This is a genomic window from Burkholderia sp. Ac-20349, from assembly GCF_017104865.1.
Classification (GTDB): domain Bacteria; phylum Pseudomonadota; class Gammaproteobacteria; order Burkholderiales; family Burkholderiaceae; genus Burkholderia; species Burkholderia aenigmatica.
Genome location: NZ_JAAGPM010000056.1, coordinates 1 through 49,957 on the forward strand (window position 1 = coordinate 1; position 49,957 = coordinate 49,957).

At 67.9% G+C, this 49,957-nt stretch carries 40 protein-coding genes; 20 read left to right on the forward strand and 20 right to left on the reverse strand.

What is annotated here, in order from left to right:
* The 4 genes from G3N61_RS19400 to G3N61_RS19415 all read left to right on the forward strand — a co-directional run.
* A partial coding sequence (locus G3N61_RS19400) for a TOMM system kinase/cyclase fusion protein (protein ID WP_241017819.1) occupies positions 1–1,762 on the forward strand: 1,762 nt, incomplete at its 5' end.
* A gap of 33 nt (positions 1,763–1,795) precedes the next feature.
* On the forward strand, positions 1,796–2,140 hold the full coding sequence (locus G3N61_RS19405; RefSeq protein WP_043179516.1) for a BMA_0021/BMA_0022 family TOMM bacteriocin: 345 nt from the start codon (positions 1,796–1,798) through the stop codon (positions 2,138–2,140).
* Between the two features lie 16 nt (positions 2,141–2,156).
* On the forward strand, positions 2,157–2,519 hold the full coding sequence (locus G3N61_RS19410) for a BMA_0021/BMA_0022 family TOMM bacteriocin (protein WP_043179514.1): 363 nt from the start codon (positions 2,157–2,159) through the stop codon (positions 2,517–2,519).
* A gap of 94 nt (positions 2,520–2,613) precedes the next feature.
* Entirely contained in the window at positions 2,614–4,851 is a 2,238-nt protein-coding gene (locus tag G3N61_RS19415) for a TOMM precursor leader peptide-binding protein (protein ID WP_205823343.1), read from the forward strand.
* A gap of 134 nt (positions 4,852–4,985) precedes the next feature.
* On the opposite strand, the gene G3N61_RS19420 is transcribed toward G3N61_RS19415, so the two are convergent.
* Genes G3N61_RS19420 through G3N61_RS19440 form a run of 5 tightly spaced genes read right to left on the reverse strand, consistent with a single transcriptional unit; the run spans position 4,986 to position 14,495 of the window.
* The gene (locus G3N61_RS19420; RefSeq protein WP_205823344.1) at positions 4,986–8,606 is read right to left on the reverse strand and encodes a hypothetical protein; all 3,621 of its coding nucleotides are present in this window, start codon (positions 8,604–8,606) and stop codon (positions 4,986–4,988) included.
* A gap of 35 nt (positions 8,607–8,641) precedes the next feature.
* Entirely contained in the window at positions 8,642–9,502 is an 861-nt protein-coding gene (locus tag G3N61_RS19425; RefSeq protein ID WP_051889725.1) for a hypothetical protein, read from the reverse strand.
* Positions 9,499–10,488 carry a hypothetical protein gene (locus G3N61_RS19430; RefSeq protein ID WP_089453324.1) on the reverse strand — a complete coding sequence of 330 codons (990 nt, stop codon included), beginning with the start codon at positions 10,486–10,488 and terminating at the stop codon, positions 9,499–9,501. Before G3N61_RS19430 ends, G3N61_RS19425 begins: the two co-directional genes overlap by 4 nt.
* Positions 10,489–10,522: 34 nt before the next feature.
* Entirely contained in the window at positions 10,523–12,178 is a 1,656-nt protein-coding gene (locus tag G3N61_RS19435) for a hypothetical protein (protein WP_089453323.1), read from the reverse strand.
* Positions 12,179–12,209: 31 nt separating this feature from the next.
* Positions 12,210–14,495: a hypothetical protein gene (locus G3N61_RS19440; protein WP_205823345.1), complete on the reverse strand. Its 2,286-nt coding sequence runs from the start codon at positions 14,493–14,495 to the stop codon at positions 12,210–12,212.
* A gap of 458 nt (positions 14,496–14,953) precedes the next feature.
* On the opposite strand from G3N61_RS19440, the gene G3N61_RS19445 reads away from it, so the two are divergent.
* Positions 14,954–15,166: a hypothetical protein gene (locus G3N61_RS19445; protein ID WP_089453321.1), complete on the forward strand. Its 213-nt coding sequence runs from the start codon at positions 14,954–14,956 to the stop codon at positions 15,164–15,166.
* A gap of 76 nt (positions 15,167–15,242) precedes the next feature.
* On the opposite strand, the gene G3N61_RS19450 is transcribed toward G3N61_RS19445, so the two are convergent.
* Positions 15,243–15,668 (reverse strand): NUDIX hydrolase, encoded by a 426-nt coding sequence (locus G3N61_RS19450; RefSeq protein WP_089453320.1) that lies wholly within the window; start codon positions 15,666–15,668, stop codon positions 15,243–15,245.
* Positions 15,669–15,800: 132 nt separating this feature from the next.
* On the opposite strand from G3N61_RS19450, the gene G3N61_RS19455 reads away from it, so the two are divergent.
* Positions 15,801–16,706 (forward strand): SDR family oxidoreductase, encoded by a 906-nt coding sequence (locus G3N61_RS19455; RefSeq protein ID WP_241017820.1) that lies wholly within the window; start codon positions 15,801–15,803, stop codon positions 16,704–16,706.
* A gap of 153 nt (positions 16,707–16,859) precedes the next feature.
* On the opposite strand, the gene G3N61_RS19460 is transcribed toward G3N61_RS19455, so the two are convergent.
* Entirely contained in the window at positions 16,860–18,248 is a 1,389-nt protein-coding gene (locus G3N61_RS19460; protein WP_205823346.1) for a nucleobase:cation symporter-2 family protein, read from the reverse strand.
* Positions 18,249–18,398: 150 nt separating this feature from the next.
* The gene (locus G3N61_RS19465) at positions 18,399–19,355 is read right to left on the reverse strand and encodes a LysR family transcriptional regulator (protein WP_205823347.1); all 957 of its coding nucleotides are present in this window, start codon (positions 19,353–19,355) and stop codon (positions 18,399–18,401) included.
* Between the two features lie 103 nt (positions 19,356–19,458).
* On the opposite strand from G3N61_RS19465, the gene G3N61_RS19470 reads away from it, so the two are divergent.
* From G3N61_RS19470 to G3N61_RS19505, 8 genes are all read left to right on the forward strand, one after another.
* Positions 19,459–20,196: an SDR family oxidoreductase gene (locus G3N61_RS19470; protein WP_089453317.1), complete on the forward strand. Its 738-nt coding sequence runs from the start codon at positions 19,459–19,461 to the stop codon at positions 20,194–20,196.
* Between the two features lie 310 nt (positions 20,197–20,506).
* Entirely contained in the window at positions 20,507–21,970 is a 1,464-nt protein-coding gene (locus tag G3N61_RS19475) for an MFS transporter (RefSeq protein ID WP_205823348.1), read from the forward strand.
* Positions 21,967–23,508, forward strand: a complete 1,542-nt coding sequence (locus G3N61_RS19480) for an FGGY family carbohydrate kinase (protein WP_205823349.1) — start codon at positions 21,967–21,969, stop codon at positions 23,506–23,508. Before G3N61_RS19475 ends, G3N61_RS19480 begins: the two co-directional genes overlap by 4 nt.
* 18 nt (positions 23,509–23,526) lie before the next feature.
* Positions 23,527–25,206, forward strand: coding sequence for a glycerol-3-phosphate dehydrogenase/oxidase (locus G3N61_RS19485; RefSeq protein WP_205823350.1), 1,680 nt, complete (start codon positions 23,527–23,529; stop codon positions 25,204–25,206).
* The gene (locus G3N61_RS19490) at positions 25,203–26,765 is read left to right on the forward strand and encodes an FAD-binding oxidoreductase (RefSeq protein WP_205823351.1); all 1,563 of its coding nucleotides are present in this window, start codon (positions 25,203–25,205) and stop codon (positions 26,763–26,765) included. The genes G3N61_RS19485 and G3N61_RS19490 overlap by 4 nt, the downstream gene beginning before the upstream one ends.
* 5 nt (positions 26,766–26,770) lie before the next feature.
* Positions 26,771–27,346, forward strand: coding sequence for a glycerol-3-phosphate responsive antiterminator (locus G3N61_RS19495; RefSeq protein WP_043179478.1), 576 nt, complete (start codon positions 26,771–26,773; stop codon positions 27,344–27,346).
* Positions 27,347–27,374: 28 nt separating this feature from the next.
* Positions 27,375–27,710, forward strand: coding sequence for a putative quinol monooxygenase (locus G3N61_RS19500; RefSeq protein WP_089453312.1), 336 nt, complete (start codon positions 27,375–27,377; stop codon positions 27,708–27,710).
* A complete protein-coding gene (locus G3N61_RS19505) occupies positions 27,707–28,864 on the forward strand; it encodes an iron-containing alcohol dehydrogenase (RefSeq protein ID WP_089453311.1) in 1,158 nt (385 codons plus the stop codon). The genes G3N61_RS19500 and G3N61_RS19505 overlap by 4 nt, the downstream gene beginning before the upstream one ends.
* 61 nt (positions 28,865–28,925) lie before the next feature.
* Here the strand turns inward: G3N61_RS19505 and G3N61_RS19510 are convergent, their stop codons facing one another.
* A complete protein-coding gene (locus tag G3N61_RS19510; protein WP_205823352.1) occupies positions 28,926–29,459 on the reverse strand; it encodes a hypothetical protein in 534 nt (177 codons plus the stop codon).
* Positions 29,460–29,558: 99 nt separating this feature from the next.
* Positions 29,559–31,739 carry an ornithine decarboxylase gene (locus G3N61_RS19515; RefSeq protein WP_205823353.1) on the reverse strand — a complete coding sequence of 727 codons (2,181 nt, stop codon included), beginning with the start codon at positions 31,737–31,739 and terminating at the stop codon, positions 29,559–29,561.
* Positions 31,740–32,249: 510 nt separating this feature from the next.
* On the opposite strand from G3N61_RS19515, the gene G3N61_RS19520 reads away from it, so the two are divergent.
* Together G3N61_RS19520 and potE are read left to right on the forward strand one after the other, a co-directional pair.
* Entirely contained in the window at positions 32,250–34,550 is a 2,301-nt protein-coding gene (locus tag G3N61_RS19520; protein ID WP_043179465.1) for an Orn/Lys/Arg decarboxylase N-terminal domain-containing protein, read from the forward strand.
* A gap of 70 nt (positions 34,551–34,620) precedes the next feature.
* The gene (potE, locus tag G3N61_RS19525) at positions 34,621–36,006 is read left to right on the forward strand and encodes a putrescine-ornithine antiporter (protein ID WP_043179463.1); all 1,386 of its coding nucleotides are present in this window, start codon (positions 34,621–34,623) and stop codon (positions 36,004–36,006) included.
* A 21-nt stretch (positions 36,007–36,027) separates the two neighbouring features.
* On the opposite strand, the gene G3N61_RS19530 is transcribed toward potE, so the two are convergent.
* On the reverse strand, positions 36,028–36,936 hold the full coding sequence (locus G3N61_RS19530; RefSeq protein WP_205823354.1) for a LysR family transcriptional regulator: 909 nt from the start codon (positions 36,934–36,936) through the stop codon (positions 36,028–36,030).
* A 174-nt stretch (positions 36,937–37,110) separates the two neighbouring features.
* On the opposite strand from G3N61_RS19530, the gene G3N61_RS19535 reads away from it, so the two are divergent.
* Positions 37,111–37,695, forward strand: a complete 585-nt coding sequence (locus G3N61_RS19535) for a putative glycolipid-binding domain-containing protein (protein ID WP_205823355.1) — start codon at positions 37,111–37,113, stop codon at positions 37,693–37,695.
* 22 nt (positions 37,696–37,717) lie between these two features.
* Here G3N61_RS19535 and G3N61_RS19540 read toward each other — a convergent pair whose 3' ends face one another.
* Positions 37,718–38,710 carry a sulfonate ABC transporter substrate-binding protein gene (locus G3N61_RS19540; RefSeq protein ID WP_089453307.1) on the reverse strand — a complete coding sequence of 331 codons (993 nt, stop codon included), beginning with the start codon at positions 38,708–38,710 and terminating at the stop codon, positions 37,718–37,720.
* Between the two features lie 312 nt (positions 38,711–39,022).
* Positions 39,023–39,430, reverse strand: coding sequence for a DUF427 domain-containing protein (locus G3N61_RS19545; protein ID WP_205823356.1), 408 nt, complete (start codon positions 39,428–39,430; stop codon positions 39,023–39,025).
* Between the two features lie 270 nt (positions 39,431–39,700).
* Between G3N61_RS19545 and G3N61_RS19550 the strand changes: the two genes are divergently transcribed.
* The gene (locus G3N61_RS19550) at positions 39,701–41,362 is read left to right on the forward strand and encodes an ABC transporter substrate-binding protein (protein ID WP_205823357.1); all 1,662 of its coding nucleotides are present in this window, start codon (positions 39,701–39,703) and stop codon (positions 41,360–41,362) included.
* A 105-nt stretch (positions 41,363–41,467) separates the two neighbouring features.
* On the opposite strand, the gene G3N61_RS19555 is transcribed toward G3N61_RS19550, so the two are convergent.
* From G3N61_RS19555 to G3N61_RS19580, 6 genes are all read right to left on the reverse strand, one after another.
* Complete coding sequence (locus G3N61_RS19555; protein WP_205823358.1) at positions 41,468–42,415, reverse strand: TauD/TfdA family dioxygenase; 948 nt, start codon at positions 42,413–42,415, stop codon at positions 41,468–41,470.
* Between the two features lie 159 nt (positions 42,416–42,574).
* Positions 42,575–43,528, reverse strand: a complete 954-nt coding sequence (locus tag G3N61_RS19560; protein ID WP_205823359.1) for a TauD/TfdA family dioxygenase — start codon at positions 43,526–43,528, stop codon at positions 42,575–42,577.
* Between the two features lie 147 nt (positions 43,529–43,675).
* The gene (locus G3N61_RS19565; protein WP_205823360.1) at positions 43,676–44,521 is read right to left on the reverse strand and encodes an ABC transporter ATP-binding protein; all 846 of its coding nucleotides are present in this window, start codon (positions 44,519–44,521) and stop codon (positions 43,676–43,678) included.
* 39 nt (positions 44,522–44,560) lie between these two features.
* Positions 44,561–45,382 carry an ABC transporter permease gene (locus tag G3N61_RS19570; protein ID WP_205823361.1) on the reverse strand — a complete coding sequence of 274 codons (822 nt, stop codon included), beginning with the start codon at positions 45,380–45,382 and terminating at the stop codon, positions 44,561–44,563.
* A 39-nt stretch (positions 45,383–45,421) separates the two neighbouring features.
* Positions 45,422–46,264 carry an ABC transporter permease gene (locus G3N61_RS19575; RefSeq protein ID WP_089453302.1) on the reverse strand — a complete coding sequence of 281 codons (843 nt, stop codon included), beginning with the start codon at positions 46,262–46,264 and terminating at the stop codon, positions 45,422–45,424.
* 14 nt (positions 46,265–46,278) lie between these two features.
* Positions 46,279–47,346, reverse strand: a complete 1,068-nt coding sequence (locus G3N61_RS19580) for an ABC transporter substrate-binding protein (RefSeq protein ID WP_205823362.1) — start codon at positions 47,344–47,346, stop codon at positions 46,279–46,281.
* 216 nt (positions 47,347–47,562) lie between these two features.
* Here G3N61_RS19580 and G3N61_RS19585 point away from each other — a divergent pair, with 216 nt between their 5' ends.
* Complete coding sequence (locus tag G3N61_RS19585) at positions 47,563–47,937, forward strand: phage protein NinX family protein (protein WP_205823363.1); 375 nt, start codon at positions 47,563–47,565, stop codon at positions 47,935–47,937.
* A 310-nt stretch (positions 47,938–48,247) separates the two neighbouring features.
* Here the strand turns inward: G3N61_RS19585 and G3N61_RS19590 are convergent, their stop codons facing one another.
* The gene (locus G3N61_RS19590; protein ID WP_205823364.1) at positions 48,248–49,126 is read right to left on the reverse strand and encodes a LysR family transcriptional regulator; all 879 of its coding nucleotides are present in this window, start codon (positions 49,124–49,126) and stop codon (positions 48,248–48,250) included.
* Positions 49,127–49,226: 100 nt separating this feature from the next.
* On the opposite strand from G3N61_RS19590, the gene G3N61_RS19595 reads away from it, so the two are divergent.
* The coding region (locus tag G3N61_RS19595) for an MFS transporter (RefSeq protein ID WP_241017823.1) at positions 49,227–49,957 on the forward strand (731 nt) is incomplete at its 3' end.

Consider the following 49,957-nt stretch of genomic DNA (forward strand, 5'->3'; position numbering starts at 1 on the left):
AGCAACCCGCACATCGTCGGCATCCGGCATCACAGCCCCGCCTGCGCGCGGCTGGTGGCCGAGCGTATCCGGGCGAGGCGTGTTCGATCCGGCCTGGCTCGACCAGCTGGCCCACCGCACGGCGGGCATCCCGCTGTTCATCGAGGCCGTCGCCCGCGAGCTGACGGCGAGCGGCGCCGACGGCTCGCTCGCGGGGCTGCGGGCAGCGGATCCTTATCCGCTTCCGCTCAGCCTGGGCGGCATGCTCGGGCTCGCGTTCGACCGGATCGACGACGCGCGCGACACCGCGCAGCTCGCCGCGACCATCGGGCTCGAGGTGGATGCGCAACTGCTCGCCGACGCGTCGCCACATGATCGGGCCACGCTCGACGCGCACCTGCGGCTGCTGCTCGAAGAGCGGATCGTGTATGCGCAGCACCGGCGCGATCGGGTGTTCTATGCGTTCCGCCACGCGTTGATTCGCGATGCGGCCTATGAATCGATGCCGCCCGCCGTGCGGCGCGGCAACCATGCGCGGGTCGGCCGTGCGCTGATCGCGGAAGCCGATCGCGGTGCCGGTGCGCACACGTTCGGTGTCGCCGGGCACTTCTCGCGTGCGGGGGCCCTGACCGACGCAATCGCCCACGGCATCGACGCGTCGCGTCGCGCGCTCGCATGCTCGCGGTACGACGATGCGATCCGCTATGGGCAGTGCGTGTTCGACTGGCTCGGCAACGCCGACTACGCGCAACGCGAACATGACAGCGCGCGCATCCGTGCGACGTTGACGCACGCGACGATGGCGCGGTTCGGCTGGGCGGATCCGCAGGTGCGCGAGCATGCGGAGCAGCTGTTGCGGCAAATGCAGACGCTCGACGACCCGGAGCTCGAGATCAGTGCGCTATGGACCTTGTCGACCTACTACCACGTCGCGGGCGATCGTCCCACCGTGCGCGGGATCGGCGTGCGGCTCGATGCGCTCGCGAGCGAGCGCGGCGATGCCGGGGTTCAGGTCGCGGCGGACGCGATGCGCGGCATGAGCCTGTGGGTCGACGGCCACTACGCGCGCGCCCGCGCCGCGTTCGACGCGGTGCTGGCAGGTTACGACGTGCGGCGCGACGCGGACCACCGGCGCATCCTCGGGCTCGATACGCGCGCGTGGACGATGGCGGCGCTGGCCAGCGTGCGCTGGTGCATGGACGACGATCCACAGGCCGCGCTCGCGTTGGCGCGCGACGCGGTGTATAGCGCGACCTGCCTCGACCATTTGCCGACGCTCGGCGTCACGATGATGTACCTCGCGCGCACATACCAGCTCGCGGGCGATCGCGATGCGGCGCTCGCGCTGTCGGAAGCGATCCTGCGCCTGTCGGAGGTCCACCGGTTGCGCGCGGTCGGGCACTACGCGGCGATCATTCGCGCGTGGGCGCAAGGGGATCGTGCCGGTGTCGTCGCGCATCTCGATGCGCAGCGGCAGTCGGGCGGATTGCTCGGGCTGACCTATTACGCGTCGCTGCTTGCCGAGCTGGATGCCGCGCGTGGCGATTACGGCGCCGCGCTCGCCCGGATCGAACAATGCCTCGCATCGTGCGAGTCGACCGGGGAGCGCTATTACGAAGCGCAACTGCTGCTGAAGAAGTGCGAGTACGTGCGCCTGGCCGATCCGCGATGCGGCGGCGTGGCCGCGCTGGACGCGTGCCGGCGCGCAGTCGAAATTGCAACAACGGCGGGCATGGGCCGCATCGCCCGGTTCGCCGGAGCGCTGTTGCAGTCGTTGCCGTAAGTGGTTCCATTCGTCAATCAGGAGAACAGAGAGATGAGCAAGGATCTTCGATTACCGACGTACGAACAGTTTCTCGAATACCGCGCCACCGTCATCCGGGCGATCGCGCTGGCGTGGCATTCGCCGGCGTTTCTCGACGAACTCGAGGCCGATCCGATCAAGGCGCTGCGCGAGCATTTCGACTATCACTTCCCGTTCCGGCTCGACCTGAAGGTGCAGCCCAAATCGTCGGTGTGGACGCCGACCGTCAACGGCGACTGGACGGCCGGCCGCAGAAACAAGCTCACGCTGTACCTGCCGCCCGCGCCGGCGGACGAAGCGCAATTCGCGCAGGCGCTGGCCGCCTACAACGCGAACCACATCACCATCATGGAATGACCTCGGGGAAACCGACATGGCAAACAACAACGCCAATCCGACGCTCGAATCGATGCTGGAGTTCCAGAAGGTCTACCTGCGCGCCATCGCGCTCTCATGGCGGGACCCGGAATTCAAGGGCGAGCTGCTGGAGAAGCCGCTGGAGACGCTCGCGAAATACTTCGGTTACCAGTGTCCGTGGATCGTCGACATCGAGGTTGTCAAGACGCCCGGCGGTCATGGCTGGACGAACCACGGCAACGGCAGCGGGAGCTGGAACCTGCCGCGCAACGTGATGACGGTCGGCATACCGGAGCAGCCCGCGATCCTGGACGAGGAGGCCGTTGCACTCGCGGCCTACTGCGACGCCGGGCCGAGCTACCTGTTCACCTGCTGCTGACGCGGCGCGGCTGCGCCGTGTGCCGTCGCGCGGCCCCGAGGCAGGCGCCCCGGGGTCGCGCGACGTTCGTTTACCCGTCGCATGGAACCCCACGATGCTCGATGACTTTTCGCGCGTGTTGCGCTTCAAACCGCATTTGCTCGTGCTCGATGCGGGGCCCGAGACCCTGTTCGTCGTCGACGAATTCAAGCGCGTGATGCTGTCCGGCGCGCTCTTCGTGCAAATCGCGGCCTGCTTGCGGGCGCGGATGACGATCGCCGAGATCGTGACGTCGCTCGCCGGTGCGTTCGGCGAATGGGACGTGCTCGCGCGTCTCGATCAACTGGTGCGTCGCGGATACGTGCGCGCCGACGCGCCGCACGACGACGATGCGGCACGCGGCTTCTTCGAGCGCGCGGGGCTCGACGGCGACGCGGCCTGCACGCACGTCGCGCAATTGCGCGTCGCGGTCGAGCGGTTCGGCGCCGACGATACGGCGCTCAGGCGCGCGCTCGACATGGCCGGCATCGACGTCGTGACGGATGCCGGGCTGACCGTCGCGATTGCCGATACGCACGACCGCGACGATCTCGCCGCGTGTGCCGCCCGCGTTGCGGCGCGCGGCGGGGCGTTGCTCATCGTGGCGGCCGGCGGCGTGCAGACGCTGATCGGGCCATTGCTGGCCGGCAGCGGCGCGCGTGCCGACGCGCCGTGCATCGAATGCGTGCGCTACTGGATTCGCATCAACCGGCCGGTCGAAGCGCTGCTCGCGCGCCGTCATGGCAACGACGCGACGCGTCTGCCCCAGGCCGCGTCGCGTGCCGCGGCGTCTGCTGCTGCGGCGCTCGTGGCGGCAACGGTCGAGCAGATTGCCGTCAATCCCGCGGCATCGGAACGGGCGCAGACCCATCTCGTGGCGCAGCGCATCGACACGCTGGCCGCCGAGCGGCACCGCGTGCTGCGGCGCCCGCAATGCCCGTGCTGCGGCAATCCCGCGTGGATGCGCGAACAGGCGGCACGGGCGCCGCGTCTGACCGATGATGTGCCGCTGGCGCGCGCCGACGGCGGCTACCGCACCGCCGATCCGCAACAGGTGTTCGCGCGCCATGCCCACCTGATATCGCCGGTCAGCGGCGCGATCGCGTATCTGCATCCGATGCCGAAGCGGCACGCGGGCCTGCGCAAGGTCTACGCATCGGGCTTTCTCGTGTGCCCGGCTGCGGTGCCGGGCAGCAACCGGTTCGACCGGATCTGCTCCGGCAAGGGCCGTACCGACGAGCAGGCCCGTACGAGCGCGCTATGCGAGGCGCTCGAGCGATTCAGCAGCGTGTATCAAGGCGACGAGGCGACGCTGACGGGAAGCATGGAAAGCCTGCTCGCCGATCCGGCGTGCGACGCCGCCCCGATCCACGTGAACGACCTTCAGCAGTTCAGCGACCGGCAATTCGACACGCGCGATGCGATCAACGCGTTGACCCGCGATGTGCGCAAGCAGGTGCCGCCGCGCTTTACGGCGCGCGACGTCATCGACTGGACGCCGGCCTGGTCGCTCGTGACCGGCCGGCGCCATCTCGTGCCGCTGAGCTACTGCTATGCGGAAACGCCCGACAGTGCGCAGGCGCCGGCCGCCTGCGTGCACAACCCCAACGGCTGCGCGGCGGGATCGAGCGTCGACGAGGCGATCCTGCAGGGTATGCTCGAATTGATCGAGCGCGATGCGGTCGCGATCTGGTGGTACAACCGGATTCCGCGCCCGGGCATCGAACTCGCGAGTTTCGAGGATCCGTATTTCGATGCGCTCGTGCGTGAGTACGCGACGTTCGGATGGCGTTTATGGGCACTCGACATCACCGCCGATCTCGGCGTGCCGACCGTGGCCGCGCTGGCGGAAAATCCGCAGGACGGGCGCTTCTCGATCGGCTTCGGCTGCCATCCGGACGGCCGTATCGCGGTGCAGCGGGCGCTGACCGAAGTGAACCAGTTGCTCGATGTCGCGGCGGATGCCCCGCACCCGTGGGATCGCGACAAGCTTTCGGATACCGGATTCCTGTATCCGGCGACGGATGGGCGTTGCACGACCCGCTCGACGTGGCAGCCGATCGACGCCGCGTCGTTGCCCGCGGCGATCGCGGATGGCGTCGGACGCATCGCGGCGGCCGGCATGGATGTGCTCGTCGTCGACAAGACGCGGCCCGACATCGGTTTGTCCGTGGTGCAGGTGATCGCGCCGGGGCTGTGCCATTTCTGGCCGCGTTTCGGTGCGCCACGGCTCTATTCGGTCCCCGTTCGGCTGGGCTGGCGCGGGCAGCCGTGCCGTGAGCCGGAGTTGAACGAGGCGCTGCTGTTTCTTTGACGCGCCGATCGCCGCCAGCGGGCGGCCCGGCACCGCCTCGACCGCGGTCGTACGGCGGCGCTCGGCCCGCTTGCCCGAGTGCCACCGCACGGTGCCGCGTCAATGCCGGCCTGTGCCGCGACGATCGACCGGCGTCACGCCAGCGCCTGGGCGGGAAGGCGCTTCGCGACGGCCTCGCCGGACTTCAGCGACGCGGCCAGATGCAGCGCGGTCGTCGTCATGCCGCCCAGGCCGACGATGACGAGCAACGCGAGGAGCGAGATGCCCTCGGTCGAGGCGACCACCGCCTTGACGCCCAGGAAGCGGAACACCTGACTGGTGATCGTGTCGACGAATAGTTCCGCCGCCTCGAAGCCGTCCAGTTTCTCGCCGCTCTTCACGGCCCACACGATCCCCAGGGCCAGCCGCGCGCAGCCCCACAGGTTGACGGTGACCTGATCCACTTCCGCGGGGATCTTGTATTTCTTGCCGGCGATCTTGAGCGCGCCGGCCCGTCCATAGCCCACGACGGTGTTCAACAGCCACAGCAGGTTGTTGAGCCCCTTGGCGTCGTGGCACGAAAAGCCGCCCGCATCGCTCGCGATCATCCACGGCACGCTGAAGAACGCGGAGCCGAAGCCCATGAACAGCGAGCCGGTGCCGATTGCCTCGACCTCGACCTCTTCGGTTTGCAACGCGATCTCGATGGTGTCGAGAATGGTCGCGGCAAAGATGCAGACCGACGCCGACACGCCGAAGAAGATCGAGATGGCCGATTTCTGCTCGGCGCTGACCATCAGCGACACGTCGGACTTCGGCGCGATCCCGCTCTGCTCGGCCAGCCACTGCGCGGTGAACGACGACTTGAAGCGGGTCACGCTCGCGGCGTCGGGGAACGGCGCTTCATGTTTCACCAGCTTGTACAGCAACGTGCCGGGAATCGCGACGATAGTCGAGAACAGGTCGCACACCTTGAAGCTCAGCGACGAGCCGGTGATCAGCTTGTAAAGCTGCGACACGAACGGGATTTCCCATTCCGTGTTGAACAGCGCCTTGATCGCGCCGATCACGTCGCCGACCAGGTCGAGAATCGTCAGGACCAGCCCCTTGGCCGCGCTCAGTGCAAACTGGGTGACGGCTTCCATCACCTTGACGGTGCCGGCGAACAGCAGGTCGAGCACGCGATCGGGGGTGCGGCCGATTTGCTCGAAGTACGTGGCGGCGTCGTGGAACGCGTTCTTGCCCTGACCGAACTCGAAGTTGTCGGCGACGTCCTTCAGCTTCTCGCACAGGTCCTGGAGCGGGTCGGCGGCGAGAGCCAGCGCATCGCCGCGCGCCAGTACGCGGGTCGATTTGTAGTTGTCCGAAAACGCGTTGAGCAGCACGTTGTGGCTGGTCGATTCGTCGATGCGCGGGTCGGGGCGATCGACGTCGTCCGCGTACTGGCCGATCGCGAGCTTCGGATCCAGTTGCGCGAGGAACGTGTTGACGGCCTTGTCGATCTCCGTCTGCAGGTGATCGAAGCCGGCCGCCACCTGGCCTTTCACCGCATCGACCGCCAGGAGCAGATAGTCGAAGGTCGCGTCGAACGTATGGCGGGTCGCCTCCGCCGACCGCTTGATGTCGCCCCATGCGAAGAAGAAGGCCAGCCACTCGTACAGTTCCTTGAAGAACACCTTGATCTTGTTCCAGATGCCCTCGACGATGTCGAACGCCTGCTGGAAGAGCTTGATGGTCTTGTCGATCAGGTACGTCACGCCGTCGATGAGGAAATTGAAGACGACCTTGATCTCGTTCACGAGGCGCGTGACCGGATCGACGATGGTCGTCACGACGAATTCCTTCAGGCCGTCGACGATGCGGCCGACGCCGTTCTTGATCGCGTTCCAGATATCGCCCCAGTCGATGCCGAGGAAGCCGGCGTTCGCCAGGGTTGCATCGCCGGACGACGCCAGTGCGCGGGAACGCAGCAGGTACGCGCCGGCCTGGTCCGCGGTCAGGTCGTCGTAGTGCACGCCGGTATCGGTGAACGACACCCGCCAGTGCTGCGCGGGGACGTCCTCCGGCACGAGCGCGAACGGATCGGCGGTGCCGCGCACCGTATGCCGCAGCCCGACGACGGAGCGGTTGGCGCCGAGGTAACGCCGGCTCCGGGCCGCCGCGTTCGCCGGCATGCCGAACGACATCGACTGCCGCATGATCTTCGCCATGTTCTCGGCGTTGTCGCGGGTCCGGAATTCCCCGGTCAGCAGGTAGGCGCCGGAGGCGGTCTTCGCGTTCCAGACGGCATCGGTGTCGACCGCATGCATCTTCTCCTGCAATGCGCCGTTCGGCTCCACGGTGACGCCTTCGCCCGGCTGCATGTACTGGGTGCGGACGTGGTAGCTCGGGCTCGCGAGGCTGTTGGTGAAGCGCTCGATCACCACCTTGCCGCCGCCGCCCGACAGCACCGGGATCGTGTAGTCGGGGCTGGCCTGGTAGTACAGGCCGTTGATGCGCAGCGGCACCATCGACGCGGCATCGATCCGGACCTGCGCATTGACGGCCAGCTGACCGGCGTCGTCCAGCACCGTGATTTCCGTTGCATGGGTCGGCACCGACGTCATCTCGCCCGAGCCCTGCAGGCGGATTTCCTCGTTGGTCCACTGGGTCGTCTTCGGATCCTGCCAGAAGCGATACAGCTTGCTGTCCGACGACACGGAATACGCTTCCGAGTAGCCGGCGGCGTTGCGGCCGACGGTGAATTTCGTGTTGGGCACCGGGTTGCCGAGTTCGAACAGGCTCGACCAGCTCACCTTGTTGAGCCCGCTGCTGATCTGCCGCGTATGGTAGAGCCGCTGATCCTTGCCGATCGCGAAGATCTCGAGCAATCCGCCGGCGTTGATGACCGCCCGCAGCGACGTCACCGGGGCCGCGTTGCTGACCAGCACCCAGTCGTCGAACTGGATGCCGGACGTGCTGTACTTCTTCTCGCGCTTTTGCCAGATGCCGAAGTCGGTATCGACGATGAAGATGTTCAGGCGCTTCTCCTGATCGGACACGACGGCGAGGTCGATCGCCTTCTTGTAGCCGAGCGTCGTGAAGTAGGAGAACCGGAAGTCGCTCTGCGCGAACAGCACGGCGTTGTCCGGGCCGATGGCGAACAGCGACTGCTGCACCGGATCGTTCGCGCACATCGCGATGCGCTTGACGGTGGCGTTCTCCGTGCTGTCCTGGCTCTTGCGGATCGGCACCCAGTCGGTCGACCCCCAGGTGCCGTCCTTCCTCAGGTAGCTGCTGCCGACTTCGTCGTTGTCGAGCACGACGTTGACGTAGACGTTGCCGAAATTGCGGGTCGACAGCATCTGCTTGAGCGGGCGTTTGGCGCCGGCGGGCTGGCAGTCGGCCTGCGCGTAGCGGCCGTCCTTCCATTGGCTGAGCGTCAGCTTGCCGTTGGTGCCGATGCCCAGGAGGTTCGGGTTGTCGTTATCGTCGCTGCGCGCGAGGTAGGGGCTGACCTGGCTGGCGGTGACGCCCAGGTCGGCTTCGGCCCAGCCGGTGTCCGACTGGTTGTCCGCGCGGATCCGGTAGACCTTTTGCGCGGTACCGGACGAATAGATATCGAGGCGTCCGGCGGAATTGAGGAACGTCGAGATGTCGCTCGCGCCGGTGACCGGGCGGACGATCTCGTAGCTTTCCATCAGACGGGTGCTGACCTGCAGGCCCGATTTCGGATCGGGTGCGTTGCCGTAGAGCGAAGCGGACAGGGACGGCGGGACGGTATGAACGCCAGGCATGGAATCTCTCCAGTTGAAGGGGGGGGCGGTGACGGCTAGGGCGTGTCGCGCGTGAGCGTGCGCGCCGTTTGCAACAGGGGCGCGGTCCAGAGCCAGCGCCGGTCGGTGGACGAGAAGACGGTGGCGTGCGCGCCGGCATGGGGGGCGAGCATGCCGGCCAGCTGCGCGGCGGCGGGTGCGAAACCGGCCACGCCGCGCCGTGCGCCGCGGCGCAGCGCATGCACCAGTTCCCACAGGTCGGGGTAGAAGGCGGTCAGCCGTGCGCGATGCGCGGGGTTCTCCGCGACGAACGCGATGGCGTCGAGCACGGTGTCGCGCGCCGCGCGGCAGGCTGCGTGGCCGGCGCAGCCAAGCGAGGTCAGCGCCGTCGCGACGTTCGCGTTCACGCACGCATCCACCGGATTGGGCGCTGCACGGCGGTCGAGCCAGGTCCGGCATGCCCCCTGCGCAACCCAGGGATCGACGGACTCCGGACGGTAGTGCAGCCGCCACGGATGCAGCGCGCGGTCCAGCGCGTCGACGGCCTGGGTCGCGCTGCGTCGCCCGAACCGGGCGAGCAGCATCAGCGCGAGCGCGGTGTCGTCGGCGTCCGCGGGCAGATCGACGCCCAGCCAGGACGGCATGCGGTCGGGCGGGTAGAAATGAAACGCGCCCGCGCAGGTCAGCGATGCGCAGTGCTCGAGGAAGTCGAGGCCGCGGGCGATGGCGCGATCGGCCGTGCCGGCCGGCAGGCGCGCCAGCTCGTCGAGGACCAGCGCCGTGACGAACGCATTCTCGTCCGCGTAATGGCGGTCGCCGACGGTCACGCTCGACGGGAACGCGCCGCTCGGCCGTTGCGCGGCGATGAGCGCATCGAGCGATGCGCCGGCGACGCGGGCAGGCAGCGTGGCGCTCATGACAGCGTCTCGGGCTGGTCCGGCGTCAGTCCGATGGCCACGGTCGCGGGCTGGTCCGACGCCACGACGATGCCGAACATCCCGTGCCGTGTCACGAAACCGCTCGCGTCGGCCAGCGGTTCGCTCAGCGCGCGATAGAAGTGCGTGTTCCATCCGCGGGCGGCGGCGACACGGAGCACCGTTTCGCGGATGCGTCCGTCGCCGCCGAACAGGTCGTTGGCGACCGCGTACAGCGTGAACGTCGACGTGCCGTCCGGGCCGGCGCCGATGCTGACGCCGAAGTCGGCCGCCGGCAGCGTGGCCTCGATGGCGCTGCAGCAGGCATCCTGCAGCAGACCGAGGACTTCGTCGGCGCGGTGCTCGAGTCGCGCCGACGCCATCAGCAGCGGCACGTCCGCGCGGAACAGCCGGCGCGTGCGGAGGTAGAGCTCGGCCCGCCGGCCCGCGGGTTGCCAGCCGGCCATGACGGGCCACGCGCCGCGCCGGACGATGCCGGACAGGTCGCCGAGATGGCGGGTGGCCCAGGCCAGCGCGTGCTCGGCGCCGCGCTCGGGTACTTCCGCATAGAGCTTGAAGCGGGGCTTGCCGTCGCCGTGCCGGCCGCCGATCCACGCGCCGTACGCGAGCGCCGCGTTACCCTGGAAGGACGCGATCGCCGCGAGATCCGCCGGTTCGATCGATTCGTCCGACAGCGCGGCGATGGCCGCGGCCGCGCGGCTCAACCGGCGTGCAGGCGGAATGTCGGGGCCGGCGGGCTCGACGGTGTAGCGCAGTTCCGGGCGGCCGAACGCGATGGAGATTTCCATCGGAAAGCCGCTGCGTCCCAGCTTGCTGTCGTTCCAGGCGGCGGGTTCCGCCGGCGAACGGTCGCGCAGCAGGTGGCGCAGCGCGGCGTCCGGCGCGGGCGCAGCGACCTGGCGTGGCGGCGTCCCGTACGAGGACGCCAGCGCCAGCGCGCGCTGCACTGCAGGGTGGAGTTCGGCCATGGGCGTGGTGGGCGTTCGTGCGTGAAGGCCGCGGTCAGGAGACGGTCGGCGGCAGCGACAGATTCGGGTTGTCGCCGGCCGCCGGCGCCTTGTGCAGCGGCGATGTGCCGTCGGCCGGATAGTAGGTCGCCGACCACCGGAACGTCGGGCCGTAGGTTCCCGACGGCGGCAGGTAGGCCCACCACGCATCGCCGCTGTTGCGGTCGAAGGCGATGGTCTGTTCGTTCTCCCGTTTCGCATCGCTGCCGGTCCACAAGGTCGCTTCCACGCGGACGTAGCGCCCCCAGGAGACCGATTGGGCGGACACCTGGACCGTCGCGATCCTGATCTCCGGCCCCGCGGGCGTCATCTCGAATGGCGACCGGGTTGGCACGATCGGCTTCGTCTTGCCGCCGCCCTCGGGCGTTGCCATGCCCGAGAAAAATAGCGCGACCCGCTCCGGGTCGACCGCGGCGACACGCGTTTCCCAGGTGGGTGCGCTCGGGGTGAGGCTGATCGGCAGCAAGGCGGTCTGGAGCTGCCAGCCGGAACCGACTTCCCGCGTCTGGACCGACGTGAGCGTGATCGCGCTGTAGAGCGGCGGCGTGGTCATCATGCCGGGCGCGAAGACACGCACGAGCCGCGTGCTGAGCGGATAGGGCACCTCGAAGCGGCCCTGCGGCACCGCCTCGCCCACGAGATTCGTCGACCCGCTGGACAGCGCATAGGTCAGGCCGGCGACCAGCGGCTGCGCACGATCGTAGTCCTGGCCGGGGCGCAGCAACAACGACCGCTGCACGCGCGACAGCTCGGCGGTCTTGGGTTGGCTGTCGTACTGCCAGGACAGCGTCACGGTCTGGACCACGTCGAAGTCGATCTCGTCGCTGGCCAGCAGGATGCGGCCGACATCGTCGAGTACGATCGATTGCGCGCCGTCGCTCGAGCGGGCGGGCGCCGTCCACGCCGGCGTGCCGTCGGTATAGGTGACCGTCCAGTCGTAGACGAACCACGTCTGTTTCGGCGGTGCGAATGGCAGCGAAAGCGTCACGCTCGGCTGCGTCTTGCCGAGTGTGGCAGTCCTGATCACGCCGTCGTAGCCGGTCACGCGCAGCGCGACGGCGGCGACCGCGAACGCGTCGAAATCGGCCGCGACGATCGAGAAGCTGACCTCGGCCGGCGGCGCGGGGATGACGGCGACGCCCTGCGTGGCGACCCCCGCGCCGGAGCGCCGGGTGCCGTCCGTCATCGTGTAGTCGGCGGTCCATTCGACGATGCCGGGACTGGGCAACGCGAAGCACCACGCATACGGCCGCTCGCTGGAGAACGTGTGGGACTTCCCGCCGACGGTGACCCGAACCGAGGAGACGGCGCTCCAGTCGAGCGTGTCGAGCAGCGCCATGACGGAGACGGGCTCGACCGGTCCGCCGATGGTGGCCTCGGTGCCGGTGAAGGCGACCGGGGGGCGCACGACCTGTTCGCTGGCCTCGTAATCGAGCACCGAGGAATAGAACGCCTGCCCGGTGTCGGCCGCGGTCGCGTCGACCTGCCACGTGCGCTGTGGCGTGTCGGCGTCGAGGACGAGCGTCGTTTGCCGGTAGGCGTCGTTGACCGGATCCTTGAACTCGAGCAGCAGCGTCGCACGCCGCGGGGCGGGAGGTGACGCGGAGCCGGATTCGGTCGCCAGCTTGACGGTGTAGGTGAGGGTCGTCATGGTCGTGCGTCTCGGTCGGTCAGGATGGCGGTCAGGCCAGGTCGGTCTCGTCGGCCTCGTCGGTCTCGGCGAGGTCGCGCGTCATGACGTCGCTTGCCGGCAGCCGTACCGAGTAGACCGGCTTCGTCCCGCCTTTCGCGTCGTGGGGCAGGGTCAGTATGTTGCTGTCGTAATTGCCCGCCGGGCCGGGGATGGCGCGTTCGCTCCCGATTTCGAAGTAGGTCAACGCGTAGTGGAATTCCGTCGTCGCATCGACTTCGCGCGAGAACGTGTAGTAGTAGGGCGACGGGAAGACCTGGGTGCCGTTCGAGAGGGTCACGGGCTTGAAGGTTTGGGAGTCGATGTCGGTCTTGCCGTATTTCGACATGCGGTACACATCGATCGTGACCTGGACATACGCTTTCCAGTCGACCAGTGACGGATCGACGGTCACGGTGAACGGCAATTCGACCGGGAACAGGTTCAACGCGAATGTCGGCTGGTTGCCGTAACGCACCTTGCGGACCGGCGCGGATTTGCGCGTGTTGTTCCGGTCGCGGTAATAGACCCATCCGTCGACCTGAACGGTCGAGGTGCTTCGCTTGACAGCCAGATATTCCCAGGTGCTGGTGTAGTAGTCTTCGATCTTCAACTGGGTGAAGTTGTGCGTCTGGTGGTCCGGGCTGTCCGGCTGGTCCGTGTAGTCGGTCGACAGCGAGATGCCGGTGATGGCCGGCAGCGCGATACTGCCTCCCGGGATCGTGTCGTTCATGACGGTGACCGTGAAGTCGGCGGGGCCGATCATGCTGTAGACGGTCAGGGTCTTGCTGTTCACCACCGGGTACACCGACTGCGGCTGGTTGACGATGATGTTGCCGTTCGTCAGCACGTAGGTGACGGCGTAGGTATAGGCCGCGCCGCTCGGCTGATAGCTGTGGCTCCTGAATTGCACGGCCTCGTCGTTCTTGATGACCTTGCGTTGATCGACGTACAGCTTGCCGTCGGTGGTCGGCAGGTACGTGAAGTCGATCAGCACGAAGTCGACCTCGTTGCCCGGGTTTTCCGACGCGAACGCGATATTCGAGCAGATGAACTCGGCTTGCTGATAGCCGAGGTTGGTGTTGGAGATCTGAAGCTGGTCGCTGCTGCTCTTGAGTTTCGGCGACGTGAAGGCATCGCCGCTTTCGGGCTCGACCTGGTACCAGTACGTGTATTCCGAAACGAATTTCTTGCCGGCGTCGAAGAAACCGTTGGAATGGTAGGACCACGTATTGGCGCTGGTGACCGTGAATGCGTTGGATTCCGGCTGCGCTTTGCCCGGATAATCGATGGTCACGGTGACCTTCTTGATGCCCGCGCTCTTCAGGTCGGCCGACATCGTTACGGACACGTCCAGCGTGCGGTTGTCGACCGTCTTGTCCAGCCGGCTCCAGACATTCTTGTCGAAGGTCGGAAGGAAGCCCTGCGGCATGATCGTCCAGTCGATGACCTCGTTTTCCTCGTAGATGCGCTGGAACGAGCCGATGGAGTTGATGCTGAAATCGTTGGCTGCGCTCGCACCGAGGCGGCGCGCGACGTCGTCCGCGGCTGCCTGGACCAGCCCCTCGAGCGTCGTGAACGCCCAGTCGTGGACGCGTTGCCGGAACTCGTCCGACGGCTGGGTCGACCAATCGAGGGTGACCTTGCCGGAATCCGACTTCTGCATGTATTCGCGGATCGTCGTGCGCCGCCCGGTCTCGCTGCCCCAGACGTTGCGGTCGATCTGGACGGTCTTCTGGTAGCTGGCGGCGATCGCGCAGTCGTAGGTCACGGTGGCCTTGACGGCCGGCAATTTGCTCAGCGTCGTGGCGACGTACTGGATCGACCAGGTCGACAGGCCGACGCCCGTGTCGAAGATGTCGCGGATCGTCTTGACGTCGGCGGCGGTTTTCAGGTCGATGATGAACGTCGCCGCGTTGCTGCCGAAATTGGACGGCGTCACGTTGATCTGCGTGTCCGGCTGGCCGGACGGGAGCGTCAGCGTCAGGAAAGCCTGGGCGTCGTTCCACGTGAACTGGCCGAATTCGATGCCCTGGCCCAGGGCGTTCTTCACGGCCTGGTAGGCCTCCTGGTCGATCACGAGCTCGGCCGTGAACGTCACCGTGCCGGCCGAGCCGCTGTTCGTCCTGAACTCGGTCAGCGAGAAAGCGGGGAGGGTGATGCCGTCGACGGTTTGGGTGGCCAGCTGGGGCTTCGGCACGATATACCAGAGATTGGTGTTATTGAAATCGCGATAGACAGTGACACTCTTCTTGTCGTTGTCGTACTTGATGACTCGGGAGTCCTGAATATTGATCATTTCCATCTCCGGTTGAGAACGTGCGGTGCGTTATATCGAGCCAGGCAGGGATTCGCGCGCGATATGGCGCGAATCCCCGCCTTGGATCGGAGGCCGGGTTAAGGCGCCGATTTTCTGAATTGCCCTGTTCCGGACAGGTACCGGGTTGCTGCGCCAAGCTCGCGGATCCTTCGGGGCGATCGAGCGGGGTGCGTCGGCGCGCCGAATGTACAGGTGGAAATTAGGCAGTCTGGAGGGACGGTTCAATTACACCCGATTACGCCTGGGGCGGCGGCGTGAAATCGATCGGCGGACAGGCGCGGCGCGCGGGCCGGGGCGGGCGGCCGCGGCCGGGAAAACTTGATCGGTGAAAGCCCTGAAGCGCCGTGAATTGTTTCCCGGCTATAGTGGGTGCGCTGGCGGCAGGCGCGGGGTCTGTTACCGATGCCGGCCAAGGAACGACTGTAGACGGGTGCTGTATGAAAAATAAAATCGAAAAGACTGCCGGACCGATCTGGGGTGTGGCTGCAGGATTGCTTCTTGCTGTCGCTGGATTGAGTCTCGGTATATTCCCGAAGTCCCTGCACAGCTCGGGAAGCGCGAACGACTTCATGGCATCCGGTGTCGCGATGCTGGGGATTTTCCTGGTCGTCTATTCCACGCACGAATTGCGAAGAAGGCGTTCGCACTGAGCGCTCTCGCACCGCTGATCCACGCAGGATGATCTGAGCCGGCCGCCGGCTCATGCATGCGCTCGTCCGTAGTGCGTTACGCCTTGCGGATCTCGTGTTGATAAACGAGTTCGACGATTCGTTTCGTCGGAATGCTTGCGCGCAATCCGTCGACGCTGTCGATCGGAAACCACTTGCATTTCTCGATCTCGTTGTTCGCTTGCGGCGTCTGGTCCGGGGCGACTTCCGCGAAGAACACGTGATGGATCTTGGCGAGCCCGGTGAACTGCATCGAGTACACGAGTTGCTGGCAGGTCATGCCGGTTTCTTCGCACAACTCGCGATGTGCGGCTTCGAGCGGCGTTTCCCCGCGCTTGATCGTGCCGCCGGGAAGGGCCCAGCGCGATGCCGCACGGGCGACGAGCAGGACGTGTTCGCCGCGGTAGCAGACGATGGTCGCGCGTTCCTTGACCGGGACGGCGCTCGTTTCGGGGGCGGTGTTGGGGACGGGGGCTTGGGGCATGCCGTGATTCTAACCAGCAAGAATCGATCGGCCAAGGCGACCTGACCGGGTTTGACCTTTGATCGCCGCCGGCACGCGGCCGATTGCCCGGAGACACGTCGAACGTGCAGGGTGGGGGGCGGGACACATCGCATGGTCCGGCCGGGCCGGACGCCCTTGCGAAGGTTGGGGGTATGCCGCTTCGCATCGCCGCGGTACGTTACGATCGCCGGACTGTCCGTACGCGCTTTCTCTGCGAGCAAGCCTCGCATGGAGCCCGATACGGCGCGCTCAAACGCGGCCGCCGGTAACGTGGGTCGCGCAACCATCGGGAAACCCGCCATGAGGATCATGATTGTCGGCGCCAGCAGAGGGCTGGGCCGTGCGCTCGTTGAAGGCGTCTGCCGCGCCGGCGACACCGTTGTCGGCGTATCGCGCACGCGTCCGGATGCAGTAACGTTGCCGCCGGGTGTCGAGCTGCAGTGGATCGAGGCCGACATGGCGTCGCCTGCCGAAGCCGCCGCGCACATTGCGCAGGCCGCGCCGTCCGCGTTCGATGTGCTGATCTGCAACGTGGGAATCTGGGAGGCGACAGCCTTCACGGGCAGCTACGCATTCCTGGACGAGCCGGACGATGCGATCGTCGATCTGGTGAACGTCAACATCACGGCCACGCTGCTGTTGCTCAAGCGCCTGGTGCCGCGCTTGCTGCAATCACGCAAGCCTCAAGTCATCCTGACCGGTTCCACGTCCGCGCTTCGGCAAAGCGGGCGGCCGGAAGTCGCGTTCGGCGCGTCGAAGTTCGCGCTGAACGGCGTGGCCGATGCGTTGCGCGAAGGATTCAGAGGGAGCCGGCTGGCCGTCACGTGCCTGCAACTCGGCAACCTCAATACCGACGATGCGTTGTCCGTTCCGATCGAAGAGGCCGCGGCGCGCGGCGATGGCGGGCGGGTGCCGGTTCACGACGTGGTGGCTGTCGTGCGTACGCTGCTGAACTTGTCCGATGCCGCGTTCGTACGGGAACTGGTGATGCCGGCGATAGCGGACGAGCGGTTTTGAGGGGGACGCAAGCGGTGCGACGGGTGGCGTGACCGGAATCGGCCGGTTGGCGATGCGTTGATCGCGCAGCCTGCACCGGGAGTCGCGGGTGCCGACTGGCACGACACGCGGTGCGGCCCGTCAGGCGCACCGCGCGTCGCGCGGTTCATCTGCTTACTTCTTTTCCGGCAGGAACCAGTTCATCACGAGCGCGCAGATGCCGCCCGTTGCCACACCCGATTCCAGCACGTTCTTCAGCGCGTGCGGCAGGCTGTTGAGGATGTCCGGCACCTGCGACACGCCGAGGCCGAGCGCGAGCGACACCGCGATGATCAGCAGTGCGCGACGATCGAGATGGACGCCCGAGAGGATGTTGATGCCCGATGCGGCCACCGCGCCGAACATCACCATCGCCGCGCCGCCGAGCACGGGCTCCGGCACCGCCTGCAGCACGCCGGCGACGACCGGGAACAGGCCGAGCACCACGAGCATCCCCGCGATCCAGATGCCGACGTAGCGGCTCGCGACGCCGGTGATCTGGATCACGCCGTTGTTCTGCGCGAACACGGAGCTCGGGAACGTATTGAACACGCCGGCCAGCAGCGAGTTCGCGCCGTTGACGAGCACGCCGCCCTTGATCCGTTGCATCCACGCCGGGCCTTCGACCGGCTCGTTCGAGATCTTGCTGGTGGCCGTGACGTCGCCGATCGCTTCGAGCGACGTGACGAGGTAGATGATCAGCATCGGCACGAACAGCGACCACGAGAAGCCGATGCCGAAGTGCAGCGGCGTCGGGACCTGGAACAGCGCGGCCTGGTGCATGCCGGTGAAGTCGAGGCGGCCGAGGAACGCGGCCGCGAGATAGCCGATGACGAGCGCGATGACCAGCGCGGTGCTGCGCACCCACACGATCGGCACGCGGTTCAGCAGGATGATCGTGCCGAGCACGAGGCCCGATAGCGTCAGGTTCTCCGCGCTCGCGAACGTGCCCTTGGCCATCGCGCCATAGCCGCCGCCCATGCTGATGAGGCCGACCTTGATCAGCGTGAGGCCGATCAGCAGCACGACGATGCCGGTGACGAGCGGCGTGATCAGGCGCTTCACGAACGGCAGGATGCGCGACACGCCCATCTCGACGAACGACCCGGCTATCACGACGCCGAAGATCGCGGCCATCACGGTTTCGACCGGCGTGCCTTGCTTGACCATCAGGCTGCCGCCGGCGATCAGCGGGCCGACGAAGTTGAAGCTGGTGCCCTGGACGATCAGCAGGCCGGCGCCCAGCGGGCCGAAGCGCTTGCACTGGACGAAGGTGGCGATGCCGGAAATGACCAGCGACATCGACACGATAAGGGTCGTATCCCGGCTGGACACGCCGAGCGCCTGGCAGATCAGCAGGCCGGGCGTGACGATCGGCACGATGATCGCCAGCAGGTGCTGCAGCGCGGCGACGAAGGCGACCATCGGCGCCGGCCGGTCGTTCGGGCCGTAGACGAGGTCGCGGGCCGAATCGGCGGCATCGGCGCCGTGAGCGGCGGGTTGGGCGGGGGAGGCGGGTTGCATGGCGAGCGGGCCGGACAAGGTGGAAAGTGCGGCATTTTAGCCGAACGGCCCGCCGCCGCCGCCGGGGGCGCTGCAATAGCGGGGATTCGACGAATCGGGAAAACGGTGGCGGATCGGCACCCGGGCGGCGGTGAACGCGTCGCCCGTCCGTCAGCGGGCCTGCCGCGACGCGGGCGCGGTCGGGGTGGTGGTCGGGGCGGTGGTCGCCCGGAACCCGGGCAGCTCGGGAATCCGCCGCTCCATGAACTGCAGGAACGTGCGGGTCCGGAGCGGCAGATAGCGGCGCGACGCATAGACGAGGTGCAGCGCATGCGGCGGCACCATGTCCCACTTCGGCAGCAACCGGACGAGCTGCCCGCTGTCGATCAGGTCCTGAACGAGCCACGCGGGCCCGCTGCCTACCGCGTTTCCCGCCAGGAAGCACTCCCGCAGCGCCATCGAGCTGTTCACGCGATACCGGCCGTGTACCGGAACGACGACCTGCTCGTCGCCGCGGGCGAAGGTCAGTTCGTTGCCGATGTCCGCGCGTGCGTAGCCGACATATTCGTGCCTGGCCAGGTCTTCCGGCCGGCGGAGCTTCGGCGCCTGCGACACGTACCCCGGCGTGGCGACCAGCAGGCGCGGCGACGACGCGATGTGGCGCGCCACGGCATCCGGCGGCAGCAGGTGGCCGAGGCGAATGGCGACATCGACGCCTTCTTCGACCAGGTCGATCACGCGGTCGGTCAATTGCAGCTCGACCTCGATCTCCGGCCACGCGGCGAGGAATTCGAGCACGAGCGCGTTCAGCCTCAGTTCGCCCAGCCCGAGCGGCACGTTGACGACCAGCTTGCCGACCGGCCGCACCGTTTGCCCGCGCACCTCGGCGACCGCGCTCGCGTATTCGTCGATCACGCGCTTGCAGCGATCGTAGAACCGGCGCCCTTCGTCGGTGGGCGCGAGGCTCGTGGTCGAGCGTTCGAGCAGGCGAACACCCAGTTCCTGTTCGAACGCGGCGACGATCTTGCTGATCGTCGGCTGGCCGGTGCCTTCCTCGCGCGCGACCGCCGAGAAATTGCCGAGTTCGATCGCGCGGACGAACACGCGCATGGCTCGCAGCGAATCCATCTTATTCCTTTATGGCATGAACCTTATTCAAGTCTCCCACGTTCCCGTGCAATCAGGAATGACCTAACGTTCGCGAACCTTCAATCCCTGATGAGGAGTCGACATGAACGAGGCAACGCAATCTTCGGCACTGGACGGTGCGCACGTGGTGGTATTCGGCGGGAGCTCCGGAATCGGCCTCGCGGCGGCGGCCGCCGCGAAGGCGAACGGCGCCAGCGTCACGCTGGTCGGCCGGACCCGCGCGAAGCTCGAAGCCGCCGCGCAAGCGATCGGCGGCGCGCGCATCGCGGTGGCCGACATCGCGGACCGGCATGCGGTGCAGGCCGTCTTCGACACGATCGCGCGCGTCGATCACCTGGTCATTACCGCCGGCCGCTTCATCGCCGGCAAGCTGAACGAGACGGATCCCGATCACCTGCTCGCCGCGCTGCAGGAGCGGATCGCCGGGCCGGTCTACGCGATCCGGGCCGCGTTGCCGCTGATGCCCGCCACCGGCTCGATCGTGCTGACCGGCGGGCAACTGTCGGATCGTCCGGCCGCGCACGGCACGTCCGTCATTGCCGCCGCCGTGCGCGGCGTCGAGGCGCTGGCGCAGTCGCTTGCGCTCGAATTGAAGCCGATTCGCGTGAACGTCGTCGCGCCCGGCTTCGTCGAAACGCCGCTGTATGACGCGTTCGGCACGGAAGCGCGCGATACGATCCTCGCGGGCGCGGCATCGGCGCTGCCCGGCGGCCGTGTGGGGCGTGCCGATGAAGTGGGGGAAGCGATTGCGTTCCTGCTCGGCAACGGCTTCATGAATGGGGAGATCCTGCACATCGACGGCGGTGGCAGGCTCGTTTGAGCGGTGCGTCGGCTTGCGGTGCGCGCGCCAGGTGGATACGGCGCGCGCGATGATGCCGACCGCAAACTTGACGCCCGACGGCGCGGCCGCAACGTGCGGATTCGCCGCCCTCGGGAAACTACCGATATGGTTGCATGCGCAACGATACTCGCTGCGTCGCACAACCGGATGCGCTTGACATACCCGCGCCCGGCGCCGTAAATTGCCCCGGCAGATCTAGATAAGAGACTATCTGTAAGATGGTCTCTCCATGCGTCGATCGCATCTGCAATGTCGAGCCTCTTACAGAACAAATATACGGAGGCCGATTGTGCAAACGATCGCGGTCAAGCTTCATGGCATTGAAGACGTCATCTCCTTTCTCGACGCGCGCCCCGGTATTGCGGGCAGGGCGGGACTCGTCTGGTGGCTGTCGCTCGGCGGGCTGTTTCTCGACGCATTCTCCAACTCGGCATTGAGCGCCGGCCTCGGGCCGATGACGCACGAATTGCATCTGTCGGCCGCACAGGTCGCGTGGATGACGTCGTTCGCGTCGTGGGTCGCAATCGCGTTCAACCCGATCGGCGGCTGGATGGCCGACCGGTGGGGGCGCGTGCGGCCGCTGATCGCCGCGAAGCTGCTGTCGGTGATCGGTGCGCTGCTCGTGGTGTTCGCACCGGATTTCAATACGATTCTCGCCGGCCGTTTCTTCGTCGGGATGGCGTACGGGATCGACTTCGCGATCGCGATGGCGATGCTCGCGGAGTTCACGCCGGGCCGCCTGAAGAGCCGGCTCAATACGTGGCAGGGCATGTGGTACACGGCCGTGTGCCTGAACCTGCTGCTCGCGTTGCTGTTCCACACCTGGCAGGTCGGCGATTCCATCTGGCGCTATTCGGTGGCGGCCACCGCGGTGTTCGGCGTCGCGATCCTCGCGCTGCAATGCGCGTTCCTCGTCGAAAGCCCGATCTGGCTCGCACGCAAGGAGCGTCTCGATGATGCGGCTCGCGCGATGACGCGCATCTACGGGCAGGCCTTCGTTGCCGCACCCGCGCATGAGCGCACGCCGATCGTCAATCCGGCGACGCGCGGCCTCGCGAACGTGCTGCTGATCTTTCGCGGGGTCTACCTGCCACGCACGATCCTGGCCGCGGCCGTGCAGATCGGCCAGTCGATCGAGTACTTCGCGATCGGCTGGTATCTGCCGCTGATCAGCGCCGCGCTGTTCGGCAAGGACTTCGTCTACGCGACGCTCGGTGCGCTCGTGTTCAATCTGTTCGGGATCGTCGGCGGCTTCTCGTCGTCGACGGTCGGCCGCCGGGTCGGCCTGCGCCGCGCGTCCGCGATCGGTTTCGCGGCGGTCTGCGCGATGCTGGTTGTGCTCGGGCTGTTCCATGCGCGCATGCCGTTGTGGCTGTCGGTGGTCGTGCCGTCGCTGTTCATCCTGTTTCACTCGGCCGGCCCCGGCGCGAATGGCAAGAGCCTGTCGTCGCTGTCGTTTCGCGGCGAGCTGCGCGCGGGCGCGAACGGCATCGTCGGCGCGCTCGGCTCGATCGGCGCGGCGCTCGGCCTGCTGATCTTTCCGCTGTTTCGCGCGCGCTACGGCCTCGAGCACACGTTCCTGATCCTGGCGATCGTGCCGTGCGTCGCGAGCGCGATCTGCTTCGCGATCCGCTGGGATCCGACGCGCACGACGATCAATCCCGACAACGAACCCGACGCGCCGCACTTCGGCGACGACGCACGCGTCACGTCGGCCTACCTGAAACCCGCCATCGAGAAAACGCCGCGATGACCGATTCCCGAAACGTCATTCTCGCCATCGACGAAGGCACGTCCGGTACACGTGCCGCGCTGGTCGACGCGAGTGGGCACGTGTCGTGCCTTGAATACCTGCCGCTGTCGATCGAGAGTCCGCGGCCGGGCGTCGTCGAACAGGATGCGAATGCAATCCTCGACAAGACGCTCGGAGTCTGCCGCGCGACGCTCGCGCAAGCGCGTGAACAGGGGGTGTGCATCGTCGCGCTGGCGCTCGCAACGCAGCGCGCGACCGCCGTGCTGTGGGATACGCGGACCGGGCGCGCGCTCGTGCCCGCGATGGTCTGGCAGGACACGCGTCATGCCGCCGAGCTCGACCGTCTCGCGGCCGACTGGGATCGCGTGCTCGTGCCGCAGGTCGGCCGACCGGCCGGCGTGCGTTCGCCGTATCTGTGGGCCGTGCACCAGATGCGTACGTCGCAGGCGGTTGCCGATGCGCATCGCGCCGGCTGTCTCGCGTTCGGGACGATCGATACGTGGCTGCTGTGGCATCTGTCGGATGCGCGCGAGTGCGTGACGACACCGACCAACGCGACCTCCGCCAGCGCGTACCTGCTCGGCGACCATCGCTATTTCGAGCCGTGGCTCGACGCGCTGGGCTTTCCGCGCGAGTTGTTGCCGGCGTTACGCGAGGACGCCGACGCATTCGGCCGCACGCGCGAAGACGTGCTCGGTATCGACGTGCCGATCCTCGCGTGTGCGGGCGACCAGTTCGCGGGTGCGGTCGGTCTCGGCTGCGTCGAGCGTGGCCAGGCGATGTGCGTACACGGCACCGGCAGCTTCGTCGACCTGCTGACCGGCACGGCGCGGCCCGACGCCGGATCGCACGCACAACCCGGTCACGCGCATGACGGCACGCTGGCGATGACCGCGCGGCGGCACGGCGGCGTGTCGCATTACTCGCTCGAAACCTTTGTCGCGACGACGGGCTCGGCGTTGCGCTGGGTCTGCGAAAAACTGCGCTGGTTCGACGATCCGGCGCAGATCAGCACGCTGGCCGGCACGGTGCAGTCGGCGCGCGGCGTGACGTTCGTGCCGGCGCTCACCGGCCTGCGCGTCCCGCGGATGGAGCCGAACGCGCGCGCGTTGTTGTCGGGCATCTCGATCGCGACGACGCAGGCCGAGGTGGCGTACGCGGTGCTCGAAGGTATCGCGCATTCGGTCGCGTCGTGCCTGGAGGCCAATCAAGCCGTCGCGCGGGCCGACGTGTCCGAGCTGATCGTCGGCGGCGGCCTCGCGGGCAGCGACACGCTACTGCAGATCCAGGCCGACGTGAGCGGCGTGCCCGTGCGCCGGATGCGCGAAGGCGACCGCGCGAGCCTGCGCGGCGCGGCCTTCCTCGCGGGTGCGTCGGGGCTGCTGTGGGAATCGCTCGATGCGGCCCGCGCGACGCTGGACACCGACGCGGTGTTCGAACCATCGATCGATGCGGACAGCCGGCAGCGCCGGCGCGCGGCCTGGCATGCGCGGATCGCATCCGAGCTCGCGCACGCGGCCGATTTCGCTCATGCGTAAGCACGGAGAACGACCAGCATGATGTTTTTTCCTTCCAGAAAAGCGCAGGCGGACCGGGCCGGCATGACGGGCACCGAGCCGCTGCGCGTGAACCGCGACGAGCATCTGGCGCGGCTCGAGACGGACACGTTCGACGTGCTGATCGTCGGCGGTGGCGTGACGGGCGCGTATGCGGCGTTTGACGCGAGCCTGCGCGGGCTGCGCGTCGCGCTCGTCGAGAAGAGCGATTTCGCGTCGGGCACGTCGTCGAAATCGTCGAAGATGGTGCATGGCGGGCTGCGCTATATCGAGCAGGGCAATCTCGGCCTCGTGCGCCATTCGTTGCTCGAACGGCAGCGGTTGCGGCGCAACGCGCGCCATCTCGTGCAGCGGTTGCCGTTCCTGTTTCCGGTAATGGAGCAGGAAGGCGTGTTCGACCGGCGTCTCGCGAAAGCGTTCGAAAGCCTGCTGTGGACCTACGACATCGCCGGCGGCTGGCGCGAGGGCATCCTGCACCAGAAGCTGACGAAGGCTGAGGTGCTGTCGCATTGTCCGACCTTCAACGAGACGTACCTGACCGGCGGCTTCCTGTATTTCGACGCACGCGTCGACGATGCGCGCCTGACGCTGAACCTCGTGCGCACGGCTGCGTTTCACGGCGCGGCGGTGGCGAACCATGCGCGCGTCGTCGAGCTGACGCGCGACGGCCACGGCAAGGTCGACGGCGCGATCGTGCATGCCGACGGCCGCGAGCGGCGAGTGCGGGCGCGCGTGGTCGTGATGGCGACCGGCGTCTGGCTGCGCGACTGGACCGGCGCGCGCAAGGGCGACACGGCCGCGTTGCAGGTGCGGCCCGCGAAGGGCGTGCATGTCGCGATACCGTGGCTGAAGATCCGCAACGACTGCACGGTGACGATTCCCGTGCCGGGCCGCAACCGCCGCGCGACGATCACGCGCTGGGGCAACGTGTCGTATCTCGGCACGACCGACGAAGACTACGACGGCGATCTCGACGACGTGCACTGCACGCGGCAGGAACTCGACTTCCTGCTCGAAGGCGCGCGTTCCGCATTGAAAGTCGACCTGAATGCGGACGACGTGGTCGGCAGCATCGCCGGCTGCCGGCCGCTCGTCGGGCCGCCCGGCGGCAAGACGATCGAGATGAAGCGCAATCACGAGATCCATGTCGCGCCCGACGGGCTCGTGACGATCGTCGGCGGCAAGCTGACGACGTCGCGGCACATGGCCGAGCAGACGATCGATACGGTCGGCAAGCTGCTCGGCCGCCGCACGCGTTGCCGCACGAAATCGGCGTACCTGCTCGGCGCGGCCGGCTACGACCCGCAGGCGATCGTCGCGTCGGGCGGGCTCGCCGCGCATCTCGGCGAACGCTACGGCACCGAGGCGCGTTTCGTCGGCGATCTCGCCGATGCGACGCCGTCGCTGCTCGCGCCGATCGTCGACGGGCTGCCGTACAGCGAAGCGGAAGTGCTCTATGCCGCGCGTCACGAATTCGCACGCAGCGTCGACGACGTGTTGTCGCGCCGCACCCGCGCGCGGCTGATGGCGCGCGACGCGTCGGCGCGCGCGGCGCAGCGCGTCGGGGAAATCCTCAAGGCGGAGCTCGGCCTGTCCGATGCGGCCGTCGCCAGCCAGGTGCGCGACTACGTCGCCGCCGTTGCCCTCGAAAAAGCCATCCTCATGGGAGAACACGAATGATCAGCAAGGAAGCCATCAAGCGCGGCTACAACCGCGGCAACTACATCGTCGGCGCGCATACGCCGCCGCCATACGCGCAGACCCTGCCGGCTGCAGGCAGCACGCCGCCCGAGGCCGGCATGCAGCGCGCACCGGTCGCCGTGTCGCCGCAGCAGCTCGATGCGCTGCGCGCGGTGGCCGACGAGGTGCTCGCGCAGCCGTCCGACGTGGTCGCGTGGACGCGCGACTGGTGGGCCGCGTCGATGGTCGCGGAGACGGGCGGACGGCCCGCGACGCCGCATGCGGTCGTCGTGCGCGTGTCGACGGTCGAGCAGGTACAGGCCGTGATGCGCATCGCGCATGCGGCGAAGATTCCGGTGACGGCGTCGGCTGGCCGCAGCAACGTGACGGGCGCGGCGCTGCCCGTGCGCGGCGGTATCGTGCTCGACGTGTGCGGGCTGAACCGGCTGATCGGCGTCGACGCCGAGAGCCAGATCGTCGACGTCGAGGCCGGCCTGTTCGGCGACGTGTTCGAGGCGACGCTGCAGCGCGAGCACGGGCTGACGATGGGGCACTGGCCGTCGTCGTTCGGGATCAGCACGGTCGGCGGCTGGATCGCGTGCCGCGGCGCGGGGCAGCTGTCCACGCGCTACGGCAAGATCGAGGACATGGTGTTCGGGATGGACGTGGTACTCGCGGACGGCAGCCTGGTCACGCTGGGCGGCCATTCGCGCGCGGCGGTCGGACCCGATCTGCAGCAGTTGTTCATCGGCAGCGAAGGGACGCTCGGCATCATCGTGCGCGCGCGCCTGAAGCTGCATCGGCTGCCCGACTACGGCCGCGCGATCGCGTACGGTTTCGACACGTTCGCGGCCGGCCTCGACGCGTGCCGCGAGATCCTGCAGCGCGGCGCGAACCCGGCCGCGCTGCGGCTCTACGACGAACTCGAAAGCGGCGTGCAGTTCGGGCTGCCGGAGACGAACGTGCTGCTGATCGCCGACGAAGGCACGCAGGAAATCGTCGACGCGGTGATGGCGATCAGCGCGCGCACGTGCGACGCAAGCGGACGCAAGCTCGACGGCGACGCGATCTTCGAGAAGTGGCTCGACACGCGCTACCTGACCGGCAAGAGCGCGGAAGGCTTCAAGCGCAGCCCGGGCTTCGTCGCCGATACGCTGGAGATGTGCGGCCGCTGGCGCGACCTCGCGGCGATCTATCGCGACGTGGTAGCCGCGCTGCAGGCCGTGCCGGGCACGCTGGCCGGATCCGCACACCAGTCGCATGCGTACGCGGACGGCGCATGCCTGTATTTTTCGCTGCGCGGCGAGGTCGCGGTGGCCGAGCGGGCCGCGTGGTACCGCGCGGCGTGGGACGCGGCGAACGCCGTGCTGATCCAATACAATGCGACGTTGAGTCATCACCACGGCGTCGGGCTGCTGCGTTCGCCGTACATGCGCGATTCGCTGGGCACGGCGTTCCCGGTGCTGCAGATGGTGAAGCGCGCGCTCGATCCGAAACAACTCCTCAACCCCGGCAAGCTCGGTCTCGGCGACGAGACTGGCCCGCAAGTCGACCGGTAAACGTCATGGACAAGTCGCTGGGCGCGCGTCTCGCCCGTCATCCCGTCATCGCCACGCTGTACGGCGTCGAGCAGGCCGACAGTTTCATCGACAGCGCGGCCGAGGTCGGCATCGTCGCGAACGTCGATCTGCGCCGGCTGCAGGCCGTGGTCGTGGCGCTCGCCCGGGCCGGCAAGTTCGTGATCGTCAACATCGACAGTTGCGACGGGCTGTCGCAAGACAAGGGCGGCGTCGAATATCTGGCCGATATCGGCGCTGCCAGCCTCGTGTCGACGCGCGTCGCGACGATCCAGCGTGCGAACCGCGCCGGGCTGATCACGATGCAGAAGGTGTTCGTGACCGACCGCTCGACGTGGCCGCGCAGCGTGAAGGCGATCGAGCAGAGCGATCCGAACCTCGTGCAACTGATGCCGGCGCCGATGCTCGCGCACCTGAGCGAAGCCGACCGGCAGGCGCTGCCGCCGATCGTCGCGTCGGGCTTCGTCGGCAATGCGGACGACGTGCGCAGCGCGAGACGGCACGGCGCGGTCGCGGTGTCGACGAGCGACAGCGCATGGTGGAATTTCGACCCGTCCGCGTGACGGCCCCCAGTCGAACACGGAGCGCAACATGAACGAGCCTTACCTGCAAGTCATCGCGCATTACCACGCAAAACCCGGCAACGCCGACCGCGTGATCGAATTGCTCGCGCAACTCGCGCCCGCGACGCGCGCCGAGCCGAAGAATCTCGACTATGCGTATTTCCGGTCGCCGGAAGACCCCGACCACATCGTGATCCTCGAACGCTACCGCGACGCGGACGGCCTCGACGTGCATCGGGAAACGCCGCATTTCCAGCAGATCGCGATCGGCGCGATCATTCCGTTGCTCGATCGCCGCGACGTGTCGCGCTACATGGTGCAGCCGGACACCGGCACGGCGACGCCACCGGGAGGCACCCGATGAACCCGTTTCAATTCCGTACCGTTCCGACGCAGGTCGTCGAATTCGGCGCCGCGCGCCGGCTCGGCGCGTTGTTGCGCGAACGCTTTCCGGCGCTCGTGCGGCTGTGCGTCGTCACCGATGCGTTCCTGCATCGCAGCGGCATGCTCGCGCCCGCGCTGGAGAGCCTCGCCGCGCACGGCTGGCACGTCACCGTGATCGATGACGTGATCGCCGATCCGCCCGAGCACGTCGTGCTGGAGGCGACCGAGCGGGCCGTCGCGGCCGATGCCGAGATCGTGCTCGGCCTGGGCGGTGGATCGTCGATGGACGTCGCGAAGCTGATCGCGGTGCTCGCGCCGGGGCAGCAGGCGCTGGCCGACATGTACGGCGTCGACAAGGTCACGAGCGCGCGGCTGCCGCTCGTGCAGATGCCGACGACGGCCGGCACCGGTTCGGAAGTAACGGCCGTGTCGATCGTCACGGTCGGCGAGGCGCGCAAGATGGGCGTCGTGTCGCCGCACCTGTTCGCGGACGTCGCGATCCTCGACGCCGAACTGACGCTCGGCCTGCCGCGTGCCGCCACGGCCGCGACGGGGATCGACGCGATGGTGCATGCGATCGAGGCGTACACGTCCGCGCGGCTGAAGAACCCGGTGTCCGACATGCTGGCCGTGCACGCGCTGACGCTGCTGTCGCGCAACCTGCTCGCGGCGTGCGACGACGGCCGCAACCGCGACGCGCGCGAGGCGATGCTGGTCGGTGCGATGTTCGCGGGGCAGGCGTTCGCGAATGCGCCGGTCGCGGCCGTGCATGCGCTGGCCTATCCGGTCGGCGGAATCTTCCATGTGCCGCACGGGCTGTCGAATGCGCTCGTGCTGCCGCACGTGCTGCGTTTCAACGCGTCGGCTGCCGCGCCGCTGTATGCGGAGCTCGCGGCGATCGTCGCGCCGTCGGCGACGGGCAGCGATGAAGCGCGCACGCACGCGCTGATCGCCGAGATCGACCGGCTGATCGTCGCGACGGGCATCCCGCGCACGCTGCGCGAGGTCGGTATCGGGGAGCGTGACCTGCCGAGGATGGCGTCGGACGCGATGCTGCAGACGCGCCTGCTCGTGAACAATCCGCGCGAGGTGACGGAGGCCGACGCGCTGGAGATTTACCGGCAGGCGTGGTAACGCGGCGGCGTTTCGACGGCAGGCGGGCGATGGCACATTGTCGTTTGCATGCCGCACTGCGTTACTTCAGGTCGCGATCCTTGCAGGTCGGCTCGAGGTCGCCATCGAAGTATTGATAAAGGTGTACGAGCAACTTGCCGTTGCTGACCTTGCGTCCGAGATAGTGCGTGCCTTCCGTCGACGTGCAGGTCGAGAACGCGAGCGGCAGACCGCCGTCGAGTACGGCTTCCGGGTGGGCACCCTGACGCACGAAGCGAGCGGTGCCGACGACGCCGAAGCCGCTCGCGTCCGCCGGCACGGACTTCGGCAGCGACAGTGCATACGCGGCGATCGTCCGGCCTTCGCTCCGGTCGTCGTGCAGGTTGTCGTATATCTGATTGGCCGGCTTGCTCGCCGGCCCGGTAATCGTGGCGCAGCAGTGCGCGATACCCTTGTCGTCGTCCGGCAGGATCTGCAGCGATGTGCCGGCCGTCAGGTGCGCGTTCGGCGTGTAGTAGACACCGAACGCGACGACGCCGACCTGCTGCGCATGTGACGCAACGGAGACGGAGAGGGCGGCGGCGGTCAGCAGCGGACGGAGCGAACGGATCGGCATGATGGCGGCGATGATACACGCCGACCGCGCGATCGGCGAGGCGGCGCCTTCACGATGCGCGCGCCGTTTGCCGCACGGGCCACGCCGCCACCGGTCGGGTTACGCGCGTGACGCGTCGGCGCCGGCTGCCACGACGTACGCCGACGCCTGCTTCGTGCCATCCGGCAGGGTTTGCAGATAGACACCCTGGATTTCCGGCTCGAAACCCGGCAGCGCGTTGATCCCGGCTTCGAGCGCGCGGAAGTAGTCGAGCGCCGGGCCGCCCCATACTTCGCCGGGCACCACGCAGAAGATGCCGGGCGGGTAGGGCAGCGCGCCTTCGGTCGCGATCCGGCCTTCGATGCGATCGAGCGTGACGAGCTCGACGTTGTTGCGGATCAGCTCGGCATTCGCGGCCTGCGGCGACATCGCCTGCTTCGGGAATTGCGCGCGCCGGAACATCAGCTTCTGCAGATGCTTCATGTCGTGGCTGCGGTAGAAGTCGTGCATCCGCTGACACAGTTGCCGCAGGCGCATGTTGCCGTACAGCTCCGGATACGCTTCGCACAGCGACGGAATCGCTTCGCGCAGCGGCGTGTCCTGGTCGAGATGCCGTTCGAACTGCGCGAGGTGCGCGACCAGATGCTGCAGCTTGCCGAAGCTTTCCGACGGCGTGAGCAGGAACAGGATCGTGTACAGGTCGGCCTTCTCGGGCACGACGCCGTGCTCGCGCAGGTAGCGCGCCAGGATCGGCGCTGGCGCGCCGAACGACGCATATTCGTGCGTGTCGGGATCGATGCCGGGTGTCGTCAGCAGCAGCTTGCACGGATCGACGAAATACTGGTCGTCCGCATAGCCTTCGAAGCCGTGCCACGTATCGGTCGGGTGGAAGCGGAAGAAGCGCAGGTCGTCGACGATCTGCTCGGTCGGGTAATCGGCCCACGGGCGGCCGTCGATCTGTTGCGGAACGAACGGGCGAATCTGGCGGCAGGTCTTCATCAGCAGCTTGCGCGCATCGACGCCGTGCGCGACGCAGTCGCGCCACAGGCGCTTGCCGGCCGGGCCCGCATGCATCTGCGCGTTCACGTCGAGCGCCGCGAACATCGGGTAGAACGGGCTCGTCGACGCGTGGATCATGTACGCGTTGTTGAAGCGCCGGTGATCGCAGAAGCGCTTCTGGCCTTCGATGTGGCTGTCCTTCTTGTGGATCTGCGACGTCTGCGAGAAACCGGCCTGCTGCTTGTGCACCGACTGCGTGACGAAGATGCCGGGATCGTCGGGGCCGAGCGTGAGCATCAGCGGCGAGCAGTCCTGCATCATCGGGATGAACTGCTCATAGCCGACCCACGCCGAATCGAACAGGATGTAGTCGCACAGGTGCCCGATCCGGTCGACGATCTCGCGCGCGTTGTAGATCGTGCCGTCGTAGGTGCCGAGCTGGATCACCGCGAGCCGGAACGGGCGCGGCCGGTCGGCGCGCTCCGGCGCGACGTCGCGGATCGCGTCGCGAATGCGGGCTTCGTCGAGCGCCGCGCTGTCGACGCCGCCGATGAGGCCCCATGCGTTGCGCGCGGTTTCGAGGTAGACCGGCCGCGCGCCCGACAGCACCAGCGCGCCGAGGTGTACCGACTTGTGGTTGTTGCGGTCGAACAGCACGAGATCGTCGGGGGCGAGCAGCGCGCTCGTGACGACCTTGTTCGACGTCGACGTGCCGTTCAGCACGAAGTAGGTCTTGTCCGCGTTGTAGATCCGCGCGGCATTGCGCTGCGCTTCCAGCGCGGGGCCTTCGTGGATCAGCAGGTCGCCGAGCCGGACGTCGGCGTTGCAGAGGTCGGCGCGAAAGATCGTTTCGCCGAAGAAGTCGAAGAACATCCGGCCCAGCGGGTGATTCGAGAAGAACTGGCCGCCCTGGTGGCCCGGGCAGTCGAACTCGACGTAGCCACGCTGCACGTATTCGCGCATCACCTTGAAGAACGGCGGCAGCAGGTTCTCGCTGTAGATGTCGGCGGCGGCGGAGATCTGCCGGCCGTAGTAGTGGCGGCCGCCGTGGCGGAGCTGGATCACGCCGCTCGCGCTCGGCAGGATCGACGGCGGCACTTCCTGGTCGGGCTCGACCGCAATGAAGAATGGAATCGCGAACCCGGTTTTTTCGACGGTTTTAAGCACCTGTTGCGCCGATTCGATTCCGACGACGATTGCCGCGATATTCGTGAAATCGGTCTGAAATACATCGACCTGTTCATGCGTGGTGAGGAAGGCGCCAATCAGCGCCGGCTCGACTGCGATTTTCAACAGGCTCACGCGAACTCTCCCGTAAATGTGCGGATGCGGGAGCCGCATTCGCACGGCTGCGTAATCCGCGTAATCCGATACGCGCTGCAGCCGATTGAAATGCTCCCGCGGAATGCTGAATGCCGATTGGCGCGCCGCACGAAGAAGCCTTGTCCGGCGAGGCACAGCCGCTATCGGTCAATGCACGGCGCAGCCGATCGTAGCAACAAAACCACGCAAATTCAATCGACCTGAATCGACAATCTCAGTGCAGGATGAGAATGATCAAATAATCAGGAATTGGCATGCTGCAATGCACATCAAAATGAACCAATCGTGAAATACTATTTGAAAACAGCTACCAGTTTCGCCGAATCGCCTGCTGTTCATCGAATGGCATCTATGGCATAGTCGGCACCGAATTGGATGGCGAATCAAATCGGATTTGCGAGCGTCTCACGCCGCCGCCCGTGGCCTGCTGTCCGCGTGCTCGTGAGACGCATCACCCCAACGAAGCATCGGAACAACGAGGGCAACAACATGAATACGTCCGTCGGTGGCATTCGCCGTCTCGGCATGCGCGCGCTTTTGGTCGACGACGAGATCACCCAGGAAACCGCGACCGGGCGAGCGGTCCGCACGCTGAGCGCGGAGCTCGCGCAGCGCGACATCGACGTGCTTACGGCAACCTCGGCCGACGACGCGATCATGCTGATCCGTTCCGACCCGTCGATCCAGTGCGTGCTGCTCGACTGGGATCTCGGCGTGGACGGCCACGGGCCGTCCGAGGCCGTGGTCGACGCGGTCCGGCATCGCAACGGCAACGTGCCGATCTTCCTGCTGGCCGACCGCAGCGTCGCGTCGACGGTGCCGTCCGCGGTGATGGGCCAGGTCGACGATTTCGTGTGGCTGCTCGAAGATACGGCCGACTTCATCGGCGGGCGCATCCATGCGGCGATCGAACGCTATCGCGCCACCGTGTTGCCGCCGATGTTCGGCGCGCTCGCGAAATTCTCGCGCGTCTATGAATACTCGTGGCATACGCCCGGCCACACGGGCGGCACGGGCTTCCTGAAATCGCCGGTCGGCCGCGCGTTCTTCGAATACTTCGGCGAAGCGCTGTTCCGTTCCGACCTGTCGATCTCGGTCGGCGAGCTCGGCTCGCTGCTCGACCACTCGGGCCCGATCGGCGAAAGCGAGCGCTACGCGGCGCGCGTGTTCGGCGCGCATCGCACGTATCACGTGACCAACGGCTCGTCGACGTCGAACCGCATCATCCTGATGGCGAGCGTGAGCCGCGACCAGATCGCGCTGTGCGATCGCAATTGCCACAAGTCGGCCGAGCATGCGATGACGATGTCGGGCGCGATCCCGACTTACCTCGTGCCGACACGCAACCGCTACGGGATCATCGGGCCGATCGCATCGGAGCGCCTCACGCAGACGGCGATCCGCGAGGCGATCGCGTCGAACCCGCTCGCGGCCGAGCTCGCCGACCGCCAGCCGAAGCATGCGATCGTCACCAACTCGACGTACGACGGCCTGTGCTACAACGTCGCGCGCGTCGAAGAACTGCTCGGCGCGAGCGTCGACCGGCTGCATTTCGACGAAGCCTGGTACGGCTACGCGCGTTTCAACCCGATCTACCGTGATCGCCATGCAATGCACGGCGACCCGCGCGACCATCGTGCGGACCGTCCGACGGTGTTCGCGACGCAGTCGACGCACAAGCTGCTGACCGCGCTGTCGCAGGCGTCGTACATCCACGTGCGCGACGGCCGCAACCCGATTCCGCATGCCCAGTTCAACGAAACGTTCATGATGCACGCGTCGACGTCGCCGAACTACGCGATCATCGCGTCGAACGACGTCGCGGCCGCGATGATGGACGGCCCCGGCGGCGCGGCGCTCACGCACGAGTCGATCGAGGAGGCCGTCGCATTCCGGCAGATGATCGCGCGGATGAACGGCGAGTTCAGCGCGAAGGGCGACTGGTTCTTCGAATGCTGGCAGCCCGACACCGTGCTCGAGACGCGCACGGGCCGCACGCTGCCGTTCCATGATGCGCCGCCCGAGCTGCTCGCGAGCGACCCGTCGTGCTGGGTGTTGCGTCCCGGCGCGCAATGGCACGGCTTCGGCAATATCGAGGACGGCTACTGCATGCTCGATCCGATCAAGGTGTCGATCGTCACGCCGGGCGTCGCGCCGGCCGGCGGCCTGATGCCGGTGGGCATTCCGGCGAGCGTCGTGACCGCGTATCTCGATGCGCGCGGGATCGTCGTCGAGAAGACGACCGATTTCACGATCCTGTTCCTGTTCTCGATCGGTATCACGAAGGGCAAGTGGGGCTCGCTCGTCAGCGCGCTGTGCGATTTCAAGCGCGACTACGACGCGAACCTGTCGCTCGACATGGCGATTCCGTCGCTCGTGAAGGAACATGGTTCGCGCTATGCGGGCATGGGGCTGAAAGACCTGGCCGACACGATGTTCGCGGCGATGGAGCAGCTCGGCACGACGCGGCTGATGTCGGAAGCCTTCTCGATCCTGCCGAAGCCGGAGATGAGCCCGGTACGCGCGTACGAGCATCTGGTGCAGGGCCGCGTCGAGCAGGTGACGCTCGAAGAGCTGGCCGGACGTACCGTCGCCACCGGCGTCGTGCCTTATCCGCCGGGCATTCCGCTGCTGATGCCGGGCGAGAACGCGGGGCCGGCCGGCGGCCCGGTGCTCGGCTATCTGAAGGCGCTCGAAGCGTACGACCGGCGCTTCCCGGGCTTCGCGCACGACACGCACGGCGTGGAAGTGGAAGACGGCACGTACCGCGTGACCTGCCTGACGGCCTGAGCATCCGGCCGGACGAACGGACGAACATGCGACCGGCCGCTCGGCGGCCTCACATCGAAGGATCGACATCATGGAAAACACAGCGCGCATGTCCGGCGCGGCCTCGGCGGCCGCGCCGAAGAACCGGATGAATGTCTGGCAGCTGACCATCCTCACGGCGGTCAACATGATGGGCTCCGGCATCATCCTGCTGCCGTCGAAGCTCGCGCAGGTCGGCACGATCTCGCTGCTGTCGTGGATCGTCACGGCCGGCGGCTCGCTCGCGCTGGCCTATGCGTTCGCCCGCTGCGGGATGCTGAGCCGCAAGCCGGGCGGGATGGGCGGCTACGCGGAATACGCGTTCGGCAAGGCCGGCAACTACATGGCGAACTACACGTACGGGCTGTCGCTCGTGATCGCCAACGTCGCGATCGGCGTCACGGCGGTCGGCTACGGCACCGTGCTGTTCGACGCGACGCTGTCGCCGCTGCAGACCTGCCTGTGGACGATCTTCCTGCTCGTGCTCACGACGGTCGCGAACTTCGGCGGCTCGCGCATCACCGGCCGGATCGGCTCGGTGACCGTGTGGGGCGTGATCATTCCGGTCGTCGTCGTGTCGCTGATCGGCTGGTTCTGGTTCAGCGGTGCGACCTGGGGCGCCGCGTGGAATCCGCACAACATGCCGTTCGGGCCGGCCGTCGGCAGCTCGATCGCGGTGACGCTGTGGGCGTTCCTCGGGCTCGAATCGGCGTGCGCGAACTCGGACGCCGTCGAGAATCCGGAGCGCAACGTGCCGATCGCCGTGCTCGGCGGCACGATCGCGTCGGCGATCTTCTACATCGTGTCGACCAACGTGATCGCGGGGATCGTACCCAATGCGATCCTCGCGGCGTCGAACGCGCCGTTCGGCATCGCGTTCGCGACGATGTTCACGCCGACGGTTGGCACGATCGTCACCGCGCTGATGGTGATCGCGTGCATCGGCTCGCTGCTCGGCTGGCAGTTCACGGTCGCGCAGGTGTTCAAGAGCTCGGCGGATGTCGGCTACTTCCTGCCGGTGTTCGCGCGGGCGACGCGCACCGGCACGCCGATCGTCGGGATGGTGATCCTGCTGGTCGCGCAGGTCGCGCTCGCGCTGATGACGATCAGCCCGGAACTGAGCAGTCAGTTCCAGAAGATCGTCGATCTCGCGGTCGTCACCAACCTCGTGCCCTACGTGATGTCGATGGCCGCGCTGATTACGATCCAGAAGGTCGCGAAGGTGCCGCCGGCCAAGGCGCTGCTGACGAACGTGATTGCGATGGTCGCGACCGCGTACAGCTTCTATGCGCTGTTCAGCTCGGGCGAGCAGGCGCTGATGCTCGGCGGCCTGTGCGTGTTCCTGGGCTGGACGCTGTTCGGCTTCGTCAGCGCGCGCTTCTACCAGATGGAAGTCGATGCGCACGTGAAGGAGCCGGGGAAGTCGCTGCAGGCGTGATGGGGGCGGCCGTCGCCGCCGTTATCGGGCAGGGCGGGCCAGCAGCGGCGGAAGGTCCTGCTTCAGCAGGTCGACGACGGCCCGCACGCGCGGTGGCAGCGGCCGCTGCGCGTGCACGAGCACGTTGAGCGCGAAGTCGGGAATCGCGTACTGCGGCAGGAGCTCGACGAGCGTGCCGGCCGCGAGCGCGTCGGCGCAGGCCGGCTGCTGGACCACGCCGATGCCGCCGCCGGCCACGATCGTGTCGAACATCGGGCGCCAGTGGCTCGTCGTCATGATCGTGCGGATGCGCACGGTTTCGAGCGCGTCGCCTTCGCGCTGCAGCGGTAGTCGTTCGCTGGCGAAGACCCCTTTCACGCGGATGAACGGATGGTTCGCGAGATCGGTTGTCGTGTCGATCGGGCCGTGCCGCTCGAGATACGACGGCGCGGCGACGAGCCGGCGGCCGACCGCGCCGACCGGATGCGCGACGAACCCGCCGTCGCCGAGCTGGCCGACGCGGATCGAGATGTCGACCCCTTCCGTGACCGGATCGACGATGTCGTCGTTCAAGACCAGATCGATGTGCAGGCCCGGATACGCGCTGCGGACATGCATCAGCACGCCGGGCAGCACGACCTCGCCGACGCATTGCGGCGCCGCGAGCCGGATCGTGCCGTCGAGTGTGTTTTCCGTCTTCGAGACCGAGGCGACCGCATCGTCGGCCGCGTCGAGCAGCGCCTTGCTGCGTTCGTAGAAGATCCGGCCTTCTTCCGTGCATACGAGGGTGCGCGCACTGCGCAACAGGAGCCGCGTGCCGAGATGCTTCTCGAGTCGCTCGATGCGCTCGCTGACAGCCGGCTGGCCCATGTCGAGATCCCGCGCCGCGCCGGACATCGTGCCGCGCTCGACGACCCTGACGTAGATACGCATCGTCGCCAGCAAATCCATGAAGTCGCGCCCCTTGTCCGGTTCCGGTTGATGCCGATCGACGGATGGTACCAAAGCAGGGCGGCCGGAAGGTGCGCGGCGAACCGATACTGACCATCGGTTGCCGATGCCGCGTGTGTTCGCCAGCGCGATGCGCGACAATCCGCTTCCGTGCGAACGACTGGAGACGACGACATGACGCAACAGGATGAAGCGGTGCGCACACGCTGCGTCGCATGGCAGATCGTGCAGACGTGGCAGGCCGCCGAATGGTGTCGGCTCGTCGAGTCGCGAACGGGAATCGACCTGTCGGGATCGGTGGCGGGTGCGATCGACGGTGCGCCGTTTCGGATCGAATACGCGATCGCATGCGGCGTCGACTGGCGCACGCGCTCGGCACGCATCACGCAATGGGGCGGCACGCAGCCGCCGCGGCAGTGGGCGATCGCGTGCGACGCCGGGCGGTGGACGATCGACGGCGTCGACCTACCGGCGCTCGCGGGCGCGACCGACCTCGATCTCGGGTTCAGTCCGTCGACGAATACGCTGCCGATCCGGCGGCTCGGGCTGGCCGTCGGCGAGACCGCCGTGATCCATACCGCGTGGCTGCGTTTTCCGGATTTCGAGGTCGTGCGGGGCGAGCAGCGTTATACACGCACGGCGGAACACGTGTACCGCTACGAAAGCGGCACGTATGCGGCCGATATCGCGGTCGACGAAGCGGGCCTCGTGACCGACTACGACGAATGGCGGCGCATCGGCTCCGCACCGGTGCGCTGACGCATGCGTACCGCGCCGTGCATCAGCGTGCGCTCGCCACCGACAGCTTGCCCGGAATCAGCTTCAGCGTGCTGAACGCGTCGGCGATGTTCTGCTGATACGCGAGCGTCGCGTCGCTGATCGGCTGCACGCCGTAGCCGGCGCGCTTGAGCGCGACTTCGAGCGTCGGCGCGTCGAGGCCGACGAGCGGCGACAGTTGCGCCGCGACTTCCGGCACATGGTCGCGCGCCCAGCGGTCGACCGCGTCGACTTCGTCGAGCAGCGCGCGCAGCACCTGCGGGTGCGCGGCCGCGTACTTGCGTGCGGCGAGGTAGTACTGCGTATTGCGCACGAGCCCTTCGCCGTTCGCGATTACGCGCGCGCCGATCTGCCGCTCGGCGGCTGCCAGGTACGGATCCCAGATCACCCATGCATCGACGCTGCGCTGCACGAATGCGGCGCGTGCGTCGGCGGGCGTCAGGTAGATCGGCTGGATGTCGGCGTACGTCAGGCCCGCGTGTTCGAGCGCCTTCACGAGCAGGTAGTGGACGTTCGAACCCTTGTTGAACGCGACCTTCTTGCCGCGCAGTTGCGCGACGGTGCGGATCGGCGAATCGGGCAGCACGACGATCGCCTCGCCCTGCGGCGCGGGCGGCTCGTTGCCGATGTAGACGAAATCGACGCCGCCCGCCTGCGCGAAGATCGGCGGCGTCTCGCCGACCGTGCCGACGTCGATCGCGCCGGCGTTCAGGCCCTCGAGCAACTGCGGGCCGGCCGGAAATTCGAGCCATTGCACGGTGACGCCCTGGCTCGCGAGCCGCTTCTCCAGCGTGCCGCGCGCCTTGAGCACGACGAAGTTGCCGTATTTCTGGAAACCGATGCGCAGCCGCGTGCCGCTGTCTTGCGCGTGCGCGGGCAGGCCCGCGAGCGGGCCGAGCGCGAGCCCGGCCAGTCCGGCGGCCGCGCCTTGCAGCCACTGGCGGCGATGCGGGTTCGCCGGTGTCGATTCAACGTCTGCGTGCGGTGTGTCGTTCATCGAGGCGTCCTGCGTGCGGGTTCACGGGTTGCGCGAAAGGCGGCGCGGCCGGCGCAGGGCGGGGCCCGACGCGGGCAATACGCGCCACGGGCCGGCCCGCGCCGGATTCAGGACGATACGGCCGCGCGGGCCGGCGGCCAACCAACGAATCCGCATATGCAAATCAGCGGCGGACTCGGTGGCGTCGGTCGGGCGGGTGACGAGCACCGGAACCGGGCGGCACGCGCCGGAACGGCGGACCGGGCCGGGCAGGCGACATCGCGGCGTCGCACGCGCGGCCGCCCGGCGCGCGACGCACGGCTGCCGCGAGCCTCAATCGGAGCCGGCCGGGCTTTCCTCGATCGAATCGACGCGATCCGGATAGAACGCGAGATGCCCGCGGATCGTATCGACGGCCGGATAGGGCGCCTCGTAGGTCCAGACGGCATTGACCGCGCGCTCGCCGCCGACCGGAATCGAGTAGTAGGCGGCGTCGCCCTTGTACGGGCAGTACGTCGCGTGATTGGTACGCTGCAGCAGCGTCAGGTCGGCGTCTTCGCGCGGGATGTAGAGCACGGCCGGGTAAGCGGCTTCGCGCAGCGCCAGCGCGCGGCGCGTATCCGCGACGACCCTGCCGGCCGCCTTGACCACGACGCGCCGCGGGTGCGGTTCGACCGTGATCGGGTGATCGGGGCCCGGCGTCTTCACCGGGCGAGCGGACGTATCGGAGCTGACAGGCATCGTGAGTCCTCCTGGAATCGGCGGCGCGGCAGGATGCGCGCCGGCGTTGGCCAGCCGATACGATGCGCCATTTCGCGCGAGTCTGCAGGGGGCCGGAAGACGACGGGGCGAGCAGGCCGACCGGCGCTCGCGTGGACGTTTTCATGCACGGGCAGCGGGATGCATCCACGACGATAAGCAACGCGAAATTAATTGGTAAGCGATCGGCGGGCGGCGCGCGAAGATCGGCGGTCGTCATGTGCATGACAGCCCTCTCTCATCTCCGCCACCATGAAGAACGCTTTCGTTTCGCCTGCTGCGCGTCGTGCGCGTGGCATCCCCCATGCCGCGACGGCCCTGCGCTGCCTCGCGGCGTCGCTGCTGCTCGCCGGCGCGGCGGCCCAGGCGCTCGCCGCGCCGGCCGGCAAGACGCTCGTGTATTGCACCGAAGGCAGCCCGGCCGGTTTCGATCCGGGCCAGCACACGACGAGCACCGATTTCGACGCGAGCACGTACCCGGTCTACAACGGGCTCGTGCAGTTCAAGCGCGGCACGCTCGATCTCGAACCGGCGCTCGCGACGAGCTGGGACGTGTCGCCCGACCAGCGCACGATCACGTTCCACCTGCGGCACGGCGTGAAATTCCAGACCACCGCGTGGTTCAAGCCGACGCGACCGTTCCAGGCCGACGATGTGGTCTTCACGTTCCATCGGATGCTCGACCCGGACGATCCGTTCCGCAAGGCCTACCCGGTCAGCTTCCCGTATTTCAGCGACCTCGGTTTCGACCGCAACGTCGCGCGTATCGACAAGGTCGACGACTACACGGTGCGCTTCGTGCTGAAGACGCCCGATGTCGTGTTCGTGCGCAATCTCGCGATGGCGTTCGCGTCGATCCTGTCGGCCGAGTATGCGTCGCAGCTCGCGGTGCGCCATCGCGAGGCCGACATCAACCAGTTCCCGGTCGGCACCGGGCCGTTCCTGCTGCGCACATACCAGAAGGACGCACTGATCCGCTACGACGCGAATCCCGACTACTGGAAGCCGGACGACGTGAAGCTCGCCCATCTCGTGTTCGCGATCACGCCCGATCCGGCCGCGCGCCTGCAGAAGCTGGTGGCCGGCGAGTGCCAGGTGTCGGTGTTCCCGCGGCCGGCCGATCTCGACACGGTGCGGCGCGATCCGAAGCTGACGTTGTTCTCGGGGATGGGCTTCAACGTCGGCTTCGTCGCGTACAACACGCAGCATGCGCCGCTCGATCGCGTCGACGTGCGGCGCGCGCTCGACATCGCGATCGACAAGTCGGCGATCGTGAAGACCGTGTTCAACGGCGACGCGAAGATCGCGACGAACCCGATGCCGCCCGCGCAATGGTCGTACAACCCGCGCCTGAAGGATGCGCCGCGCGATCCGGCCGCCGCGAAGGCGCTGCTCGCGCAGGCCGGGTTCCCGAACGGCTTCGACCTGACGCTGTGGGCGATGCCGGTGCAGCGCCCGTACAACCCGAACGCGCAGTTGATGGCACAGCTGATCCAGCAGGACTGGGCGAAGATCGGCGTGCGCGCGAAGATCGTCAGCTACGAATGGGGCGAATACAACCGCCGCGCGAAGCACGACGGGCAGCACGACGCGATCCTGTACGGCTGGTCGGGCGACAACGGCGATCCCGACAACTGGCTCGGCACGCTGCTCGGTTGCGATGCGGTGCACGGCAGCAATCTTGCGAAGTGGTGCAACCAGGATTTCGAGAAGCTGGTGGACGCGGCGCGCTCCAACGCGGACGTCGCGAAGCGGACGGCGCTGTACGAGCAGGCGCAGGTCGTGTTCAAGGATCAGGTGCCGTTCACGCCGATCGCGACGTCGATCGTGTCGCTGCCGGTGTCCAAGCGCGTACACGGGCTGACGTTCTCGCCGCTCGGCGGGCACCGCTTCGACGGGGTCTGGCTGGATTGACGGGGGAGCCGCGCGGACGGTGGGTTCGACCGCGTGGTGTGACGGCGGGAAAGGCCGGCGCGACGCAGTGCGCGCCGGCCGCTCCCGCCGTCAGGTCGGGTCGGTTCAGTTGAGCGCGACCGCCGCCGCGGTTTCGACCGGCGAGCCTTCGAGCGCGACCGACGGCCGGCCGTCGGGGCCGACCGGCACGTCGCCGGTGAGCGTCGTGCGATAGAGCTGGCGGTCGAAGTCGAGATCGAAGATGTCGACGGGCGCGAGGTGGGCGGTCGCGCGGTTGTCCCAGAACGCGATGCTGCGCGGTTCCCACTTGAAGCGGATCGTGAATTCCGGCCGCGTCACGTGTTCCCACAGCAGTTCGAGCAATGCCTGGCTCTCGCGCGGCGTCAGCCCGACGACCGATTTCAGGAAGCTCGGGCTCACGTACAGCGCGCGTTCGCCGGTCTCCGGGTGCACGCGCACGAGCGGATGCTCGGTCACGAGCGGGCGGCGTTCGACCGCGTCGTCGAACGCGCCGGTGGCGCGGGCACCGGCCGGCGGCGTGAAGCGGTGAATGCCGCGCAGGCCGTCGACGAAGCCGCGCAGCGGCGCGGACAGCGTGTCGTACGCCCGCACGAGGTTGGTCCAGTGCGTATCGCCGCCGTACGGCGGGATCGTCACGCCGCGCAGGATCGACGCCCACGGCGGGTTCACGGCGGCCGTCACGTCGGTATGCCAGCCGGTCCACGGCCGGCGCACCGGCTCGCCTTCGAAACGCGTCGCCTTGCGATGCTTGGCGACCGAATAGACGGCCGGATGCCCGTCGACGTGCCCGAACACCGGGTGGCCGACCGTCGGCTCGCCGAACTGCGCGGAGAACGCGACGTGCTGCTCGTGCGTGAGGAACTGTTCGCGGAAGAAGATGACGCGCCATTGCAGCAGCGCGGCGCGGATCGCCGCGATCTGCGGCGTGGTCAACGGTTGCGTGAGGTCGACGCCGCGGATTTCCGCACCGATATGGGCGGACAGCGGGATCACGTCGACCGGCTGGGCGGCGGGTTCGAGTAGGGCGCTCATGCGACGCTCCTGGCGGAAGTGAACGGGATGGCGGGCCGACATCGTGGCGCGTGCAGGCGTCGGTCTGGTGGCGGGAAGGGCATGGTCGCGTGTCCGGTGGCGGAAAGCGGGGTAGGCACGGCGGCGCGCACAACGCGCCGCCGCCGCGGGATGCGGGCGTTATTGCAGCGTCGCGCCCGGCCCCTTCAACACGACGCTCTGGCGGCCGTCGATGCCGACCGGCACGTCGCCGTGCACGGTCGCGCGGCGCACGACACGGCGCGCATCGCCGTAGTCGTTGATCGCGTAGTGCTGCGTCGCGCGGTTGTCCCAGATCGCGACGTCGCCTTCCTGCCAGTTCCAGCGCACGGTGTTCTCGAGACGCGTCACGTGTTCGTGGAACACCTGCAGCAGGTGCGCGGAATCCTGCGCCGACAGCCCCTTGAGTCGCTGCACGAAATGCCCGAGCACGAGCGTGCGTTCGCCGGTTTCCGGATGGACGCGCACGACCGGGTGCTCGGTTTCGTAGACGGTCGACGTGAACACTTCGCGGTAGCGCTTCAGTTGCGTATCGTCGGCATGCACGTGCGTCGACGCGTAGTCGTACGCGTTCGTATGCAGCGCCCACAGCGTGTCGGCGAGCGCGCGCAGCGGGTCGGGCAGGTGCGTGTACGCGGCGGCCGTGTTGGCCCACACGGTATCGCCGCCGAACGGCGGAATCACGACCGCGCGCAGGATCGAGATCTTCGGGTACGCATCGACGAAGGTCACGTCGGTGTGCCACGAATTGGCACGGGCGCCGTGCGCGGAATCGAGTTCGAGCAGGTGCGCGCTGCCGTCGACGGACGGCACGGTCGGGTGCGCGACGGTATTGCCGAAGCGGCGTGCGAACGCTTCCTGCGCGATGTCGTCGAGATGGTGCTGGCCACGGAAGAACAGCACCTTGTGGCGCAGCAGCGCGGCCTGGATCGCGTCGAACGTCGCGTCGTCGAGCGTGCCCGACAACCGCACGCCGGCGATCTCGGCGCCGATCCGTCCGGCGACCTGGCGAAGCTGGAGCGGCGTGGCGGCCGTGCGCGGCGCGGCGTGCGAAGCATGCGAAGACGGGTGAGCGGCGTGCTGGACTTCGGACATCGGGAGTCTCCTGGAGTCGGGTCGGTCGAGTCTCCATTCAAGCAGGGACCGTGCGCAATCGGAACCGATGAATCGTCACAACCTTAGCGTGTGCGCAGCGATGATCGATATGCATCGTCATGCTGAGCAACTGGCTCGTCATGCGTGTTACCACGCAAGCCGCCATTCGCCGATCCGGTGCGGGCGCGGCGGGTCGATGCGCTTGCCGTCCGCGCGATCGTCGCCGGGCGGTTCGCTGTCGTCGAAATCGGCGAGCACGGTGTCGCGCAACCGCGCGAATTCCGGCGAATCGCGCCGGCGCGGGCGCGGCAACGCGACCTCGACGATGCGCTCGATGCGGCCCGGGCGCGGCGCCATCGTCACGACGCGGTCGCCGAGATACACGGCTTCGTCGACATCGTGCGTGACGAGGATCATCGTGATGCGCTCCTGTTCCCAGATGCGCAGCAGTTCGTTCTGCATCCGCGCGCGCGTCTGCGCGTCGAGCGCGCCGAACGGCTCGTCGAGCAACAGCACGCGTGGGCGGTTCACGAGGCCGCGCGCGATCGCGACGCGCTGCGTCATCCCGCCCGACAACTGGTTCGGATACGCATGCTCGAAGCCGTTCAGCCCGACGAGCGCAATGTGATCCGCCACCGCGCGCCGCTTCGCGGCCGCGTCGAGCGGCGCGTTGCGCAGCGCGGCCTCGATGTTCTGCGCGACCGTCAGCCACGGGAACAGCCGGTGATCCTGGAACACGATCCCGCGCTGCAGCGACGTGTCGCGCACGCGTTCGGCGCCGGCGCGGATCTCGCCCGCGTAGTCGGTGTCGAGCCCGGCGATCAGCCGCAGCAGCGTCGACTTGCCGCAACCGCTCGCGCCGACGATCGTGACGAATTCGCCGGCGCGCACGTGCAGCGATACGTCGTCGAGTACGGCGAGCGCGGCGCCGCGTTGCGCGTAGTGCTTGCTCACGTGGAGGATGTCGAGCGAATCGGAGGCGAGGGTCGTCATGGCGGTGCGAGGAAGAGGGGGCGGGGAAGGAAAGGTCGATCAGCGCGGCAGGTCGCCGCGCCGGGCCAGCACCTTGCGTTCGATCGCCCGTGCGATCGCGTTCAAAGCCCAGCCGGTCACGCCGACGACGATGATCCCGAACAGCACGAGATCCATCCGGAACTGCTCGCTGCCGTCGATCAGCGTGTTGCCGATCCCGCTGCCGGCGACCAGCAGGTATTCGGCGCCGAGCGTCGCGAGCCACGAATAGATCAGGCCGAGATACAGCCCGGTGAAGATCGACGGCAGCGCGGCCGGCAGGATCACGTGGCGGACGAGCTGGAGCCGCGAGTAGCGCAGCGCACGGGCGACGTCGACATACGCGCGCGGCACCGCATGAATGCCGTCGCAGGTGTGCGCGGCGACCGGCAGCAGCGCGGCGAGCGACAGGAACACGACCTTGGCGACGTCGCCGAGGCCGAACCACACGGAAATCAGCGGAATCCACGCGAACAGCGAGATCTGCTTGAACGTGTCGAAGCTCGGGCCGACCAGCCGCGCGGCGACGCGCGACAGCCCGAGCGCGGCGCCGAGCAGCAGCCCGCCGGTCACGCCGAGCGCGAACCCGCAGGCTTCGCGCGCGAGCGACGCGGATAGCGCGCGGCCGAGTGCGCCGCTCGTGGCCTGCGCCCATGCGGTGTGCAGCACGTCGGCCGGGCCGACCAGCAGCCCGCTGCTCACGAGGTACGCGGAAGCGATCGCCCACCACAGCGCGAACGCGACGAGCGGCAGCACGAAGCCGCGCCAGTCGGGCGCACGCAGGCGGCGGGCGGCCGTGGTGGCAGGCGGGGTGGCGTCAGGCGCGGCAGCAGAATACGTCAAGGGTGGGACTCCTTCGGTGGCGCGGGCAGGGCGGATGGTTCAGCCGCGGAACGCGGACGGCACGCCGCGGCGCAGGCGTGCTTCGAGCGCGTCGAGCAGCCGGTTGATCAGCAGGCCGACCGCCCCGACGACGATCACGGCCGCCATCACGAGATCGAGCTGGAACAGTTGCCGCCCGTACACGATCAGGTAGCCGAGCCCTTCGGACGACGCGACGAGTTCGACGACGACGAGCGCGAGCCACGACTTCGTGAATGCGAGCCGCACGCCGGTCGCGAGCGTTGGGATCGCGGCAGGCAGCACGACGTGCACGATGCGTTGCCGGCGCGTATAGCCGAACACGCGAGCGACTTCGTCGAGCGCGGGCGGGGTCTGGCGAAACCCTTGCAACGTGCTCAGCGTGACGGGGACGAGCGCCGCATGCGCGATCAGCAGGTACTTGAGCGGTTCGCCGACGCCGACGAGCAGCAGCAGGAACGGCAGCCAGCCGAGCACCGGAATCTGCACCAGCGCATTGAAGCTTGGCAGTACGTAGGCTTCCAGCGTGCGCGACAGGCCGAGCGCGACGCCTGTCGCGAAGCCGAGCAGCGTGCCGGCCGCGAAGCCGACCAGCACGCGCTGCAGGCTGATCAGCGTGTGGCGCACGAGATCGCCGCTCGTTGCGAGATCGGCAAGCGAGTCGAACACGCGTTCGGGCGGCGGCAGGATTTGCGGCGCGATCCAGCCGCGCGCGCTGCCGATGCTCCACAGCGCGAACAGCAGCGCGGGCAGCAGCCACGGCGCGAGCCGCCACGACCACCGTTTCACGCCCGCCGCACGGTGCGGCGGCGTGGCGAGCGCGTGGCGCTCGGATGACGGGATGGAAAACGCGGTGTCGCTCATCGGGAGGGTCCGGGTCAGGACAGCGGCTTGCCGGCCGCGTCGTAGCGTTGCCAGTAGCGTTCGAGCTTCAGCGTGCGCAGCGCATTGTCGAGATACTTCGGTTCGAACCAGCCATCGACGTCGACCGGCTGGCGGATCAGCTTCAGCGCGAGCGCATCCTGCGCGACGGACTTGTAGCGCGCGACGACGAACGGATCGATCAGCGGCGACAGGCGATCCTTCAGGCGCTGGTTCGCATAGTCGGCCTGCCACGACGAAACCGGCACGCCGCTCTTCGCCCACAGCTTGAACAGCGCATCGCGATTCGCCTCGTCGGACGACCATTGCGCGCCCTTCACGAGCGCGGTGACGACGCGCTGCACGATATCCGGATGCGCGCGCTCGAAATCGTCGAGCACGAGCAGGTGGGTCTGGCGCGTGAGCTGCGGGCCGTCGTTCTGCGATTCGTAGATGATCTTCGCGAGCCCTGCGTCGCGCAGCTTGTACAGCTGGTAGTCGCCCACCGACGCGTCGATGCCTTTCGACGCGAGTGCGGCGAGCGAACTCGCGGAGTCGAGGTTGATCACGCGCAGGTCGCGTTCATTGAGGCCGTTTTTCGCGAGCGCGTTGTCGGCGACGAGCTGCAGGTTGGTGCCGCGGAAGATCGACACGCGGCGGTCCTTCAGGTCCTTGATCGAGCGGATGGTGGAGTCCGGCGGCACCGCGATCTTGACGCCCGAGCGCACGCTCGTGGCGAGCAGCAGGCGCGTCTTGATCCCGTTCGCCCGAGCGAGCACGGCGGGCAGGTCGCCCTGGTACGCGAAGTCGAGCGCCTTGTTGGCGATCGCCTCGTTGACGGCCGGCCCCGCGCCCTTGAAGAACAGCCACTGCACCTTGATGCCGTCGGCCGCGAATTCCTTTTCGACCAGTTGCTGCAACTGCGCGGTGGCGGCGCTCGATCCGCCGAACGTCGGCGGATCGCCGGCGCCTTGCTGGGCGACGCCGATGCGGATGGTGGCGGGCTTGTCGGCGTGCGCGGCAGCCGCCGGCAACGCAATGAGGGACGCGATCAGCAGCGATCGAAGCAGGCGCAGTGGAAGCATGAATCGATGGATCCGGAACGTTGGAGGAAGCAAGGCCGGGCCGCAGCCCGTCGACGCATTCTCGATGGCGTGCCGGGGCCGGACAAGCAACGATTTGAACTATGCTTATCGCGGTGCGGCCGATGACGATACATGCCGCGCGGGCACCCGACTGGTGCGGCTGCGCGCACAACGGCCGGGATGTTTTTCATCGCGACGGCGACGATGGAGGCGGGCATGCAAGTCCAGGACCTGACAGGCGCGGCGCTCGACTACTGGGTGGCAATGGCGGAGGATCTCGACGCTCCCCGCGCCGATGCATCCGGATGTACGGCGGTCCGCGAACCGGGCGGTGCGCCGGCTCCGTTTGCGCCGTCGTCGTCATGGGCCGACGGTGGTCCGATCGTCGAGCGTGTGCCGTTCGCCGCATTCGAGCGCGACGGCGGGCACGGTGCGTGGCGGGCCGTGCTGCACCGTGCCGTGCCCGCCGCGGGCGAGCGCTGCACGTTCAACCAGTCGGGGCCGACGCTGCTGGTCGCCGCGATGCGCACGCTCGTCGCGTCGACGTTCGGCGACGACGTGCCGGACCTCGACATGGCGCGGCCACGCTGAACGTAGCCGCGCGCGGCATCGTTCAGGCGGAGACGTTCCGGATCGCGATCGATGCGACGTCGACGCACCTTGGCAGGATCGCGCAGGCGGCCGCGAAGGCGGCGAGACGCTTCAGCACGCTGCGGCGCGCGCCGGGGTGGAGGATTGGGTCATCGGCGGAGGCTCGGCGATCCGCGCGCAGGCGAAGCGACTATCGGGCAGGTGACGGGTTCGGTTTCCGGCGGACAAACATCGAATCGTGCAATGCCTATTCGCGCGGCGACGGCCGGCCTGACCGCTATCGGCGGGCGCGGGCGTGTCAGGGTGCGCGTTACACGGCCGACGGAACCGTCCGCAGGAACGCGCGTACCGCCGGCGCCTTTTCGAAGCGCCGGTGCGCGAGCGCCAGTTCCGACGTGATCGGCTTGCCGGCGATCGGCCGGTACACGACGCCCGGCAACGACACGCAGCCGGCGAGCGCATCCGGAATCACCGCGACCCAGCCGTTCACGGACACGCACGCGAGCACCGCCAGCAAGCCGCCCGGGCGGGCGGCGATCAGCGGCGCGAAGTGGCCGCGGCGCGCGACTTCGAGCGTGCCGCGCTCCTGTTCGGGCACCGCGAAGCGCGCGTCGTCGAGGTCGGCTGCACGAATGGCGGCCATCGACGCGTAGCGCGACCCGGCCGGCACGGCCGCGACGAACACGTCGCGCTGCAGCGTGACGATCCGCAGGCCGCCGGGCAGCGGCAGCGGCGGGCGCACGTATGCGAGGTCGAGCCGGCCCGTGTCGAGCTGGCTCGCGACGTCGTCCATCGGCACTTCGCGCAGGTTCAGCTCGATACGCGGGTGCGCGTCACGAAATGCGCCGACCGTGCGCTGCAGCGTGCCCGAATAGACGGCCGACGACACGTAGCCGATCTCGATCCGGCCAAGTTCGCCGCGCTCGGCCAGCGCCGCGAGTTCGCGGCCGCGCTGCAGGTGTTCGACCGCGGCGCTGGCCTCGGCGAGATAGGCTTCGCCGGCCGCGCTCAGCGTGACCGCGCGGCGCGACCGGTGAAAGAGGCGCACGCCGAGCACCCGTTCGGCCTCCTGGATCTGCCGCGTGAGCGCGGGCGGCGCCATGTCGAGCGCTTCGGCGGCGCGGGCAAAGTGCAGGTGCTGCGCGACGCTCAGGAATGCGCGCACGTGACGGAATTCGAGCCGGTCCATAATTGCAATTTTCGTCAATAAAACAGCATCAGAGTGTCAATGACAGGCAATACGGGCCAAGCCTAGCATACGGCTCGTTCTTCCTGTTCCGGAGTAGCCGATGTCCCAGTCTTCACCGGCGTCGCGCGCGGGCGCGGCTGCCGCCCCGCGCACGGGCGCCCGCCTGCCGGCCGCCGCGACGCTCGCCGTCGCGTCCGCAACCTGCTCGCTGATCGTGCTCGACACGAACGTCGTCGCCGTGTCGCTGCCGAGCATCGCGCGCAGTTTCCATGCGAGCTTCGCCGAGATCGAATGGGTCGTGAGCGCGTACATGACCGCGTTCGCCGCGTGCCTGCTGCCTGCCGGCGGGCTCGCCGACCGCTTCGGGCGCAAGCGGATGCTGGGCGCGGGGCTCGCGCTGTTCTTTCTCGCGTCGCTCGGCTGCGGCGTGGCGCCGTCGGCCGGCTGGCTGATCGCCGCGCGGGCGGTGAAGGGCGGCGGCGCCGCGCTGCTGCTGACGGCCGCGCTCGCCGTGATCGCGAACCGTTTTCCGGACGGGCGCGAGCGGGCGCGCGCGTGGGCGATCTGGGGCATGTGCATGGGGATCGCGACGGCCATCGCGCCGCTCGTCGGCGGCGCGATCACGCAATGGATCGGCTGGCGCTGGGTGTTCCTGCTGAACCTGCCCGTCTGCCTGCTGCTCGCGGCCGGCGCGCGCGTCGCGATCGAGCGGCGGCAGCCGGTAGCGGCGCGCGACGGTGCGCAGTGTTTCGTCGAGCAGGGCGGGAAGCGGTGTCAGCGACATGGTTGGTATCGGCGTGTAAGCGGTGCGCGTGCGCGACGGGACGGGCC

Bases quoted from the DNA above. Each gene is read 5' to 3' on its own strand.
- G3N61_RS19415 (WP_205823343.1), top strand. From the start codon at position 2,614: ATGCTCGATGACTTTTCGCGCGTGTTGCGCTTCAAACCGCATTTGCTC.
- G3N61_RS19520 (WP_043179465.1), top strand. From the start codon at position 32,250: ATGAATACGTCCGTCGGTGGCATTCGCCGTCTCGGCATGCGCGCGCTT.
- G3N61_RS19550 (WP_205823357.1), top strand. From the start codon at position 39,701: ATGAAGAACGCTTTCGTTTCGCCTGCTGCGCGTCGTGCGCGTGGCATC.
- G3N61_RS19510 (WP_205823352.1), bottom strand. From the start codon at position 29,459: ATGCCGATCCGTTCGCTCCGTCCGCTGCTGACCGCCGCCGCCCTCTCC.
- G3N61_RS19485 (WP_205823350.1), top strand. From the start codon at position 23,527: ATGATGTTTTTTCCTTCCAGAAAAGCGCAGGCGGACCGGGCCGGCATG.
- G3N61_RS19450 (WP_089453320.1), bottom strand. From the start codon at position 15,668: ATGCCCCAAGCCCCCGTCCCCAACACCGCCCCCGAAACGAGCGCCGTC.
- G3N61_RS19465 (WP_205823347.1), bottom strand. From the start codon at position 19,355: ATGGATTCGCTGCGAGCCATGCGCGTGTTCGTCCGCGCGATCGAACTC.
- G3N61_RS19480 (WP_205823349.1), top strand. From the start codon at position 21,967: ATGACCGATTCCCGAAACGTCATTCTCGCCATCGACGAAGGCACGTCC.
- G3N61_RS19535 (WP_205823355.1), top strand. From the start codon at position 37,111: ATGACGCAACAGGATGAAGCGGTGCGCACACGCTGCGTCGCATGGCAG.
- G3N61_RS19430 (WP_089453324.1), bottom strand. From the start codon at position 10,488: ATGGCCGAACTCCACCCTGCAGTGCAGCGCGCGCTGGCGCTGGCGTCC.
- G3N61_RS19560 (WP_205823359.1), bottom strand. From the start codon at position 43,528: ATGTCCGAAGTCCAGCACGCCGCTCACCCGTCTTCGCATGCTTCGCAC.
- potE (WP_043179463.1), top strand. From the start codon at position 34,621: ATGGAAAACACAGCGCGCATGTCCGGCGCGGCCTCGGCGGCCGCGCCG.
- G3N61_RS19460 (WP_205823346.1), bottom strand. From the start codon at position 18,248: ATGCAACCCGCCTCCCCCGCCCAACCCGCCGCTCACGGCGCCGATGCC.
- G3N61_RS19555 (WP_205823358.1), bottom strand. From the start codon at position 42,415: ATGAGCGCCCTACTCGAACCCGCCGCCCAGCCGGTCGACGTGATCCCG.
- G3N61_RS19585 (WP_205823363.1), top strand. From the start codon at position 47,563: ATGCAAGTCCAGGACCTGACAGGCGCGGCGCTCGACTACTGGGTGGCA.
- G3N61_RS19575 (WP_089453302.1), bottom strand. From the start codon at position 46,264: ATGAGCGACACCGCGTTTTCCATCCCGTCATCCGAGCGCCACGCGCTC.
- G3N61_RS19470 (WP_089453317.1), top strand. From the start codon at position 19,459: ATGAACGAGGCAACGCAATCTTCGGCACTGGACGGTGCGCACGTGGTG.
- G3N61_RS19545 (WP_205823356.1), bottom strand. From the start codon at position 39,430: ATGCCTGTCAGCTCCGATACGTCCGCTCGCCCGGTGAAGACGCCGGGC.
- G3N61_RS19530 (WP_205823354.1), bottom strand. From the start codon at position 36,936: ATGGATTTGCTGGCGACGATGCGTATCTACGTCAGGGTCGTCGAGCGC.
- G3N61_RS19505 (WP_089453311.1), top strand. From the start codon at position 27,707: ATGAACCCGTTTCAATTCCGTACCGTTCCGACGCAGGTCGTCGAATTC.
- G3N61_RS19420 (WP_205823344.1), bottom strand. From the start codon at position 8,606: ATGCCTGGCGTTCATACCGTCCCGCCGTCCCTGTCCGCTTCGCTCTAC.
- G3N61_RS19425 (WP_051889725.1), bottom strand. From the start codon at position 9,502: ATGAGCGCCACGCTGCCTGCCCGCGTCGCCGGCGCATCGCTCGATGCG.
- G3N61_RS19580 (WP_205823362.1), bottom strand. From the start codon at position 47,346: ATGCTTCCACTGCGCCTGCTTCGATCGCTGCTGATCGCGTCCCTCATT.
- G3N61_RS19495 (WP_043179478.1), top strand. From the start codon at position 26,771: ATGGACAAGTCGCTGGGCGCGCGTCTCGCCCGTCATCCCGTCATCGCC.
- G3N61_RS19435 (WP_089453323.1), bottom strand. From the start codon at position 12,178: ATGACGACCCTCACCTACACCGTCAAGCTGGCGACCGAATCCGGCTCC.
- G3N61_RS19565 (WP_205823360.1), bottom strand. From the start codon at position 44,521: ATGACGACCCTCGCCTCCGATTCGCTCGACATCCTCCACGTGAGCAAG.
- G3N61_RS19445 (WP_089453321.1), top strand. From the start codon at position 14,954: ATGAAAAATAAAATCGAAAAGACTGCCGGACCGATCTGGGGTGTGGCT.
- G3N61_RS19410 (WP_043179514.1), top strand. From the start codon at position 2,157: ATGGCAAACAACAACGCCAATCCGACGCTCGAATCGATGCTGGAGTTC.
- G3N61_RS19405 (WP_043179516.1), top strand. From the start codon at position 1,796: ATGAGCAAGGATCTTCGATTACCGACGTACGAACAGTTTCTCGAATAC.
- G3N61_RS19540 (WP_089453307.1), bottom strand. From the start codon at position 38,710: ATGAACGACACACCGCACGCAGACGTTGAATCGACACCGGCGAACCCG.
- G3N61_RS19455 (WP_241017820.1), top strand. From the start codon at position 15,801: ATGGTCCGGCCGGGCCGGACGCCCTTGCGAAGGTTGGGGGTATGCCGC.
- G3N61_RS19440 (WP_205823345.1), bottom strand. From the start codon at position 14,495: ATGATCAATATTCAGGACTCCCGAGTCATCAAGTACGACAACGACAAG.
- G3N61_RS19490 (WP_205823351.1), top strand. From the start codon at position 25,203: ATGATCAGCAAGGAAGCCATCAAGCGCGGCTACAACCGCGGCAACTAC.
- G3N61_RS19500 (WP_089453312.1), top strand. From the start codon at position 27,375: ATGAACGAGCCTTACCTGCAAGTCATCGCGCATTACCACGCAAAACCC.
- G3N61_RS19590 (WP_205823364.1), bottom strand. From the start codon at position 49,126: ATGGACCGGCTCGAATTCCGTCACGTGCGCGCATTCCTGAGCGTCGCG.